57 protein-coding genes and 1 pseudogene (1 of these 58 cut by a window edge) are annotated in these 55288 nt (G+C 72.9%); 31 read left to right on the top strand and 27 right to left on the bottom strand.

All coding sequences use genetic code 11. From position 1 onward, the window contains the following. On the top strand, positions 1 to 498 hold a 498-nt coding region (locus OEB99_RS19100; protein ID WP_263578899.1), incomplete at its 5' end, for a hypothetical protein. Here OEB99_RS19100 and OEB99_RS19105 read toward each other — a convergent pair. The 3 genes from OEB99_RS19105 to lpdA form a co-directional block, all read right to left on the bottom strand. Next, a complete protein-coding gene (locus OEB99_RS19105) occupies positions 488 to 1381 on the bottom strand; it encodes a TIGR01777 family oxidoreductase (protein ID WP_263578900.1) in 894 nt (297 codons plus the stop codon). The genes OEB99_RS19100 and OEB99_RS19105 overlap by 11 nt on opposite strands. A 76-nt stretch (positions 1382 to 1457) precedes the next feature. Next, positions 1458 to 3263 carry a 2-oxoglutarate dehydrogenase, E2 component, dihydrolipoamide succinyltransferase gene (sucB, locus tag OEB99_RS19110; protein ID WP_263578901.1) on the bottom strand — a complete coding sequence of 602 codons (1806 nt, stop codon included), beginning with the start codon at positions 3261 to 3263 and terminating at the stop codon, positions 1458 to 1460. Positions 3264 to 3279: 16 nt separating this feature from the next. Further along, complete coding sequence (lpdA, locus tag OEB99_RS19115; protein WP_263578902.1) at positions 3280 to 4653, bottom strand: dihydrolipoyl dehydrogenase; 1374 nt, start codon at positions 4651 to 4653, stop codon at positions 3280 to 3282. Between the two features lie 168 nt (positions 4654 to 4821). Between lpdA and OEB99_RS19120 the strand changes: the two genes are divergently transcribed. Next, positions 4822 to 5148 (top strand): oxidoreductase, encoded by a 327-nt coding sequence (locus tag OEB99_RS19120; protein WP_263578903.1) that lies wholly within the window; start codon positions 4822 to 4824, stop codon positions 5146 to 5148. Here the strand turns inward: OEB99_RS19120 and OEB99_RS19125 are convergent. Then, positions 5145 to 6596 carry a leucyl aminopeptidase gene (locus OEB99_RS19125; protein ID WP_263578904.1) on the bottom strand — a complete coding sequence of 484 codons (1452 nt, stop codon included), beginning with the start codon at positions 6594 to 6596 and terminating at the stop codon, positions 5145 to 5147. The two genes, OEB99_RS19120 and OEB99_RS19125, sit on opposite strands and share 4 nt — an antisense overlap. Positions 6597 to 6671: 75 nt before the next feature. Between OEB99_RS19125 and OEB99_RS19130 the strand changes: the two genes are divergently transcribed. From OEB99_RS19130 to OEB99_RS19145, 4 genes are read left to right on the top strand one after another with little or no spacing between them, the layout of a single operon-like run. Continuing rightward, positions 6672 to 7028: a hypothetical protein gene (locus OEB99_RS19130; RefSeq protein WP_263578905.1), complete on the top strand. Its 357-nt coding sequence runs from the start codon at positions 6672 to 6674 to the stop codon at positions 7026 to 7028. After that, the gene (locus tag OEB99_RS19135) at positions 7025 to 7489 is read left to right on the top strand and encodes a hypothetical protein (RefSeq protein ID WP_263578906.1); all 465 of its coding nucleotides are present in this window, start codon (positions 7025 to 7027) and stop codon (positions 7487 to 7489) included. Before OEB99_RS19130 ends, OEB99_RS19135 begins: the two co-directional genes overlap by 4 nt. A gap of 10 nt (positions 7490 to 7499) precedes the next feature. Beyond that, positions 7500 to 8516, top strand: coding sequence for a quinone-dependent dihydroorotate dehydrogenase (locus OEB99_RS19140; RefSeq protein WP_263578907.1), 1017 nt, complete (start codon positions 7500 to 7502; stop codon positions 8514 to 8516). Next, positions 8516 to 8734, top strand: coding sequence for a hypothetical protein (locus OEB99_RS19145; RefSeq protein WP_263578908.1), 219 nt, complete (start codon positions 8516 to 8518; stop codon positions 8732 to 8734). The genes OEB99_RS19140 and OEB99_RS19145 overlap by 1 nt, the downstream gene beginning before the upstream one ends. 19 nt (positions 8735 to 8753) lie before the next feature. Here OEB99_RS19145 and yczR read toward each other — a convergent pair whose 3' ends face one another. Then, positions 8754 to 10184: a MocR-like transcription factor YczR gene (gene yczR, locus OEB99_RS19150; protein WP_263578957.1), complete on the bottom strand. Its 1431-nt coding sequence runs from the start codon at positions 10182 to 10184 to the stop codon at positions 8754 to 8756. Between the two features lie 64 nt (positions 10185 to 10248). On the opposite strand from yczR, the gene OEB99_RS19155 reads away from it, so the two are divergent. Then, positions 10249 to 10413, top strand: a complete 165-nt coding sequence (locus OEB99_RS19155; protein WP_263578909.1) for a hypothetical protein — start codon at positions 10249 to 10251, stop codon at positions 10411 to 10413. After that, positions 10410 to 11129, top strand: coding sequence for a membrane protein YczE (gene yczE, locus OEB99_RS19160; protein WP_411910712.1), 720 nt, complete (start codon positions 10410 to 10412; stop codon positions 11127 to 11129). The genes OEB99_RS19155 and yczE overlap by 4 nt, the downstream gene beginning before the upstream one ends. Here yczE and OEB99_RS19165 read toward each other — a convergent pair. Beyond that, positions 11074 to 11670, bottom strand: a pseudogene (locus OEB99_RS19165) (DUF3043 domain-containing protein); the annotation flags it as partial. The gene yczE and the pseudogene OEB99_RS19165 overlap by 56 nt on opposite strands. Here OEB99_RS19165 and OEB99_RS19170 point away from each other — a divergent pair. From OEB99_RS19170 to OEB99_RS19180, 3 genes are all read left to right on the top strand, one after another. After that, complete coding sequence (locus tag OEB99_RS19170) at positions 11658 to 13034, top strand: dipeptidase (protein WP_263578910.1); 1377 nt, start codon at positions 11658 to 11660, stop codon at positions 13032 to 13034. The pseudogene OEB99_RS19165 and the gene OEB99_RS19170 overlap by 13 nt on opposite strands. Before the next feature lie 120 nt (positions 13035 to 13154). Continuing rightward, complete coding sequence (locus OEB99_RS19175; protein ID WP_263578911.1) at positions 13155 to 13523, top strand: YciI family protein; 369 nt, start codon at positions 13155 to 13157, stop codon at positions 13521 to 13523. Then, a complete protein-coding gene (locus tag OEB99_RS19180) occupies positions 13524 to 14762 on the top strand; it encodes an RNA polymerase sigma factor (protein ID WP_263578912.1) in 1239 nt (412 codons plus the stop codon). 14 nt (positions 14763 to 14776) lie between these two features. Here the strand turns inward: OEB99_RS19180 and OEB99_RS19185 are convergent, their stop codons facing one another. Next, positions 14777 to 15307 carry an acyl-CoA thioesterase gene (locus OEB99_RS19185; RefSeq protein ID WP_263578913.1) on the bottom strand — a complete coding sequence of 177 codons (531 nt, stop codon included), beginning with the start codon at positions 15305 to 15307 and terminating at the stop codon, positions 14777 to 14779. Between the two features lie 230 nt (positions 15308 to 15537). Here OEB99_RS19185 and OEB99_RS19190 point away from each other — a divergent pair, with 230 nt between their 5' ends. Continuing rightward, entirely contained in the window at positions 15538 to 16038 is a 501-nt protein-coding gene (locus OEB99_RS19190; RefSeq protein WP_263578914.1) for a hypothetical protein, read from the top strand. Between the two features lie 51 nt (positions 16039 to 16089). On the opposite strand, the gene OEB99_RS19195 is transcribed toward OEB99_RS19190, so the two are convergent. Both OEB99_RS19195 and nadA read right to left on the bottom strand, forming a co-directional pair. After that, positions 16090 to 16689 (bottom strand): DJ-1/PfpI family protein, encoded by a 600-nt coding sequence (locus tag OEB99_RS19195; RefSeq protein ID WP_263578915.1) that lies wholly within the window; start codon positions 16687 to 16689, stop codon positions 16090 to 16092. A 60-nt stretch (positions 16690 to 16749) separates the two neighbouring features. After that, positions 16750 to 17964, bottom strand: a complete 1215-nt coding sequence (nadA, locus tag OEB99_RS19200) for a quinolinate synthase NadA (protein ID WP_263578916.1) — start codon at positions 17962 to 17964, stop codon at positions 16750 to 16752. Positions 17965 to 18072: 108 nt separating this feature from the next. Here nadA and OEB99_RS19205 point away from each other — a divergent pair, with 108 nt between their 5' ends. Both OEB99_RS19205 and OEB99_RS19210 read left to right on the top strand, forming a co-directional pair. Beyond that, entirely contained in the window at positions 18073 to 19209 is a 1137-nt protein-coding gene (locus tag OEB99_RS19205; RefSeq protein WP_263578917.1) for a glycerate kinase, read from the top strand. A gap of 181 nt (positions 19210 to 19390) precedes the next feature. Next, positions 19391 to 19741, top strand: coding sequence for a HesB/IscA family protein (locus OEB99_RS19210; protein ID WP_263578918.1), 351 nt, complete (start codon positions 19391 to 19393; stop codon positions 19739 to 19741). A 101-nt stretch (positions 19742 to 19842) separates the two neighbouring features. On the opposite strand, the gene OEB99_RS19215 is transcribed toward OEB99_RS19210, so the two are convergent. Both OEB99_RS19215 and OEB99_RS19220 read right to left on the bottom strand, forming a co-directional pair. Further along, a complete protein-coding gene (locus OEB99_RS19215) occupies positions 19843 to 20112 on the bottom strand; it encodes a sulfurtransferase TusA family protein (protein ID WP_263578919.1) in 270 nt (89 codons plus the stop codon). Further along, on the bottom strand, positions 20109 to 21230 hold the full coding sequence (locus OEB99_RS19220) for an aminotransferase class V-fold PLP-dependent enzyme (RefSeq protein WP_263578920.1): 1122 nt from the start codon (positions 21228 to 21230) through the stop codon (positions 20109 to 20111). Before OEB99_RS19220 ends, OEB99_RS19215 begins: the two co-directional genes overlap by 4 nt. 152 nt (positions 21231 to 21382) lie before the next feature. On the opposite strand from OEB99_RS19220, the gene ctaC reads away from it, so the two are divergent. The 3 genes from ctaC to OEB99_RS19235 are packed head-to-tail and all read left to right on the top strand — an operon-like array spanning position 21383 to position 24365. After that, on the top strand, positions 21383 to 22252 hold the full coding sequence (gene ctaC / locus OEB99_RS19225; protein ID WP_411910713.1) for an aa3-type cytochrome oxidase subunit II: 870 nt from the start codon (positions 21383 to 21385) through the stop codon (positions 22250 to 22252). Then, the gene (ctaD, locus tag OEB99_RS19230) at positions 22252 to 23970 is read left to right on the top strand and encodes an aa3-type cytochrome oxidase subunit I (protein ID WP_263578921.1); all 1719 of its coding nucleotides are present in this window, start codon (positions 22252 to 22254) and stop codon (positions 23968 to 23970) included. The genes ctaC and ctaD overlap by 1 nt, the downstream gene beginning before the upstream one ends. Next, positions 23967 to 24365, top strand: coding sequence for a cytochrome c oxidase subunit 4 (locus OEB99_RS19235; protein ID WP_263578922.1), 399 nt, complete (start codon positions 23967 to 23969; stop codon positions 24363 to 24365). The genes ctaD and OEB99_RS19235 overlap by 4 nt, the downstream gene beginning before the upstream one ends. A 25-nt stretch (positions 24366 to 24390) precedes the next feature. Here the strand turns inward: OEB99_RS19235 and OEB99_RS19240 are convergent, their stop codons facing one another. The 6 genes from OEB99_RS19240 to ctaE form a co-directional block, all read right to left on the bottom strand. Beyond that, positions 24391 to 24993, bottom strand: coding sequence for a hypothetical protein (locus OEB99_RS19240; protein ID WP_263578923.1), 603 nt, complete (start codon positions 24991 to 24993; stop codon positions 24391 to 24393). Positions 24994 to 25128: 135 nt separating this feature from the next. Next, positions 25129 to 25755 (bottom strand): superoxide dismutase, encoded by a 627-nt coding sequence (locus OEB99_RS19245; protein WP_263578924.1) that lies wholly within the window; start codon positions 25753 to 25755, stop codon positions 25129 to 25131. A 221-nt stretch (positions 25756 to 25976) separates the two neighbouring features. Continuing rightward, the gene (qcrB, locus tag OEB99_RS19250) at positions 25977 to 27665 is read right to left on the bottom strand and encodes a cytochrome bc1 complex cytochrome b subunit (protein ID WP_263578925.1); all 1689 of its coding nucleotides are present in this window, start codon (positions 27663 to 27665) and stop codon (positions 25977 to 25979) included. Beyond that, positions 27662 to 28684, bottom strand: a complete 1023-nt coding sequence (gene qcrA / locus OEB99_RS19255) for a cytochrome bc1 complex Rieske iron-sulfur subunit (RefSeq protein ID WP_263578926.1) — start codon at positions 28682 to 28684, stop codon at positions 27662 to 27664. Before qcrA ends, qcrB begins: the two co-directional genes overlap by 4 nt. Continuing rightward, on the bottom strand, positions 28681 to 29466 hold the full coding sequence (gene qcrC / locus OEB99_RS19260) for a cytochrome bc1 complex diheme cytochrome c subunit (protein WP_263578927.1): 786 nt from the start codon (positions 29464 to 29466) through the stop codon (positions 28681 to 28683). Before qcrC ends, qcrA begins: the two co-directional genes overlap by 4 nt. 72 nt (positions 29467 to 29538) lie before the next feature. Beyond that, positions 29539 to 30186 (bottom strand): aa3-type cytochrome oxidase subunit III, encoded by a 648-nt coding sequence (ctaE, locus tag OEB99_RS19265; protein ID WP_411910714.1) that lies wholly within the window; start codon positions 30184 to 30186, stop codon positions 29539 to 29541. A gap of 162 nt (positions 30187 to 30348) precedes the next feature. Here ctaE and OEB99_RS19270 point away from each other — a divergent pair, with 162 nt between their 5' ends. Next, positions 30349 to 30786: a response regulator gene (locus tag OEB99_RS19270; protein WP_263578929.1), complete on the top strand. Its 438-nt coding sequence runs from the start codon at positions 30349 to 30351 to the stop codon at positions 30784 to 30786. Further along, positions 30783 to 31832 carry an anthranilate phosphoribosyltransferase gene (gene trpD / locus OEB99_RS19275; RefSeq protein WP_263578930.1) on the top strand — a complete coding sequence of 350 codons (1050 nt, stop codon included), beginning with the start codon at positions 30783 to 30785 and terminating at the stop codon, positions 31830 to 31832. The genes OEB99_RS19270 and trpD overlap by 4 nt, the downstream gene beginning before the upstream one ends. A gap of 52 nt (positions 31833 to 31884) precedes the next feature. Here the strand turns inward: trpD and OEB99_RS19280 are convergent, their stop codons facing one another. Both OEB99_RS19280 and OEB99_RS19285 read right to left on the bottom strand, forming a co-directional pair. Then, positions 31885 to 32163: an Lrp/AsnC family transcriptional regulator gene (locus OEB99_RS19280; RefSeq protein WP_263578931.1), complete on the bottom strand. Its 279-nt coding sequence runs from the start codon at positions 32161 to 32163 to the stop codon at positions 31885 to 31887. Between the two features lie 29 nt (positions 32164 to 32192). After that, positions 32193 to 34070 carry a DEDD exonuclease domain-containing protein gene (locus OEB99_RS19285; protein WP_263578932.1) on the bottom strand — a complete coding sequence of 626 codons (1878 nt, stop codon included), beginning with the start codon at positions 34068 to 34070 and terminating at the stop codon, positions 32193 to 32195. A 107-nt stretch (positions 34071 to 34177) separates the two neighbouring features. Here OEB99_RS19285 and OEB99_RS19290 point away from each other — a divergent pair, with 107 nt between their 5' ends. Next, positions 34178 to 34402: a hypothetical protein gene (locus OEB99_RS19290; protein WP_263578933.1), complete on the top strand. Its 225-nt coding sequence runs from the start codon at positions 34178 to 34180 to the stop codon at positions 34400 to 34402. 6 nt (positions 34403 to 34408) lie between these two features. Here the strand turns inward: OEB99_RS19290 and OEB99_RS19295 are convergent, their stop codons facing one another. Further along, the gene (locus OEB99_RS19295) at positions 34409 to 36226 is read right to left on the bottom strand and encodes an AMP-dependent synthetase/ligase (protein ID WP_263578934.1); all 1818 of its coding nucleotides are present in this window, start codon (positions 36224 to 36226) and stop codon (positions 34409 to 34411) included. 156 nt (positions 36227 to 36382) lie between these two features. On the opposite strand from OEB99_RS19295, the gene OEB99_RS19300 reads away from it, so the two are divergent. After that, positions 36383 to 37321 carry an ROK family glucokinase gene (locus OEB99_RS19300; protein ID WP_263578935.1) on the top strand — a complete coding sequence of 313 codons (939 nt, stop codon included), beginning with the start codon at positions 36383 to 36385 and terminating at the stop codon, positions 37319 to 37321. 34 nt (positions 37322 to 37355) lie between these two features. On the opposite strand, the gene OEB99_RS19305 is transcribed toward OEB99_RS19300, so the two are convergent. Beyond that, on the bottom strand, positions 37356 to 37910 hold the full coding sequence (locus tag OEB99_RS19305) for a hypothetical protein (RefSeq protein WP_263578936.1): 555 nt from the start codon (positions 37908 to 37910) through the stop codon (positions 37356 to 37358). Between the two features lie 68 nt (positions 37911 to 37978). On the opposite strand from OEB99_RS19305, the gene OEB99_RS19310 reads away from it, so the two are divergent. From OEB99_RS19310 to OEB99_RS19320, 3 genes are all read left to right on the top strand, one after another. Continuing rightward, a complete protein-coding gene (locus OEB99_RS19310; RefSeq protein ID WP_263578937.1) occupies positions 37979 to 38773 on the top strand; it encodes a lysophospholipid acyltransferase family protein in 795 nt (264 codons plus the stop codon). Positions 38774 to 38868: 95 nt separating this feature from the next. After that, positions 38869 to 40101 (top strand): pyrophosphate--fructose-6-phosphate 1-phosphotransferase, encoded by a 1233-nt coding sequence (locus OEB99_RS19315; RefSeq protein ID WP_263578938.1) that lies wholly within the window; start codon positions 38869 to 38871, stop codon positions 40099 to 40101. Then, entirely contained in the window at positions 40098 to 41450 is a 1353-nt protein-coding gene (locus OEB99_RS19320; RefSeq protein WP_263578939.1) for a class II 3-deoxy-7-phosphoheptulonate synthase, read from the top strand. Before OEB99_RS19315 ends, OEB99_RS19320 begins: the two co-directional genes overlap by 4 nt. A gap of 84 nt (positions 41451 to 41534) precedes the next feature. Here OEB99_RS19320 and pknB read toward each other — a convergent pair whose 3' ends face one another. Together pknB and OEB99_RS19330 are read right to left on the bottom strand one after the other, a co-directional pair. Next, a complete protein-coding gene (gene pknB, locus OEB99_RS19325) occupies positions 41535 to 43556 on the bottom strand; it encodes a Stk1 family PASTA domain-containing Ser/Thr kinase (RefSeq protein WP_263578940.1) in 2022 nt (673 codons plus the stop codon). A gap of 35 nt (positions 43557 to 43591) precedes the next feature. Next, positions 43592 to 44770, bottom strand: a complete 1179-nt coding sequence (locus tag OEB99_RS19330) for a LysM peptidoglycan-binding domain-containing protein (RefSeq protein WP_263578941.1) — start codon at positions 44768 to 44770, stop codon at positions 43592 to 43594. 126 nt (positions 44771 to 44896) lie between these two features. Between OEB99_RS19330 and OEB99_RS19335 the strand changes: the two genes are divergently transcribed. Continuing rightward, complete coding sequence (locus OEB99_RS19335; protein ID WP_263578942.1) at positions 44897 to 45292, top strand: Rv2175c family DNA-binding protein; 396 nt, start codon at positions 44897 to 44899, stop codon at positions 45290 to 45292. 21 nt (positions 45293 to 45313) lie between these two features. Here the strand turns inward: OEB99_RS19335 and OEB99_RS19340 are convergent, their stop codons facing one another. Next, positions 45314 to 46414, bottom strand: coding sequence for a polyprenyl synthetase family protein (locus OEB99_RS19340; RefSeq protein WP_263578943.1), 1101 nt, complete (start codon positions 46412 to 46414; stop codon positions 45314 to 45316). Positions 46415 to 46430: 16 nt separating this feature from the next. Continuing rightward, positions 46431 to 47099, bottom strand: a complete 669-nt coding sequence (locus OEB99_RS19345) for a hypothetical protein (protein WP_263578944.1) — start codon at positions 47097 to 47099, stop codon at positions 46431 to 46433. Here OEB99_RS19345 and OEB99_RS19350 point away from each other — a divergent pair. From OEB99_RS19350 to OEB99_RS19370, 5 genes are all read left to right on the top strand, one after another. After that, positions 47098 to 48183, top strand: coding sequence for a DUF4192 domain-containing protein (locus OEB99_RS19350; RefSeq protein WP_263578945.1), 1086 nt, complete (start codon positions 47098 to 47100; stop codon positions 48181 to 48183). The two genes, OEB99_RS19345 and OEB99_RS19350, sit on opposite strands and share 2 nt — an antisense overlap. Positions 48184 to 48260: 77 nt before the next feature. After that, positions 48261 to 48656, top strand: coding sequence for a universal stress protein (locus OEB99_RS19355; RefSeq protein ID WP_263578946.1), 396 nt, complete (start codon positions 48261 to 48263; stop codon positions 48654 to 48656). Between the two features lie 82 nt (positions 48657 to 48738). Then, on the top strand, positions 48739 to 50280 hold the full coding sequence (locus tag OEB99_RS19360) for an RNA polymerase sigma factor (protein ID WP_263578947.1): 1542 nt from the start codon (positions 48739 to 48741) through the stop codon (positions 50278 to 50280). A 94-nt stretch (positions 50281 to 50374) separates the two neighbouring features. Then, complete coding sequence (locus OEB99_RS19365; RefSeq protein ID WP_263578948.1) at positions 50375 to 50818, top strand: hypothetical protein; 444 nt, start codon at positions 50375 to 50377, stop codon at positions 50816 to 50818. Then, the gene (locus OEB99_RS19370) at positions 50815 to 52653 is read left to right on the top strand and encodes a DUF5671 domain-containing protein (protein ID WP_263578949.1); all 1839 of its coding nucleotides are present in this window, start codon (positions 50815 to 50817) and stop codon (positions 52651 to 52653) included. Before OEB99_RS19365 ends, OEB99_RS19370 begins: the two co-directional genes overlap by 4 nt. Here the strand turns inward: OEB99_RS19370 and OEB99_RS19375 are convergent. After that, on the bottom strand, positions 52588 to 53076 hold the full coding sequence (locus OEB99_RS19375) for a DUF456 domain-containing protein (RefSeq protein ID WP_263578950.1): 489 nt from the start codon (positions 53074 to 53076) through the stop codon (positions 52588 to 52590). The genes OEB99_RS19370 and OEB99_RS19375 overlap by 66 nt on opposite strands. Positions 53077 to 53168: 92 nt before the next feature. Beyond that, positions 53169 to 53381, bottom strand: coding sequence for a DUF7455 domain-containing protein (locus OEB99_RS19380; protein ID WP_263578951.1), 213 nt, complete (start codon positions 53379 to 53381; stop codon positions 53169 to 53171). A 180-nt stretch (positions 53382 to 53561) separates the two neighbouring features. Between OEB99_RS19380 and OEB99_RS19385 the strand changes: the two genes are divergently transcribed. Continuing rightward, positions 53562 to 55288: the 5' portion of a DNA gyrase/topoisomerase IV subunit B gene (locus OEB99_RS19385; RefSeq protein WP_263578952.1), read on the top strand. 403 nt of this gene lie beyond the right edge of the window; 1727 of the gene's 2130 nt are visible here — the first part of the coding sequence; it begins with the start codon at positions 53562 to 53564; its stop codon lies off the right edge, out of view.

The raw sequence follows: 55288 nt of genomic DNA on the forward strand, positions 1-55288 counted from the left end.
CGGGTGCCCGGACGCCGTCGGGTGCCCGGACGCCGTCAGGTGCCCGGGCGACACCGCGTGCTCGTCGGTGCCGGCGTGCTCGTCGCGGTCGTCGGCGTGCTCGGCGTCGCGGCGGTCGGCCGGCAGGTCGTCGGCGGGCTCGGGGGCACGGCGCGTGCCAGCGGCGCTTCGCAGGCGGTGCTCGCGGCGGCCGAGCGAGCCGCGGTCCGCCTCACCGAGCAGCGGGTCACGGCGCAGGCGGCGGGTGACGCCGACGCCCTCGCGCTGGGGACCGAGCCGGGCTCGCCGGCCGCCCTCGCCGACGCGGGCGTGACCCCGTCGCCCGTCGACCTCGCGACGGTCGAGGCTCGTGCGGGGACGGCGCAGTCGTGCGGCGACGGGCTCGTCTGTGTCCCGGTCACGACGACGACGCAGGTCGTGGGTCAGGAGCAGACGACGGTGACGGTCACGCTCGAGCTGCGCCCGGGGACCTGGCGCGTGGTGCGGGTCAGCGGCTGAGCCAGGCCGCCGCATCCTGGATCGTGGGGTGCTGCCAGCTGAACCCCGAGCCGGCCAGTGCCGCGGGAAGCGCGCGCTGCCCGCTGAGCAGGAGATCGTCGGCGGCGTCGCGGAGCACGAGTCGCAGGGCCCAGGCCGGCACCCGCAGCACCGCAGGTCGGTGCAGCGCCCGCGCGAGGGTCGTGATGAGCTCGCGCTGGGAGACCGGGTTCGGCGTGGTCAGGTTGACCGGGCCGGCGACCTCGGCGGTGAGCAGGTGCGCGATGGCCGCCGCGTGGTCCGGGACCGTGATCCAGCTCCAGATGTTGTCGCCGGGCCCGAGCGGCCCGCCGAGGCCGAGCTTGATGGCGGTCAGGATCAGGCCGGACGAGCCGCCCGCGGGGGCGAGCGCGACCGCGCCGGTCCGCAGGTGGGCGACCCGGATCCCGGCGGCCTCGGCCGGGGCGGTGGCTGCCTCCCAGCGGCGCACGAGGTCGGCGAGGAAGCCCCGGCCCGGCGGCGAGGACTCGGTGAGCTCCTCCTGGCCGCGGTCACCGTAGTAGCCGACCGCCGACGCCTGGAGCAGCACCGGAGGCGGCGAGTCCATCGACGCCAGCGTCGTGGCCAGCAGCGCGGTCGGGACGGTGCGCGACGCGACGATGGTCCGGCGGTAGGACTGGGTCCACGGGAAGCGGGCGAGCGTCGCGCCGCCGAGGTTGACCACCGCGTCGACGCCCGCGAGGTCGCCCGAGTCGAGGTGCCCTGCGGACGGGTCCCAGGAGATCTCCCGGCGGGACCGCGCCTGGCGTCTGACCAGGCGCTGCACGGACCAGCCCTGCTCGGTGAGGAGCTGGGTCAGCGCGCTGCCGAGCAGCCCGTGGGAACCCGCGACGACCACCTTCATGCGGTCACGCTACGGCCGAGGGGTCGGGCCCGCGCGGTGGCGGACCCGACCCCTCGGGTGCTCGACGAGGCTGGGATCAGAGTCCGACCTCGGCCTCGAACTCGCCGTCCTCGATGCGCGTCTTGATCGCCTGCAGGTACCGCGCGGCGTCCGCGCCGTCGACCAGCCGGTGGTCGTAGGAGAGCGCCAGGTAGCACATCGAACGGATCGCGACGTACTCGCTGCCGAGCTCGTCGGTCGCCACGACGGGCTTCTTCACGATCGCGCCGGTGCCGAGGATCGCCGAGGTCCCGATCGGGACGATCGGCGTGTCGAACAGCGCGCCGCCCGAGCCGGTGTTGGTCACCGTGAACGTCGCCCCGCTCAGCTCGTCGGGCGTGACCTTGTTCGCACGGGTCCGCTCGGCCAGGTCGGCGATCTTCCGTGCGATGCCGGCGAGGTTGAGGTCGCCCGCGCCGCGGATCACCGGCACGACGAGACCGCGCTCGGTGTCCACCGCGATACCGACGTTCTCCTCGGCGTGGTACGTGATCTGGTCGCCGTCGAGCACCCCGTTGATCTTCGGGTGCGCCTTGAGGGCCTCGGTCGCGGCCAGGACGAAGAACGGCAGGTACGTGAGGTTGACGCCCTCGCGCGCCTTGAAGTCGTTCTTCGCGCGGGCGCGCAGCCGGGCGACCTTCGTGACGTCGACCTCGACGACCGTGGTGAGCTGGGCCATCGACTGCATGGACTCGTGCATCCGCGAGGCGATGATCTGGCGCAGCCGGGACGCCTTCTCGGTGGTGCCGCGCAGCGGGGAGATCGCCTCGGCGGCCTTGGCGGCCTTGCTCGGCGCGGCCGGGGCCGCGGGCGCCGCGGCTGCGGCGGCCCTCGCCCGCTCGGCGGCTGCGGCGGCCTCCAGGACGTCCTCCTTGCGGATCCGCCCACCGACGCCCGAGCCGGTCACGGTGGCGAGGTCGACACCCTTCTCGGCCGCGAGCTTGCGGACCAGCGGCGTGAGGTAGCCGCCGGCCTGGGCCGGCGGTGCCGACTCGGCCGCGGGAGCCGCTGCCGCGGCGGGCGCTGCCGGGGCCGGTGCGGGAGCCGCTGCCGGAGCAGGTGCGGCCGGAGCAGGGGTGGGTGCGGCCGGAGCGGGAGCCGGGGCCGGTGCGGGGGCCGCTGCCGGAGCGGGTGCCGGGGGCGCCGGGGGAGCGGCCGGTGCCGACTCGGCCGCAGGAGCCGGAGCCGCGGCTGCCGGGCCGCCGCCGATCCGGGCGAGCACCGCGCCGACCTCGGCGGTCTCGTCCTCGCCGACCAGGATCTCGCTGAGCGTCCCCGCGAACGGCGAGGGGATCTCGGTGTCGACCTTGTCGGTGGACACCTCGAGCAGCGGCTCGTCGACGGCGACCTCGTCGCCGACGCTCTTGAGCCAGCGGGTCACGGTTCCCTCGGTGACCGACTCGCCGAGCGCGGGCATCGTCACGGCCTCCCCGCCGCCCGCAGCCGTCGCGGGTGCGGCTGCCGGCTCCGCGGCCGGAGCGGCCGGCTCAGGTGCCGGTGCGGGCTCCGCGGGAGCGGGCTCGGGCGCAGGCGCCGCCTCGGCCACCGGCGCGGCAGGCTGCTCGGCCGGCGCAGCGGGGGGCGCCGCGGGTGCGCCCGCCTCGTCGGCACTGCCGATCCGGGCGAGCACGGCACCGACCTCGGCGGTCTCGTCCTCGGCCACGACGATCTCCAGGAGCGTCCCGGCGAACGGCGAGGGGATCTCGGTGTCGACCTTGTCGGTGGACACCTCGAGCAGCGGCTCGTCGACGGCGACCGTGTCACCGACGTTCTTGAGCCAACGCGTGACGGTGCCCTCGGTGACGCTCTCGCCGAGCGCCGGCATCTGGACGGACTCAGACATGACCTGGCGTCTCCTGTCAGTTGTGCGCGTGCAGCGGCTTGCCGGCCAGCGCGAGGAACGCCTCGCCGACCGCTTCGTTCTGGGTGGGGTGGGCGTGCACCAGGGCGGCCACGTCCTCGGGGTAGGCCTCCCAGTTCACGATGAGCTGGCCCTCACCGATCAGCTCACCGACGCGGGCGCCGAGCATGTGCACGCCGACCACGGGGCCGTCCTTGCGGCGCACGAGCTTGACGAAGCCCGTCGTGCCGAGGATCTGGCTCTTGCCGTTGCCGGCGAGGTTGTACTCGTAGGTCTCGACCTGGTCCGCGCCGTAGAGCTCGGCGGCCTTCGCCTCGGTGACCCCGACCGAGGCGATCTCCGGGTCGGAGTACGTGACGCGCGGGATGCCCGACTCGACGATCGGCGCGGGGTTGAGACCGGCGATCTCCTCCGCGAGGAACACGCCCTGCGCGAAGCCGCGGTGGGCGAGCTGCAGGCCGGGCACGATGTCGCCGACCGCGTGGATGTTCGCGACCCCGGTGTGCAGGCGCTCGTCGGTCAGCACGAAGCCCCGGTCCATCGGGACGCCCTGCTCCTCGTAGCCGAGGTTCGCGGTGCGGGGTCCGCGGCCGACCGCGACGAGCATCAGGTCGGCGTCGATCGCGGTGCCGTCCTCGAGGGAGACGTGCACGCCGGCGTCGTCCTGGGTCACGCCCGAGAACCGCACCCCGGTGTGGAACGCGATCCCGCGCTTGCGGAAGGCGCGCTCGAAGGCCTTGCTGATCGCCTCCTCCTCGTTCGGCACGAGGTGGGGCAGCGCCTCGACGATGGTGACCTTGGCACCGAACGAGGTCCAGACGCTGGCGAACTCGCAGCCGATCACGCCGCCCCCGAGGACGATGACCGACTGCGGCACGTAGTCCAGCGACAGCGCGTGCTCGGAGGTGATGACCTTGCCGCCGATCTCCAGACCGGGGAGCGTGCGCGAGTACGAGCCGGTGGCGAGCACCACGTGCCTGCCCGTGTACCGCTCGCCGTTCACCTCGACGGTGTCCGGCGCGACGAGCCGGCCGTGGCCCTCGACGTAGGTGATCCCGTGGGCCTTCACCAGGCCCTGCAGGCCCTTGTAGAGCCGGCCGATCACGGCGTCCTTGTAGCTGTTCACCCCGCCCATGTCGATGCCCTCGAGGGCGGCGCGGACACCGTACTTCTCGGACTCGCGGGTCGAGTCGGCGACCTCGGCGGCGTGCAGCAGCGCCTTGGTCGGGATGCAGCCGACGTGCAGGCAGGTGCCGCCGACCTTCGCCTCCTCGATCAGCACCACGCTCAGTCCGAGCTCGGTCGCGCGCAGGGCGGTGGCGTAGCCTCCGCTCCCTCCGCCCAGGACCACGATGTCGGCGGTGTCAGGCACGGTCAGGCTCCCCTCGGGCACAACGGTGGGTCGGGCGCTGTCGCCATCTTGTCATCACCACGCACCCGGCGGCATCCGAGCCCGCGCTGTACCGACAGCACCGGCAATCATCCTATGTCTTGGCCGTCTCCGCACGCCGGAACGAGGACCGGACCGTAGGCTGGAGTCATGGCTTGGTTCCGCCGGCGCAGCTCCGCGCCCACGACCCGCGACGCGCGCAAGGCGACCCTCGAGCACTTCGCCGAGTTCACCCGGACGCGGGTCGGTGTCGAGGCGTACATCGAGCCCGTGACCAACGTCACGCAGACCACGGTGGTGCTCATCGCGACCACAGGGGAGTGGACCCGCCGCCGGGTTCCCGACGCCGCGACCGCACGGCAGATCGCCACCGAGCTGCGCATCCCGGTGTACGACGTCCAGCTGGTCGGGTACCCGCAGCGGATGCGCGACTGGAACGCCCGCCAGCGTCGGGCGCGCTCGGCCGGCGTCGACTAGGCGGACTCGAGGTAGCGCAGCAGCGTGCGCACGGCGACGCCGGTGCCGCCCTTGGGGGTGTAACCCCACTCGGCACCCTCGTTGAACGCCGGCCCGGCGATGTCCAGGTGCGCCCACGGTGTCTCGCCCACGAACTCCTTGAGGAACACACCGGCGGTCAGCATGCCGCCATTGCGGTCCCCGGCCACGTTCGCCAGGTCGGCCACCTGGGAGGTGAGGCCGGCGCGCAGCTCCTCGGGCAGGGGCATCGGCCACATCAGCTCGCCCGCCTCGCCGGCCGCGGACACGACCGAGTCCCGCACGGCCTCGGTACCCATCACGCCGGACACCCGCGTGCCGAGCGCGACGACCTGGGCACCCGTGAGCGTGGCGACGTCGAGCACGGCGTCGGGCTTCTCCTCGCACGCGGCGACCAGGCCGTCGGCGAGCACCAGGCGCCCCTCGGCGTCCGTGTTCAGCACCTCGACCGTCTTGCCGCCGCGCTGGGTGATGACGTCGGACGGGCGCTGCGCCGTCCCGGACGGCATGTTCTCCGCGAGGCACAGCCAGCCGGTGACCTTGACCGGCAGCTTGAGCGACGCGGCCGCGAGCACGGTGTGCAGCACCGCGGCCGCCCCGGACATGTCGGACTTCATGGTCTCCATGGACTTCGGCGGCTTGAGCGAGAGGCCACCCGAGTCGAACGTGATGCCCTTGCCCACGAGCGCGACCGAGCGCTTCGCCCGCGCGGGTGCCCAGACGACCTTGACCAGCCGCGGGGGACGGGCCGACCCCTGGCCGACGGCGACGAGACCGCCGTAGCCGCCCGCTGCGAGCTCCTTCTCGTCGAGCACGGTCACCTTGACCTTGAGGCCCTTGGCGGCCTGCTTGGCGATGTCGGCGAACGCCGCGGGATACAGGTCCCGCGGCGGCGTGTTGACCAGGTCCCTCGTGCCGTGGACCGCAGCTGCGATCACCTCGGCCCGCGCCACGGCCGCCTTCGAGGCGGCGGAGCGGGCCAGCGAGGTCACGACCTGGATCTCCTCGACGGCGCGCTGGTTCGGCTCGGGCGTGTGGTACCGCGTGTAGCCGTAGGCGCCGAGCGCCGCTCCCTCGGCCACCGCGGCGACGTCGTCGGCGTCCCGCAGCGGCAGGGCGATCGCGACGGTCCGGACGCCGGTGAGCTGGCGGGTGGCCGCACCGGCGGCGCGGCGCAGGCTCTCCGGGTCGGCCGGGTCGGCGACTCCGACCACGGCGACCACGCCGGCGGCGATCGCGCCGCCGGTCGGGATCCGCACCACCTGGTCCGCCTTGCCGGTCACGCCGAGACCCGGTGAGGTGATCGCCCCGGCCAGTGCGGCGGGCACCGCGTCGCCGAGCAGGCGGACGCCCCCGGCGTCGGCGGTCACCCCCACGACGAGCGCGTCGACGGACAGGTTGGCGGGCGAGGCGGAGGTCAGTGTGATCACGCGACGATGCTAGGCGAGAACGGCGCCGGGGTGTCCGCGTGGCCCGGACGGCGACTGCCTTCTAGGGTCGGGGGCGTGTGGATCCCCCTGGCCGTCCTGGTGGCCGCTCTCGCGTTCGTGCTGGGTGGCTGGGCCGGTCTGCGGACGGTGCGGAACCAGCCGGTGATCTGGCGGCAGATGCTCGCCGGGGGCGGGGTCGAGGTCGTGCTGCTGGTCCAGGCGGTCAGCTGCGTCGTGGTCGCCCTCGCGGGCCCCGGCCCGGCCGACCCGCCGACCTTCTGGGGCTACCTGATCACGACGCTGCTCGTGCTGCCGGTCGCGGGCGCCTGGGCGTTCGCCGAGCGCACCCGGTGGAGCTCGGTGGTGCTGCTGGTGGCCTCGGTGACCGTGGCGTTCCTGCAGCTCCGGATGGTGCAGGTGTGGTTCGGATGACCTCCTCCGACGACGAGAGCCGGGTGGTGGCGGGCCCGTCGAGCGCCTCGACGACGTCCTCCGGGCCGGGCCGCGCCCTCGTGCTCGTCTACGGCATCCTCGCGGTGGCGGCCACCGCGCGATCCGGCGTCCAGCTGGCCACGAAGTACGACGAGGCACCGCTGGCCTACCTGCTGTCCGCCGTCGCGGCGGTGGTGTACGTCGTCGCGACGATCGCGTTGGCCAAGGGGCGTGGCGTGTGGCGCCGGGTCGCCTGGGTCGCGGTGAGCGTCGAGCTCGTCGGCGTGCTCACGGTCGGGACGCTGTCGCTGGTGCGCTCGGACCTCTTCGCCGACGCCACGGTGTGGTCGGACTACGGCCAGGGCTACGGCTACGTGCCGCTCGTGCTCCCGGTGCTGGGCCTGTGGTGGCTCCGACGGACCGGTCGGACGTCCTCGGGTCAGGACGCCGTGCCCCGGTAGGTTGCCCAGCGTGTACGCGTTGCTCTTCCGAGTCGTCTTCCGCCGGATGGACCCCGAGGCCGCCCACCACTGGGCGTTCGCGCTGATCCGGTTCGCCGCGCGCGTGCCGGTGCTCTCCGGACTGCTCCGCCGGTACTGCGCCCCGGCCGGGCCGCCGGTGCACGTGCTCGGTCGCGCCGTGCCGGGCCGGCTCGGGCTGGCCGCGGGCTTCGACAAGGACGCCACGGGTGTGGTCGGCATGACGATGCTCGGCTTCGCCTTCGTCGAGGTGGGAACCATCACACCGGTCGCCCAGCCGGGCAACGAACCGCCCCGGCTGTGGCGCGTGCTCGAGCAGCGTGCCCTGCGCAACCGGATGGGCTTCAACAACCAGGGCGCGGCCGCCGCGGCGGCGCGGTTGCGCCGGCTCCGATCGACTCCCCGCGGTCGCGAGCTCGTGGTCGGCGTGAACATCGGCAAGAACAAGGTGACGCCCGCCGAGCGCGCGGCGGACGACTACGCCGCCTGCGCGAAGCTGCTCGCGCCGTGGGCCGACTTCCTGGTCGTCAACGTGTCGTCGCCGAACACACCCGGTCTGCGCGACCTGCAGTCCGTGGACTCGCTGCGGCCCCTGCTCGTCGCCGCGCGGTCGGCCGCGGACAGCGTGACCGATCCGGGCAGCGTGCCGCTGCTCGTGAAGATCGCGCCCGACCTGGCGGACGACGACGTGCTCGCGGTGGCCGACCTGGTGACCGAGCTCGACCTCAGCGGTGTGGTCGCGGTCAACACCACGATCGCCCACGACCTGGGTGAGGGCGGGCTGTCCGGGCCGCCGCTGCTCGACCGGGGCGTGCAGGTGGTGCGCCTGCTGCGCGAGCGCCTCGGCACGGGGCGGACGATCATCGGGGTGGGCGGCGTGACCACGGGCGCGGACGCCCGGGCGTACGTCGACGCAGGCGCGGACCTCGTCGAGGGCTACACCGGTCTGATCTACGAGGGACCGTTCTGGGCGGCCCGCGTGCACCGCGGGCTCGCGGAAGGAGCCTGATGCCGACCACCGAGCGCGCCCAGTGGCGCTGGAGCTTCCGCAACCGGTCCGACGAGTCGCTCGACCGCCCTGTGAGCCCGGTCTTCACCAGCCGCTTCGACGCCGAGTCCTGGCTCGGCGAGCACTGGCGCGGGCTCGTGTCGGACCACGTCGCGCGCGCCCAGCTCCTGGAAGGGGAGACGAAGGTCGGCAGCCCGGTGGAGCTCCGGGCCGCCTGACGCGCAGTCGGCGCCGCGCCTAGATCGGGACCGCCGCGCTCACCGGCGCCGCCGTGTCCGGGGCCAGGACGGACCACGCGTCGGCGAGGCGGCTCGCGGCCAGGCGCAGCCGCTCGGGGCTCGCGGCGAAGGGGAGACGGACCCGGTTCTCGAACGAGCCGTCCACGCCGAACGCGGTGCCCGGTGCCACTCGCACGCCGTGCCGGGGCGCGACGGCGGCGAGCGCCGAGGACAGCGGTGCGCCGAGATCGGCCCAGACCGACAGCCCGCCGGCCGGACTCGTGATCGTCCAGGGCACGGCATCGCGCAGCGCGTCCACCAGGGCGTCGCGTCGGGCCCGGAGCCCGGCGCGGCGTTCGGCCAGCACGGCGTCCTCCTCGCGGAGCAGCTCGACCGTGATGAGCTGTTCGAGGACCGCGGTCGACAGGTCGTGGTGGACGCGCTCGCGCCCCAGACGCAGCACGAGGTCGCGCGGCGCGCGCACCCAGCCGATCCGGAGCCCGCCCCAGAACGACTTGGACGCCGAGCCGATCGCGACCAGGTTGTCGTCCGGTGCGGACCCGAGGAACGGCGACGGCGGCTCGCCGTCGAGGGTGAGGTCGGTGAGCGTCTCGTCCCCGACGACGGGGGTACGGAAGCGGGTCGCGAGCCCGCGCAGCCGGACGCGACCGTCCGCGTCCAGGCTCGTGCCGGTCGGGTTGTGGTGGTCGGGCGTCAGGTGCACGAGCCGCGGCGCGGCCTGGCGGAGAGTGGCCTCGAGCATGTCGAGGTCATGGCCGTTCGCACCGACCGGGACACCGACCGGGCGCGCGCCGGTCGACCTGATCGCGGCGATGGCGTGCGGGTACCCGGGGTTCTCCACGGCGACGCGGTCGCCGATGCCGGCGAAGAGGCGGAGCAGGAGCTGGGTGGCGTGCTGGGCCCCGGTGGTCACGAGGATCTGGTCCGGCCGGGTGGGCACGCCGCGCCGGGTGTACCGCGCGGCCAGCGCCGATCGCAGCTCGGGCAGCCCCAGGTAGGCGTAGCCGCCACCGGCGGCGTAGGCGGGCAGCTGCTCGACGGCCCGCCGGGCCGCGTCGACGAGCGCCGAGGGCGCCGGCGGGGTGGCGATCGTCAGGTCGATCGTGCCGTCATCCCCGGTGTCGGGCACCAGCAGCGCGCCGCCGCGGGGGGAGTCGGCCGGCAGCGTCGTCACGCTGCCCGAGCCGCGGCGCGTGCGGAGCACGCCGAGCGACCGCAGCCGGTCGTACGCGGCGGCCGTGGTCGTCCGGGACATGCCGAGAGCGAGGGCGAGGTCCCGTTCGCTCGGTAGCCGCGTGCCGAGCGGCAGGGCGCCGTCCAGCACGGCCCGGTGCACGGCGTCGGAGAGCGCCTGGTAGGCGGGCGCACCCGGCGGCAGGGGTCCGAGCAGGCGGGTGAGGGCGGTCGAGGTGATCTGGCGGTCGGGCATCACGGGGCCACTATCTCGGAAGTGGCTATGTCTGGCAATGCCACTGGGCTCGCATGATGGCGCCATGGTGATGCAAGTGGCTCTGGAGCTAGCTCTGGTGGCTGTCCTCGTCCTGGGCTGTGCGGTGGCGCTGATGCGCGTCGTCGCCCAGGACGGTCGCGGTCACCGTCTGCCGCCGCGCAGCCACCGCCGCTGGGACGAGGGCACGACCGTGGCGGGGCCCCGGTGAGCCGGGCGGCGCGCAGGGGAGCGCAGCTCGCTGCCGGGCTCGTGCTCTACGCGGTGTCGATGGCGCTCGTGCTCCGAGCCGGTCTCGGCAGCATGCCCTGGGACGTGCTGACCCAGGGGCTGGTCCGGCACGTGCCGCTCAGCTTCGGCACGATCACCGCACTGACCGGTGTGCTCGTCCTGCTCTGCTGGATCCCGCTACGCCAGCGGCCCGGCGTCGGCACGGTGGCGAACGTCGTGGTGATCAGCGCCGCGATCGACCCGGCGATCGCGCTCCTCGCCCTGCTGCCCGACCCGCTGCCCTGGTCGGTTCGCGGAGTGCTGCTGCTGGCCGGCGTGGGGCTCAACGCGCTCGCGACGTCGCTGTACGTCGGCGCAGGCCTCGGCCCGGGGCCGCGCGACGGCTTGATGACCGGGCTGGTGGCCCGGACCGGCTGGTCGATCCGCCTGGTGCGCACCGGGATCGAGGTGACGGTGGTCGCCGCCGGGTGGCTGCTCGGCGGCCAGGTGGGGCCGGGAACCGTGCTCTACGCGCTGGCCGTCGGCCCGCTCGTGCACCTGTGGCTGCCGCGCCTGGCGGTGCCGGCGATCAGGACGGGAACTCGCCCCGGCCGACCTGCGGCTTCGGAAGGCGCAGCCGACGCAGCTGGAGCGCACGCGACACCGCGTACATCCGGATCCCTCGCGGAACCCGGTCCGGGCCGAACTTCGCCGTGACCCCGGCGAGCACCTTGCGGGCGAGGATGAACGCGTCGACGATCCCGGCCAGCAGGCCGAGGTAGGCGATGCCCACGATGCCGAGGTACACCGCGGCGTTCCGCTGCGCGAACGGCATCGCGAGCAGCGCCAGGAACGCGAACGGCAGGAAGTACTCGCCGATGTTCCGGCGGGCGTCGACGAAGTCGCGCACCCAGCGCCGCTCGGGGCCGCGGTCGCGCGGGGGCATGTGGCGCTCGTCGCCGGTCTGCAGGGCGCGGTACTCACGATCCCGCGCTGCCTTGCTCTCGGCGCGCTCCTTCTGCCGGGCGAGCTTGCGGTCGGTCGGGACCAGTGGTCGCTTGCGAGCGGCCTCCTGCTCCTTGCGGCTCGGCGTGGGGCGACCCTTGCCGGTCTGCGGCTCGTCCTGGTCTGCGGGCGTCGTGTCGGGCACCGACCCAGGGTAGACGAGGTGGAGGGCGACTCTGACGCCCGGTCGTCCCAGGCGGTGCCCCGGCGGCGCTGCGGCCGGGCGGTAGCGTGGCGGCCGTGCCGACCCCACCCGCTCCCGCCCTGTCCGTCGACGTCCTGCGAGCCCGTGTCGCCGCGGGGTTCACCCGCGTCCGCGCCGATCTCGAGCAGCTCGTACGCATCCCGAGCGTGTCCAGCGCGACGTTCGACCAGGAGCAGGTGGCCCGCAGCGCCGAGCTGGTGGCGACGATGCTCGGCGAGCTCGGCCTCGACGCGCAGGTGCTGACCGTCACCACCACGGACGGTCTCGTCGGCCGCCCCGCCGTCGTCGGCACGCGGCCCGCGCCGGACGGAGCGCCGACGGTGCTCCTGTACGCCCACCACGACGTGCAGCCGCCCGGCCCGCGCGAGAGCTGGGACACCGAGCCGTTCGAGCCGACCGAGCGTGACGGCCGGCTGTACGGCCGGGGCGCCGCCGACGACAAGGCCGGCATCGCCGCACACCTCGGGGCGCTGCGAGCCCTCGGCGACGACCTCCCGGTCGGCGTGACGGTGTTCGTCGAGGGCGAGGAGGAGGTCGGCAGCCCGACGTTCGTCGAGTTCCTGCGCACCCACCGCGACCTGCTCGAGGCGGACGCCATCGTGGTGGCGGACTCGGTCAACTGGAAGGTCGGCGTCCCCGCCCTGACCGTCGGGCTCCGCGGCCTCGTGGACTGCACCGTGGAGGTCGCGGTGCTCGAGCACGCCGTGCACTCCGGCATGTACGGCGGCGCCGTGCTCGACGCCCCGACCCTCCTGGCCCGCCTGATCGCGACCCTGCACGACGAGCACGGGTCGGTGGCGGTCGCCGGGCTGCACCACGCACCCGACCCGACCGTCGACTACGACGAGGCCGACCTGCGCACGGACACCTCCGTGCTCCCCGGCGTGCAGCTCGCCGGCACCGGCCCGCTCACCGCGAGGCTGTGGACCCGGCCGGCGATCTCGGTGATCGGCATGGACGTGACGTCGGTGGCGGAGTCCTCGAACACGATCGCGGCGTCGGCGCGCGCGAAGCTCTCGATGCGGATCGCGCCGGGGGAGGACCCCCGCACGGCCGCGGCCGCGCTGCGCTCGCACCTGGAGGCGCACGCCCCGTTCGGCGCCCGGGTCACCGTGACCGACGGTGAGCTCGGCAAGCCCTTCGCGGCAGCCGGCGACACCCCGGCCATGCGGGTCGCGCGGGCGGCGTTCGCCGACGCGTGGGGCACGCCTCCGGTGGACATCGGTGTCGGCGGGTCGATCCCCTTCATCGCCGACCTGCTGGAGGTGTTCCCGGACGCGGCGATCCTGGTGACCGGCGTCGAGGACCCGGACTCCCGGGCGCACAGCGAGAACGAGTCGGTGCACCTCGGCGAGCTCGAGCGGGTCGTGCTCGCGGAGGCCCTGCTGCTCGCGCGCCTCGGGACGCCCTGACCGGCGCGGCACGGAGGCGCGCGACCGGCGACGATGAGCCGGTGCTGTCGATCCTTCGCGTTCCCGTTCGTACAAGGGGTGGGACCGGCACGGTGCAGGTCCGTCACGTGAGGAGTCGCCATGACCCACTACCTGCTTGCGATGTACCAGCCGCAGGACGGCATCCCTGAGCCCGAGGTGCTCGACGGCGTGATGCGCCGGCTCGCCGAGGTGACCGACGAGATGCGGGCCGCCGACGCCTTCGTGCTCAGCGCCGGGCTGCACCCGGCGTCGACCGCGACGGTCGTCCGCTCCGACGCACCGCTCGGTGTGGCCCCCGTGGAGTTCCTGATGAGCGACGGCCCGTTCGCCGAGGTGAAGGAGCAGCTCGGCGGCTTCTGGCTGATCGACGCCCCGGACCTCGACGCAGCTCTGGGATGGGCCCGCCGGATCGTCGCGATCACGAGCCTGCCGATCGAGGTCCGTCCGGCGGCCGGTCTGGTGACCTGAGTGCTCGACCCCCGCGACGAGGTGGCCGTGGTGTTCCGGGAGCACCACGGCCGGGTCGTGGCCGTCCTCGCTCGGGTTCTCGGCGACCTGGGGCTCGCCGAGGAGGCCGTGCAGGACGCGTACCTTGCCGCGCTGCGGACCTGGCCCGAGCGCGGCGTGCCGCCGAGCCCGGCGGGCTGGATCCTCACCACGGCGCGGCGCGGGGCCGTGGACCGATGGCGACGCGAGCGCCGGGGCCGTGACAAGCAGGACGAGGCGGCGCGGCTCCGCGGACCGGCGCTCGGGTCCGATCCGGTCGAGGACCTCCTCGACGCGCCCGACATCGCCGACGACCAGCTGCGCCTGTTGTTCACCTGCTGCCACCCCGCGCTGTCCCTGCCGGCGCGCGTCGCGCTCACGTTGCGCCTCATCGGCGGCCTGACCACGACGGAGATCGCACGCGCGCTGCTGGTCACCGAACCGACCATGGCGGCCCGGCTGACCCGGGCGAAGGCGAAGATCCGGGACGCGGGGATCGCCTACCGGGTGCCGACCGCGGACGAGCTTCCCGAGCGGCTGCCCGCGGTGCTCGCGGTGGTCTACCTGATCTTCACCGAGGGCCACCGCAGCACGGCGGGGGCGGACCTCGTGCGGGCCGACCTGTGCACGGAGGCGATCCGGCTCTCGCGTCACCTCGTCGGCCTGCTGCCCGACGAGCCCGAGGTGCGCGGTCTGCTGGCGCTCGAGCTCCTCACCGAGGCGCGACGTCCGGCGCGCACGGAGCCCGACGGGCGCCCGGTGGCGCTGCCCGAGCAGGACCGGCGGCTGTGGGACCGCAACCTGCTCGCCGAGGGGCGCGCCACGCTGGACGAGGCCAGGAGATCGGGCGTCGCAGGCCCGTACCGGCTGCAGGCCGAGATCGCGGCGGTGCACGCGGACGCCCCCACCGCCCCGGAGACCGACTGGCCACGGATCGTCGCCCTGTACGACGCGCTGCTCGCGCTCACGCCGTCGCCGGTGGTGCGGCTCAACCGGGCCGTGGCGGTCGCGGAGGCGCGCGGCCCGGAGCAGGGCCTCGCCGCCCTCGAGGGTGTCGAGCTGGCGGGCTACCGGCCGTGGCACGTGGCTCGCGCGGAGCTGCTGCACCGGGCCGGCCGGACGAGCGAGGCGATCGAGGAGTTCCGGCTCGCGCTCGACTGCGCGGGCAGCGAGCCGGAGTCCGCGATGCTGCGCGAGACCCTGGCGCGGGTCGTGGGCTGACGGGACCTGAGCGGTCAGACCGAGCGGTGCGCGACGTCGACCGACCGCGCCCACGCGGCGACCTCGTCGGGCAGCACCGGAGACGCGGCGTCGGGGTCGATGGCGCGCGAGACCTCGGGCGCCGGGATCCGTTCGCCGGACCGTGCCAGGAACCGGCCGGCCACCCAGCCTCGGGCGACATGGTCGCCGCCCCTGGCGAAGAGCTGCTCGATGTACACGACCCGTTCGTCCCAGCCGAGCACCCGGGTGGTGATCTCGAACCGCTCGCCGAGGGTGAGGGACCTCCGGTAGGTCATCGTGGATGCGGCGACCACGGGGTACCAGCCCCGTTCGCCGAGCGGGCCGAACGCCCCGAGGTCCGCCAGGTAGTTCGTCCGCGCGACGTCCATCATCTGCAGGTACGCGCCGTTGTTGACGTGCAGGTAGATGTCCAGGTCGGTCGGCACGACCCGCATCCGGGTCACCGAGGCGTCGAGCAGGTGCATGCCGGGCACGGCGCGCCGCGGGCGGCGGTAGGCCAGGGCGAGGTGAAGGGTGCGAGCCACCGGGGCAGGCTACCGATGCCGTCGCGCCCGCCGCGCGGCCGGCGTGCCACGACTGCCCCGCGCCCCTCACGCAGTTCACCCCTGGCATTCGGGTGAAGATCATCCGGACGGTGCCGGCGCGCCCCTAGGGTGACGGCGATCGCCCGGGAAGGGACCCGGGCCGCCACCAGGGGGCCACAATGTCAGCCGCGTCGTTTCCGCCCGTCCCGGCTTCGTACCGCGACGCGAACGTGGGTCGCGGTGCCCTCTTCGCACTGGCGACCATCCCGGTGGGCGTCGCGGCCTGGGTCGTGCTCTGGGGTCTGGGCTTCATCGCCTCCCTGGTCGCGGCGCTGGTGGCGTTCCTCGCCCTTCGGCTCTACCTGTGGGGCGCCGGGCGCATGACGTCGGTCGGAGCGGTGGTGGTCCTGGGCATCACTGTGGTGACGCTCCTCGTGGCGTTCTTCGGCGGGATCGTGCTCGACGCCGCGATGGGTCTCGGCGACGCCACCGGCCTGGGCGCGTGGGGGGCGTTCACGCACGAGCAGTTCTGGCCGACCTTCTGGGACGTGCTCCCGGAAGCGCTGCCGGACTACCTGCCCGACTTCGGGTGGGCGCTCGGGTTCGGCGCCCTGGGCGCCTTCGCCACGCTGCGCGCCGCCTTCGCGGCGGCCCAGGCGGGCGACGCGGCGGCCGCGACCCCGACCCCGGTGGTGGAGCCGGAAGGGCCGGCGCCGTACGACGAGCTCTGACGGCAGGCGTCGGGCCCGCCGCGCGGGGAGGCGGGTGTCGTCCGACGAGACCTAGACCGGCGGTGCGGGCTCGTACTGGATGGCGCGCTTGACCTGACGGGCCATCGCGACCGACTCGAACCGCGACACCAGGTGCAGCGACATGTCGATCCCGGCCGACACCCCGGCCGAGGTGACCACGTCGCCGTCGTCGACGAAGCGGGCGTCCGCGTCGACCAGCACGCTCGGGTCGATCGCGACGAGCTCGTCGAACGCGGCCCAGTGGGTCGTCGCCGGGCGGCCGGCCAGGAGTCCGGCGGCCGCGAGCACGAGCGCACCGGTGCAGACGGACGTCATCAACGGCGTGGTGCTGCGCATGTCGCGCAGCCACGCGAGGTGGTCGTGGTCGAGGGTCAGCGGACGGGTTCCCTGGCCACCCGGGTGGACCAGCACGTGCAGCGGGCCGACCTCACCGAGGCCGCAGTCCGGCAGCACGCGCAGCCCCTTGGCCATCCGGACCCCCGCGCCGTCCCGCGAGAAGAGCACCACCTCGGGACGCATCTCGCTCACGGCCGCCCAGGCCGTGAGCACCTCGTACGGGCCGACGACGTCGAGCTCCTCGGCGTCGTCGAACACGACGATCCCGATCCGCAGCGGGTTGACCGTGCTCATCACTGTCCTCGACTTCTCTGCTGGAGCGGTCCGGGGTCCGGCCCGTGCCGGCCGGCCCCGTCAGTCCACGCGGGCGGGCGCCGGGTCGATCCCCGGCAGGGCCAGCATCTGGTCCAGCGCGGCGCGCGCCCAGCGTGCGTCGTCCGGGTCGACCACGATCTGGTTGACCATCCGGCCCTCCACGAGCTGTTCCATCGCCCAGACCAGGTGCGGCAGGTCGATGCGGTTCATGGTCGAGCAGAAGCACACCGTCGAGTCGAGGTAGTGGACCTCGAGCTCGGGGTGCTGGGCCGCGAGCCTGCGCACGAGGTTCAGCTCGGTCCCGATCGCCCAGGCGGAGCCCGGCTCGGCCGCGTCGAGGGTGCGGATGATGTGCTCGGTCGAGCCGACGTGGTCGGCCGCGGACACCACCTCGTGCTTGCACTCGGGGTGCACGAGCACGTTGATCCCCGGCACCTTCGCGCGGATCTGCTCGACGTTCTCCGGCGAGAACCGGCCGTGCACGGAGCAGTGCCCCCGCCAGAGGATCATCCGGGCCCGCCGCAGCTGGTCGACGCTCAGCCCGCCGTCCGGCCTGCGCGGGTCGTACACGACGCAGTCGTCCAGGGACATCCCCAGCTCGAGCACCGCAGTGTTCCGGCCGAGGTGCTGGTCGGGCATGAAGAGCACCTTGCCGTCGCCGTCGACGCCTCCGGTCTTGGGGGACGCCCCCCCCCGGGCGCGGGGGGCGGGGGCCGACGGGGACACCCGCCCGCCCGGCCGGGCGGTGAACGCCTTGATCGCCGCCGTGGAGTTCATGTAGGTGACCGGCACCGTCACGTCGGCGACGCCCGCCTCGGCGAGCACCTGCCAGGCCTCCTCGACCTGGGCGATGTCCGCCATGTCGGCCATCGAGCAGCCCGCCTGAAGGTCCGGCAGCACGACCTTCTGACCGTCGTGGGTGAGGATGTCGGCCGACTCGGCCATGAAGTGCACGCCGCAGAAGATCACGAACTCCGCGTCGGGTCGGGCGGCGGCCTGCTGGGCGAGCTTGAACGAGTCCCCGGTCACGTCCGACAGCGCGACGATCTCGTCACGCTGGTAGTGGTGGCCGAGGATGAACGCGCGATCACCGAGTGCCTCGCGAGCGGCGTGCGCGCGAGCGACGAGGTCCGGGTCGGACGCGGCGGGCAGGGACCCCGTGCACTCGACGCCGCGTTCCGACTCGAGGTCGGACCCCTGGCCGAGGAGCAGCAGCGCGCCGCTGGGACGGGGCTCGGTGAAGGTGGAGGTCACGCCCGGATTCTCCCACACGGGGCGTCGCCCGCCACCGCCGGTCCCTTGCTCCTGGGCCCGGGCGGCGCGCCGCGCGAAGGCCGCGGCAGGCAGGGCAGGATGTGGCGCGTGCACGTGCTCGTCGCCCCGGACCGGTTCGGTACCGCGCTCTCCGCCGCCCAGGTGGCCACCGCGATGGCGGACGGCTGGGCTGTCGGGGCGCCCGCGGACGTGCTCGACATCGCGCCGCTCGGCGACGGCGGGCCGGGGATGGTGGAGGCGGTGCACCGAGCCGTCGGCGGCGAGCTGGTGCCGCGGACGATCCTCGGCGTGGGCGGCACCCCGTTGCCGGTCGTGCTCGTGCTGCTGGACGACGGCACCGTCGTCGTCGAGGTGGCCCAGGTGCTCGGTCGCGCGATGGTGCCGGGCGGGGCGCCGACGGGCAGCCTGCCGGCTGCGGCGCTGCTGGACGCTGCGCTCGACCTCGGTCCGCGGCGGTTGGTGGTCGGGGTCGGTGGGCTCGCGGCGCACGACGCAGGTTCGGGCCTGCTGGCCGGGCTCGGTCTGCCGTCCGCCGCGCTGCGCGGGGGTGGCGCCGCGCTGCCCGGGCTCGTCGCCGAGGACCTCGCCGGTCTGGCCGAGCTCGACGCCGCGGTCGGTGACCGGTGGTCCGGGGTGGATGTCGTCGTGGCGGTCGACACCGAGGTGCCGTTGCTCGGGCTGCACGGCGCGAGCGCGCTCCTGTCGGTCCCGGACGCCACGGTGCTGCGGGTCGAGGCCTCCGAGGCGCAGCAGCTGGAACGCGCGTTCGGGCACTGGGTGCACCTGATGGGTGGTGCGCTCGGACCTGGGCGGGTCCGCGCCGCGGCGACGGCCTACGGCGCGGGCGCGGGGGGCGGGCTGGCGTTCGCGCTCGCCCTGCTCGGAGCTCGGACGGTCCCTGGTGCCGAGGTGATGGCGGACCTCGTGGGTCTGCGGGCCCGGGTCGCCCACGCCGACCTCGTGCTGACCGCCACGACCGTGCTCGACCCGCACGTGCTGCACGACTCCGCGGTGGCGACCTGCTCGGCCCTCGCGGCGCAGGACGCGCTGCCGACGGTCGTGGTGACGGGCGAGAGCGTGCTCGGTCGCCGCGAGTGGGCCGCCCAGGGACTGTCCGGGGTGTACGCCCTCGCCGACGGCTCGATCGGGTGGCAGGACGTCGTCGACCCGGCGAGCGCGCTGCGGGACCGGACGACGCGGGTCGCGCGGACCTGGTCGCGGTGAGGACGCCGAACGGGGTCGGCGCGGTGCCGGACCGGCGTTCGCGCGGCGGGTCCTGGCTGCGGGTCCTACGCGCGGGTCCCGTGAGCGATCCCGGCACGAGGACGTACCCTGGACCCGGAATGCCCGGCCATCGCCGGGTGTTCCCCATTGACGAGTGACACCACCCACCTTCGGAGGGGCCATGACCGAGACGACCGAGACCGCGACCCACGGCGTCATCCTGACCGACGTCGCCGCGGCGAAGGTCCGCAGCCTCCTCGAGCAGGAGGGGCGCGACGACCTGCGGCTGCGCCTGGCCGTTCAGCCGGGCGGCTGCTCCGGCCTGATCTACCAGCTCTACTTCGACGAGCGCGTGCTCGACGGCGACGCGCTGCGCGACTTCGACGGCGTCGAGGTCGTCGTGGACAAGATGAGCGTCCCCTACCTCGACGGCGCGACCATCGACTTCGCGGACACGATCGAGAAGCAGGGCTTCACGATCGACAACCCGAACGCCGGCAGCTCCTGCGCCTGCGGCGGCTCGTTCAGCTGATCAGAGCCTGACGGAACGGCGGTCACCTGCGGGTGGCCGCCGTTCGTCGTACCCGGGACCGGGCGCGACGTCGGCTTGCGACGGGACCGAGGGCGGTCCGCTCAGCGCGGTGGTCCGAGCACGAGCGTCGTCGCCCAGGCCTCGACCCCGTCGAGCGGCTCGGCGGGCACCACCTCGGCGACGTTCGCGCCACGCATCCGTGCCCACGCGGCGAGGTCGGAACGCGCAGCGGGGTCGGTCCACAGGACCGTGACCGTGGTGCCCGCGGGCTCGCCACGGGTGTCGGCCGCGAGCCGCACGATCGGCATCGGGCAGCGCAGTCCGCGGTAGTCGAGCACGCGGGGCACGGGTGGCGTGGCGGCCTGGCTCACAGCGCGTCCGCACCCAGGGCTCGGCGCACCGTGGCCACGGCGTCCGGCAACGCGGCACAGAGCCGGTCGACGTCCTCGTCGCTCGCCTCGAGGGACAGGGTGAGCCGGACGTTCCCGTGCGTCAGCACCCCCATCGCGACCAGGACGTGGCTCGGTTCGAGCGAGCTCGCCGTGCAGGCCGAGCCCGAGCCGACCGCGATCCCGCGGCGGTCGAGCTCGCCGAGCAGCGCCTCACCGTCGACGTAGAGGCAGGAGAACGTCATGACGTGCGGGAGGGACTCGTCGGCCCGCGCCGCACCGGGCACGTCGACGTCCGGGATGCCGGCCACGCAGGCCCGGATCCGCTCGAGCAGCGCACGTCGCCGGCGCTCGGCGGCCTCACGCCCGGTCAGCACGGCCCGCAGGCCCGCTGCCGCGCCGACCAGCAGCGGGACCGAGACACCGCCGGGCGCCCACGGGTCGGGGTCCTCCGGACCGACCGGTCGGACCCGGACGCGGCTGCGCACCGCGAGCACGCCGACCCCGGCCGGGCCGCCCCAGGAGGTCGGGTCGGCGGCGAGCAGGTCCCAGGCCTCGGGCACCGGGACGTGGCCGACGCCGGCACCACCGTCGACCAGGAGCGGGACACCCGCCGCCGCGGCGACCTCGTGCGCGGCGGCGATCGGCTGCAGCGTGCCGACCTCGGGGTTGGCGAGCTGCAGTGCGGCGAGCGCGGCCGGTTCGCCCAGCGCCTGACGCCACGTCTCGAGCTCCACCCGCCCCGTCCGGTCCACCGCGACCGGGGCCGAGCCGACCTCGCGGGCAGCGGCGATCAACGCCCCGCGCTCGACGGCCGAGTGCACGACGCGCGCCGCGACCCGTCGCCGGGCCGTCGTCACCGCGGCGACCGCTGCGTGCAGCGACGCGGTGTGCGAGGGGGTGGCGTGCACCTCCTCCGGGCGGCAGCCGAGGGATTCCGCGAGGGTCGCCCGCGCGGCCGCGAGCAACGTGGCGGCGCGGCGACCCTCGGAGTGCAGCCGGGTGGGGTCCGCCCACCCTTCGTCGAGGGCCGCGAGGACCGCCTCCCGGGCCACCGGGTGCAGCGGCGCACGGGCGTCGAGGTAGCTGCGGGTCGTCACCGGGCCAACCTACGGGGGCGCGTCGGGCGACGCGACGCGGTTCAAGTCTCCCGACGGCGCTCGACCCGCTACTGTGAGCACCCAGGGACGAAGGTCCTAGTTCCCGCACGGCCAGGTCCGGGTGCGCGCGGGCAGGACACGGAAAGGCGAGGGTGGACGTGCTACAGCCTCGGGGTCGCCGCGCGACCCGGCTCGTGGTCCTCGCGGCGGGGGCCGCCGTGCTGCTCAGCGGATGCTCGTCCGAGGTGCAGCGCGGTTTCCTGCCCGGGTACGACGACGGCCCGGTGACCAACCAGACGGACCGGATCACGAGCCTGTGGACGGGCTCCTGGATCGCGGCGCTCGCGGTGGGTCTGATCACCTGGGGCCTGATCATCTGGTCGGTGATCGTCTACCGGAAGCGCAAGGACGACGACACCCTGCCGGTCCAGACCCGGTACCACGTGCCGCTGGAGATCATGTACGTGGTCCTGCCGATCTTCATGGTGGGCGGGCTGTACTTCTTCACCGCGCGGGACATGTCCGAGATCCAGGACACGTCGGCGACGCCGGACGTCACGATCGAGGTGATCGGCCAGCGCTGGAGCTGGACCTTCAACTACCTCGACTCGGACGTGTGGGACGCCGGTGAGCACGTGGCCGAGCCCGGCTCCGTCCAGCTCGGCGACCCGGAGCTCCCGACGCTGTACCTCCCGGAGGGTGAGCGGGTCGAGCTCGTGCTCGAGTCCCGAGACGTCATCCACTCGTTCTGGGTGCCCGCGTTCCTCTACAAGAAGGACATGATCCCGGGCCGCACCAACACCTTCCAGATCGTCCCCGAGCGTGCGGGCATGTACCTCGGCAAGTGCGCCGAGCTGTGCGGCGAGAACCACGCCGGGATGCTGTTCCAGGTCTCGGTGGTCTCGCCCGAGGAGTACGAGGCGCACATGGCCGACCTCGCCGCGTCGGGCCAGACCGGACGACTCGGCACCGAGCTCGACCCGCATGACCCGAATGCCGTCGTGACCAGCGAGGAGGGCTGATGGTCACCGAGAGCCAGGCCATGCCCGGAGTGGCGGTCCGCCGCTCCAAGGGGAACGCCGTGGTCCGGTGGATCACCTCCACCGACCACAAGACGATCGGGTACATGTACCTCGTCGCGTCGTTCGGGTTCTTCCTGTTCGCGGGCGTGATGGCGTTGATCATCCGCGCCGAGCTGTTCGCGCCGGGCGTGCAGATCGTGAGCAACGAGCAGTACAACCAGCTCTTCACGATGCACGGCACGATCATGCTGCTGCTGTTCGCGACGCCGCTGTTCGCCGGATTCGCGAACGTCATCGTGCCGATGCAGATCGGCGCCCCGGACGTGGCGTTCCCGCGTCTGAACATGTTCGCGTTCTGGCTGTTCCTGTTCGGCGGCCTGATCGCCGCCAGCGGGTTCCTCACGCCGTCCGGCCCCGCCTCGTTCGGCTGGTTCGCCTACGCGCCGCTGTCGAACGCGATCAACTCGCCGGGAGTGGGCGGGGACCTGTGGGTCTTCGGCCTCGCGATGGGCGGTTTCGGCACGATCCTCGGCGCGGTGAACTTCATCACCACGATCCTCACGATGCGTGCGCCCGGCATGACGATGTTCCGGATGCCGATCTTCACCTGGAACACGCTGGTGACGAGCCTGCTGATCCTGATGGCCTTCCCGCCGCTGGCCGCGGCGCTGTTCGCCCTCGGGGCGGACCGCCGGCTCGGGGCTCAGGTCTTCAACCCCGAGAACGGTGGCGCCATCCTCTGGCAGCACCTGTTCTGGTTCTTCGGCCACCCGGAGGTCTACATCATCGCGCTGCCGTTCTTCGGCATCGTGACCGAGATCCTGCCGGTGTTCAGCCGCAAGCCGGTCTTCGGCTACAAGGGGCTGGTCTACGCGACGATCGCGATCGCCGCGCTGTCGGTCACGGTGTGGGCGCACCACATGTACGTGACCGGCGCGGTGCTGCTGCCGTTCTTCGCGCTGATGACGATGCTGATCGCGGTGCCCACCGGGGTGAAGTACTTCAACTGGATCGGCACCATGTGGCGCGGCAAGCTCACGTTCGAGACACCCATGCTGTGGGTCGTCGGGTTCCTGGTGTCGTTCCTGTTCGGCGGCCTGACCGGGGTCATCCTGGCCAGCCCCGCGCTCGACTTCCAGCTCTCCGACACCTACTTCGTGGTGGCGCACTTCCACTACGTCGTCTTCGGCACCGTGGTGTTCGCGATGTTCGCCGGCTTCTACTTCTGGTGGCCCAAGTTCACCGGGAAGATGCTCAACGAGCGCCTCGGCAAGATCCACTTCTGGCTGCTGTTCGTCGGCTTCCACACGACGTTCCTGATCCAGCACTGGTTGGGCGTCGAGGGTATGCAGCGCCGGATCGTGGACTACATCCCCGAGGACGGCTTCGAGTGGATGAACCAGGTCTCGACGGTGGGTGCCTTCATCCTCGCGGCGTCGATGCTGCCGTTCTTCTGGAACGTCTACACCACGGCGCGCAACGCGCCGCGGGTGGCCGTGGACGACCCGTGGGGCTACGGCTGCTCGCTCGAGTGGGCCACCAGCTGCCCGCCGCCGAGGCACAACTTCGTCTCGCTCCCGCGGATCCGCTCCGAGCGGCCCGCATTCGACCTGCACCACCCCGAGGTGGCCGCGATGGATCACGTCGAGCCGCAGCTGATCGGAGCGGGTGCGACGCCGCCCGGGCAGACCTCCGCGGACGGAGGTGAGGCTCGATGAAGACCACGATCAAGCTCTTCGTCGTCCTGACCGTCTTCTTCCTGCTGGTGGGCACGGTCTACGGCCTGCTCACCCACGGCGAGGCCGTCGGCATGGGCGCCCTGCTGCTCTCCGGTGGCCTGGCCGGGATGATCGCCTTCTACCTGGTCATCGTGGACCGGCGCAGCGGCCAGATGCCCGAGGACGACCCGCACGGTGAGATCGCGGACGGCGCCGGCGACCTGGGGACCTTCGCTCCGTGGAGCTGGTGGCCGCTGGTGCTCGGGCTCTCGGCCGCCGTCGCCTTCACGGGGCTGGCCGTCGGGTTCTGGATCATGGTTCCGGCCGTGGTGCTCGCCACGATCGGCCTGGTCGGCTGGGTGTTCGAGTTCTCCCGCGGTCAGCACGCGCACTGAGCCGCGGCCGGGCACGACGGGCGGGTCAGGGCAGGTAGAACTGCCGCACGGCCACCACGACCCCGTTCGAGACGCGTAGCGTCGCGAACAGCGCGTCCGGCGACCCGATGGCCCAGTCGGGCGCGTCGCCCGCCAGGAACGCCTGGAACGTGGCCGCGTCGACGTCGTGCGTCACCGAGATGTCGGTGTTGTCGAGCAACGCGATCGTGAGGTCCGGCGAGGTCTCGAGCTGCACGACGCCCGCGCCGAGCGGGATGTAGAAGTCGTTCGGCAGGCCCTCCGAGACGTCGACGCCGTCGGCCTGCGCCGCGGCGAGGGCGTCGGCGCCGGTGAGGATCGGCGCGGGGTCGAACTCGATCGTGGTGCCGTCGTAGCCCCGGACGAACCCGGTGTGGTCGCCGTCGGCGAGGATGGCGGCGGTGGCGGACGTCGTGGCCGTCGTGCTCGCGGTGGGCGCGACGGTCGTCGAGGGTGTGGCGGGCGTGGTGGGAGACGCGGTCTCCGTGACGGCACCCGAGGCGCTCGTCGTGGGGGAGGCCTCGGCGGGCGTGACGTCGCCCGACGCACACCCGGCGAGGGACACCGCGAGCACCAACCCGGTCGCCGCCGCGCAGCCCAGCCGCCTCATCGGACCCCCTCGTGCCGTTGAGCCGAGTATGCCTCGACCACGGCGTGCCCGGGCGAGGTTCCGGCCTCGGTGGCGGGGGAGACGGCACGGCGCCCGGCCCCTGGGCGGGACCGGGCGCCGGAGACCTGGCGGTCGTCAGCTCGGGACGATCAGGCCTGCGGTCTTGGTCGTCGCGCGAGCGAAGCGATCCTGCGCGTCCGCCCAGCTCACGATGTTCCACCAGGCCTTGACGTAGTCACCCTTGACGTTCGTGTAGTCCAGGTAGAACGCGTGCTCCCACATGTCGAGCAGCACGATCGGCACGATGCCCAGCGGGATGTTGCCCTGCTGGTCGTAGAGCTGGAAGATCACGAGCTTCTGACCGATCGAGTCCCACGCGAGGATCGACCAGCCGGAACCCTGGATCGTGGTGGCCACCGCGGTGAAGTGCGCCATGAACTTGTCGAACGAGCCGAACTGGTCGTCGATCGCCTGGGCGAGCTCACCGACGGGCTTGTCGCCGCCCTCGGGGGACAGGTTCTGCCAGAACGCGGAGTGGTTGACGTGCCCACCGAGGTTGAACGCGAGGGTCTTCTCCAGGCCCATCACCGAACCGAAGTCGTCCGAGTCACGAGCCGCGGCCAGCTTCTCCAGCGTCTGGTTCGCCGCCGTGACGTACGCCTGGTGGTGCTTGTCGTGGTGCAGCTGCATGATCCGACCGGAGATGTGCGGCTCAAGGGCTGCGTAGTCGTAGGGAAGGTCGGGAAGGACGTAGTCAGCCAAGCGAGGCTCCTCCAGGTCGTTCGTGTGCTCCGCTGTCGGGCGGGCATCTGCAGCCCCCACTCTGCCCCTGTGGGCGCGACGTCGCGAGGCGAACGGCAGCGAGTCTCGTCTGTCGATCATGGACGTGGGACGCGCGGTCACGTGCTGCCGCCCGGGCGGCATGCGACGAGGGGCGCCGGGTCGGTCCCCGGCGCCCCTCGTCCGCGCTCTGCTGCTGGTGGTCAGCCCTGGTGTACCGAGGCCGGGCTGCTCGAGCCGATCGCCGGCGTCTCGTCGTGCTCACCCGCGGTGAGCTGGTCGTGTGCACCGTGCGCCTGGGCGGCGGCCAGCTCCGCCGGGGTGACCGGCTCGACCCGGTCGGCGTAGAAGAAGCGCGAGACCTTCGCCCGCAGGGCGTCGCTCCGGTAGCCGGGTCGACGGACCCCGCGCGCGTCCTCGGCCGGGAGCAGCGGCAGGGGCCGCCGCGGGTCGTGCTGAACCCGGATCCAGCGCTCCTGCTCGTCGAGCGGCCGGTGCACCTCGATGTACTCGCCGTCCTCGAACCGCACGATCTGGCCCGTCTCGTGCCCGTGCAGCACGAGCTCGCGATCCTTGCGCTGCAGGCCGAGGCAGATCCGCTTGGTGGCCCAGAACGTGACCACCGGCAGCACGAACACCAGGATCCGGAACGTCCAGGTGATCGCGTTGATCGACATGTGGAAGTGGGTCGCGATGAGGTCGTTCGAGCCCGCGAGGATGAGCACCGTGAACCCGGTGAGCATCGACACGCCGAGCGCGGTGCGGACCGGAGCGTTGCGGGGCCGGTCGGCGAGGTGGTGCTCACGCTTGTCGCCCGTGGCCCAGGCCTCGATGAACGGGTAGAGCGCGAGCGGGCCCAGCAGCGCCACGGGGACGATCATCGCCGGGATGATCACGTTGAGCGGGATCGTGAACCCGGCGATCACCACCTCGAAGAAGCCGGGTGTGAGCCGTAGCGCACCCTCGAGGAAGAGCATGTACCAGTCGGGCTGCGCCCCTGCGGACACCGGTGACGGGTCGTAGGGCCCGTAGTTCCACACCGGGTTGATCGTCATCGTCGCGCCCATCAGCGCCAGGACGCCGAAGACGATGAGGAAGAAGCCGGCCTGCTTGGCCATGTACACCGGGAAGATCGGGTAGCCGACGACGTTCTTCTCCGTGCGGCCGCCGCCCGGGAACTGGGTGTGCTTGTGCAGCACGACCAGGAACAGGTGCAGGCCGATGAGCGCCAGGATCAGGCCGGGCACGAGCAGGATGTGCACGGTGAACAGCCGCGGGATGATGTGCGTGCCGGGGAACTCCCCGCCGAACAGGAAGTACGACATGTAGGTGCCGATGATCGGCACGCCCTTGGTGATGCCCTCGGTGATCCGCAGGCCGTTGCCGGACAGGACGTCGTCCGGCAGCGAGTAGCCGGAGAAGCCGGCCGCGAGGCCGAGGACCATCAGCGTGAAGCCGACCAGCCAGTTGATCTCGCGGGGCTTGCGGAAGGCGCCGGTGAAGAACACCCGCATCATGTGCGTGACGATCGCCGCCATGAAGACCAGCGCCGCCCAGTGGTGGATCTGGCGCATCAGCAGCCCGCCGGTGACCTCGAACGACAGGTCGAGCGTGGAGGCGAAGGCGCGGGACATCTGCACGCCGTCCATCGCCGCCAGCGGACCGGTGTAGGTCACCTCGTCCATGCTCGGGACGAAGAAGAGCGCGAGGAACGTCCCGGTGGCCAGCAGGATGATGAACGAGAACAGTGCGATCTCGCCGAGCAGGAACGACCAGTGGTCCGGGAAGATCTTGCGCGCGAAGCCCTTGATCGCCGTGGCGATCCCGGTGCGCTGGTCGAGGTAGTCCGCCGTCGCCGCCGCAGCGCTGGCGGCCGGAGTCGAGGTGCTCACTTCAGACGCTCCCAGAAGCTCGGGCCGATGGGCTCGTGGAAGTCGGACTGGGCCACGAGGTAGCCCTCGTCGTCGACCGTGATGGGCAGCTGCGGCAACGGCCGGTCAGCGGGGCCGAAGACGACCTTCGCGCCGTCGGCGATGTCGAACGTCGACTGGTGGCACGGGCACAGCAGGTGGTGGGTCTGCTGCTCGTACAGCGCGACCGGGCACCCGACGTGGGTGCAGATCTTCGAGTAGGCGACGATCCCCTGGTAGGACCAGTCCTTGCGGTCGTCGGCCTCCTTGAGGTCGCGCGGGTCCATCCGGATGAGCAGCACGACTGCCTTGGCCTTCTCCTCCAGGACGTCCTCGACCTCGGACAGGCCGTCCGGGATGACGTGCACCGCCGACCCCACGGTGACGTCCGACGCCTTGATCGGCTCGCCGGACGGGTCGTGGGTCAGGCGCAGGCCCTGCTTCCACATCGTGTGGCGGAACTTCGAGACGTTCCAGTCGCCGCCGACCGAGCCGATCAGCGGCACCGCGAAGCCCAGCGGGGCCAGGGCGAGGGCCGAGATCATCGCGCCCTTGAGCGCGCCGCGCCGCGACAGGTTCGTGTCCTCGGCGCCCTCCTTGAGCATCGCGACCGCCTCCTCGCGGGTCGCGCGGTCGCTCGCCTGCGGGTGGCGGTACTCGACCTTCTCGTGGTCGTTCATCAGGGCCTTCGACCAGTGGATCGCCGCGATCCCGGCGGCGCCGAACGCAACCGCGAGACCGAGCCCGATCAGCAGGGTCGACAACCGGATGCTCGCGACCGTCTCGCCCGGCGGCACCGCGAAGTACGCGACGAGGGCGCCGATGGTGCCGAGCGCCGAGAGCCCGAAGAGTCCCGTGATGATCCGTGCAGCGCGCTTCTCGGCCGCCGGGTCGGTGTCGGTCAGCCGCGCGTGGTGCTCGGGCAGGCCGGGGTTCTCGAACCGCTCGGGGAGCCGGTTCCGGTCGACGGGGAGGCCGACCTCGGTCGACTCGTCGCTCATGAGGACTTCGCTCCGATCCAGACGGCGGCACCGATCAGCAGGCCGATCCCGATGACCCAGGCCCACAGACCCTCGGCGACCGGGCCGAGCGAGCCGAGCGTGAGGCCGCCGGGGGAGCCCTGCTGCTGGGCGTCGAGGTACGCGATGATGTCCCGCTTCTCCTCGGGGGTGATCGTCGCGTCGTTGAAGACCGGCATCGACTGCGGGCCGGTGACCATCGCCTCGTAGATGGTCCGGGGCGCCGACTCCGAGAGGTTCGGCGCGTACTTGCCCTGGGACAGTGCGCCGCCCTGGCCGACCGAGCCGTGGCACATGGCGCAGTTCGTCCGGAACAGCTCCATGCCGTTCGCCGCGTCGCCGAGGGCCGGGTCGACGGCCTCGTCCGACGGCACGGACGGCCCGGCGCCCAGCGAGGCGACCCACGCGGCCATCTGGCGGATCTGCTCGTCGGTGAAGATCGGCACCTTGGACGGCGCCTGCGCGCCGTTGGCCATCATCGGCATCCGACCGGTGGAGACCTGGAAGTCGACGGCCGCCGCGCCCACCCCGATCAGGGACGGTGCGATCCCGTCCCGCCCGGCGGCGTCCACACCGTGGCAGGTCGAGCAGTTCGCCCGGAACAGGTTGGAGCCTGCGGTCAGGTCGTCCTCGGACGGCGCCGCGGCTGCCTGCGCGGAGCTCGGCGAGAAGGCGGCGTAGAGCACGCCGGTGACCAGCAGAGCAAGCGCCAGGAGCACCACGGGAGCGAACCGGTGGTGCCGGTGGGCGGCGATCGCCTTCACGAACGGGACCTCGTCTCTGGCTCAGCGGGAAGGGGGACGGTCAACGGGGCGAGCGTTCGTGGCATCGGCCGGTCACCGGATCAGGTAGATCGAGGCGAACAGCGCGATCCAGACCACGTCGACGAAGTGCCAGTAGTACGACACCACGATCGTCGTGGTGGCCTCGTGGTGGCCGAAGCGCTTGGCGCGGAACGACCGGCCCAGCACGAACAGGAAGGCGATCAGGCCACCCAGCACGTGCAGGCCGTGGAACCCGGTCGCCAGGTAGAACACCGAGCCGTAGGGGCTCGAGGAGATCGTCAGCCCCTCGTGCACGAGGGCCGCGTACTCGAACACCTGGCCGGCGACGAAGAACCCGCCCATCAGGAACGTCAGGGTGATCCACTCCTGCATGCCCCAACGGCCGACCTGCCAGATCTTGCCGGTCCGGCCGGGCTGGAACCGCTCGGCCGCCCCGACGCCCATCTGGCACGTGATCGAGCTCGACACCAGCACGAGGGTGTTGATCGTCGAGAACGTCAGGTTGAGCTTGCCGGACTCGATCGGCCAGATCTCGGGGACCGTGGACCGGATCGTGAAGTACATCGCGAACAGGCCGGCGAAGAACATCAGCTCGCTCGCCAGCCACACGATCGTCCCGACGGAGACCGGGTTCGGGCGGTGGACGCTCAGCTCTGGGCGCAGGGGCGCGGTGACGGCAGCGGTGGACACGTCGGTCATTATTGCGGAGATCGGCGTTTTGTGGGTCCTAAGACCTAGATTCGGCGCGGGCGAGTTGTGGGCGTGACGTCCGCAGAGCCGCGTCGGGCGCGTGACGCTCGCGGGTCGTGGAAGGATGCCGGTGCACGAGAGCCCGGACGAGCACGGACGAGTGAGGCACGCATGGCGAGCAGCGAGGGTGAGACCTGGGTCGGCGAGGAGGAGCCCGCGCCGGAGTCGGTGCGCATCCTGCTCTACAGCGATCACGTCGAGACCCGGGCCCAGGTCCGGGGTGCGATCGGTGACCGCGTCGCCGCGGACCTGCCGCCGGTGGAGTGGGTCGAGGCCGCGACCCAGCCGGTCGCGCTGGCTCAGGCCGAGGCCGGCGGCTTCGACCTGCTGATCCTGGACGGCGAGGCCGGCAAGGCCGGTGGCATGGGGCTGTGCCGCCAGCTCAAGGACGAGGTCTACGCGCTGCCGCCGGTGCTCCTGCTCATCGCGCGGCCCCAGGACGCCTGGCTGGCCTCCTGGTCGGAGGCCGACGAGGTGGTCGCCCAGCCGCTCGACCCGTTCGACTTCGCCGAGACGGTCGCAGCCATGCTGCGCACGGTGCGCGCGTGACCGACGCGCTGAGCTGGCCCGGGCTGCTGCGCACGCTGCTGGCCGGCCAGGACCTGGACGCCGAGGCGACCGCCTGGGCGATGGACCAGGTCATGTCCGGCGAGGCGACGCCGGTCCAGCTGGCCGGCTTCCTGGTCGCGCTGCGCGCCAAGGGCGAGACGGTCGACGAGCTCACCGGCCTGGCCGACGCGATGCTCGCGCACGCGCTGCGGATCGAGGTCCCCGGCCCCGCGGTCGACATCGTCGGCACGGGCGGCGACATGCACCACACCGTGAACGTGTCGACGATGGCCGCCCTGGTCGTGGCGGGCACGGGCGTCCGGGTGGTCAAGCACGGCAACCGGGCGGCCACGTCGTCCTCCGGCAGCTCCGACGTGCTCGAGGCGCTCGGGCTGCGGCTCGACCTCGAGCCTGCGCGGGTCGCCGAGCTGGCCACCGAGGCGGGCATCACGTTCTGTTTCGCCGCGGTCTTCCACCCCTCCATGCGGTACGCCGCGCCGACCCGGCGCGAGCTCGGCGTGCCCACCGCGTTCAACGTGCTCGGCCCGTTGACGAACCCCGCCCAGCCGCACGCCTATGCGATCGGCTGCCCGGACCCGCGGCTCGCCCCGCTGATGGCCGGCGTGCTCGCGGGCCGCGGCGTCGACGCGCTGGTGTTCCGCGGCCACGAAGGTCTGGACGAGCTCGCCGCCAACGGCCCCGCCGACGTCTGGTGGGTGCACGACGGTCGGGTCGACCACACGGTCGTGGACCCGGTCGCCGACCTGGGTCTGTCGCCCGTGGCCCTGGCGGACCTGCGTGGCGGCGACCCCGAGTTCAACGCCGACGTGGTCCGGCGGGTGCTCGCCGGCGAGCCCGGCCCGGTGCGGGACACCGTGGTGCTCAACGCCGCCGCGGCGCTGGTGGCCGACGGGACGTTGCCGGGCACCGCGGACGGCGACCTCGTCGCACGGCTCCGCAAGGGCCTGGAGCACGCGGCGGCCGCCGTGGACACCGGCGCCGCAGCAGCCGCTCTCGAGCGCTGGGTGGCCGCCTCCCGGCGCTGACCCGCCGCCGGAGCCGTTCGCGTGCGGGCCAGGGCCGTCCAGCGGTGGGCCGTCAGCCGAGACCGAGGGCGAAGGCGGCTTCGAGGTCGCCGCGCGAGTAGGCGCGGAAGGCGATGTAGGTCTGCGTGCGGAGCACGCCGTCAACCTTGGACACGCGGTCCGCGATGACGTCGGCGAGCTGCTCGTGCTCGCGGACACGCACCATCGCGATCAGGTCGGTCTCACCGGTCACCGAGTAGACCTCGGACACGCCGGGCAGGTCCGCGACGGCCTGGGCGACCTCGGGGATCCGTCCGGGGTCGGTGTCGATGTGCACGATCGCGGTGATCATGGTTGCCCTCTCGCTCGGTTGCCGGACCATCATGCCGCGCCGTCCGCGGTCTCGCGGTCGGCGGGTCCGGGCGCGCCGTCGTCGGCCGCCGCGTCGGCGAGGGCGACGACGAGCGGGTCGTCCGCGTCGCGTCCCCATGCGCGATCGGCGACCTCGGGCTGGACGAGCAGGCGAGCGCCGATCGTCGCCGCCGTCGCGCCGGGCGCCCGGAGGCGTTCGGCGCCACGGACCGGGCTCGCCCAGCCCTCGTCGACCTCCACCAGCCGGACACCCGGCTCGTCGAGCCAGCCGAGCAGGATCTCGGTCTCCTCGGGGTGCGCGGCCGTGGCGGGTGCCACGGGTGCGTCCACGTGCTCGGCGGCGGACACGAGCGAGGGGATCACGGCGCGCGGGTCGACGCCGCGCGGCGCGGCTGCCGTCGCGGCGAGCCGTCCGTGGCGGACCACGACGAGCTCCCAGCCGCCGTCCTTGCGACGCGCGGCGACGAGCTCGCGGTGCCGCGCAGCCCGGGCGGATCGTTGGGCCCGTGCCGCACCGCGGAGGAACGCCTCGAGCCGGTCCCGCACGACGGCCGCCTCCTCGAACCGCTCCTGCGCGACCAGGCGTGCGATCCGCTCCGCGTGCCGGTCGACCACCGGCTGGGGGTCGACCGTCATGGCGGTGCGCACCCGGTCCACGAGCCGGCCGTACTCGTCGGGGTCGGTTCCGCCGATGCACGGGGCGGAGCACCGACCCATCCCCGCGAGCGCGCACGGGCTCGCGTCCGGCGCGGCGTCGCGCGGGAGCCTGGCGGTGCACCGCCGCAGGTCGAACGTCGACTGCAGCGCCTCGAGTGCCTGCTGGGCCGCGGCACGGCTGCTGAAGGGACCGATGTGCGCCTCGGTCTCGTCCCGCCCGCGCTCGCGGCGGACCTCACGCACCACGGACAGCCGGGGGAACGGCTCGGCGGTGAGTCGCACCCACGGCATCCGTTCGGGGAACCGGGAACGCCGGTTGTACCTGGGGGAGTGCTCGGCGATGAGCCGGAGCTCGCGCACCCGCGCCTCGAGCACCGTCGCGCAGACCACCGGGACGACGCGCTCGGCGATGCCGACCATCTCGGTGATCCTCCGGCGGTGCTCGGCGGCCGTGAAGTAGGAGCGCACGCGGGTCCGGATCGACGTCGCGGTGCCGACGTAGAGGACCTCGCCGCGCGGACCGATGAACTCGTACACGCCCGGCGCGTCCGGCAGGCCGTCGGCGAGGTGGCGCTTCTTGCGGCGTTCCGGGGGCACGGGGTCGGTCGCCGTGGCGAGGTCCTCGAGATGCGTGATCCCGAGGGGACCGAGCCTGCTGAGCAGCGCGTGCAGCACGTCGACGGTCGCGCGGGCGTCCGACAACGCGCGGTGGTCGGGAGTGACGGTGGCGTGGAAGTAGGCGGCGAGCGTCGCGAGCTTGTGGTTGCGGACCTCGTCGCGGGTCACCGCGCGGCGGGCCAGCGCCACGGTGTCGAGCACGGGGAAGCCGGGCCAAGGGTGCTCGAGCTCGCGTGCGGCGGCCTTGAGGAAGCCGACGTCGAAGTTCGCGTTGTGCGCCACGAGGACGGCCCCCGCGGCGAACTCGAGGAACGCCGGGAGGACCGAGCCGATGCCGGGCGCGGCAGCGACCATCGACGTGGTGATGCCGGTCAGGGCCGTGATCTGGGCGGGTACCGGTCCGCCCGGGTTCACCAGGGTCTGGAACTCGCCGAGCACCTCGCCGCCACGGACCTTGACCGCTCCGATCTCGGTGATCGCGCACGACGAGGGCGAGCCCCCGGTGGTCTCGAGGTCCACCACGACGAACGTCACCTCGGACAGCGGCGTGCCCATGTCGTCGAGCGTCGGCTGGACGGGAGTCCCGTCGACCGGGGTCGCGGCGGTGGGCATGGCGTCACGGTAGGAGCGGGGTGCGACACGCACCGGCGTGACACGCGGGCCGCCGGCGTCAGCCGGCGGACCCGGGCGTGTCGGACCCGATGGCTAGCGTGCCGGACATGTTCATCGACTGCGGGCAGTGCGCGGTGCGGGGCGATGCCTGCGCCGACTGCGTGGTGACCTTCCTGACCATCGGCGCGCCCGAGCGGGACGTCGAGACCCCCGGCGTCGCGAGCGCGACCGCCGCGGACCTCGACGCCGCCGAGCGGCGGGCGATCTCCGTCCTGGCGCGGTCCGGCCTCGTGCCGCCGCTACGGCTCGAGGACCGGCGTGAGGCGATCTAGCCGGGCTCAGGCACCCTTGTCGCGCGTGTCGACGTACAGCTGGTCGATCTGCCCGGCGAAGTCCTTGAGCACGAGGTGCCGCTTCACGCTGAGCTTCGGCGTGAGGTAGCCGTTGGCGATCGTGAGGTCGTCGGTCAGCACCTCATACTTGCGGATCGACTCGGCGCGCGAGACCGCCTCGTTGGCCCGGGCCACGGCACGGTCGAGCGCCGCCCGAACCCCGGGGTTGGTCGCCGCCTCCGTGACCGACATCGGCGGCAGGTCGTGCGTGGCGAGCCACCCCGGCAGCGCCTCCGCGTCCAACGTCACCAGGGCGCCGATGAACGGACGCTGATCGCCGACCACCACGACCTGGCTGACCAGCGGGTGGCCACGCAGCCGGTCCTCGAGCACCGCGGGTGCGACGTTCTTGCCGCCCGCCGTGACGATGATCTCCTTCTTGCGGCCCGTGATGCGCAGGAAGCCGTCGGAGTCCATCGAGCCGAGGTCGCCGGTGCGGAACCAGCCGTCGTCGACCGCTTCCTCGGTCGCCTGGGGGTTGTTGTAGTACCCGCGGAAGACACCGTCGCCCTTCACCAGGATCTCGCCGTCGTCGGCGATCCGGATCGCGGTTCCCGGCAGCGGCGGACCGACCGTCCCGACCTTGGTGAGCTCGGGCAGGTTGACGTTGGTCGGCGCGGTCGTCTCGGTGAGGCCGTAGCCCTCGAGCACGCGCAGGCCCACGCCGCGGTAGAAGTGGGCCAGGCGCTCGCCGAGCGGCGCTCCGCCGGAGATCGCCCAGGCGGCCTGGCCGCCGAGCACCTCGCGCAGCTTGTGCAGCACCAGGACGTCGGCGACCTTGTGCTGCAGGCGCAGCCACAGGCTGGGTCCACCGGGCTGGTCCAGCGCGCGGGAGTAGACGATCGAGGTCTTCGCGGCGCGCTGGAAGATCGCGCGCTTGCCGCCCGCAGCGGCCTTCTGCTCGGCCGAGTTGTAGACCTTCTCGAAGACCCGAGGCACGGAGAGGATGAACGTCGGCCGGAACGCCTGGAGGTCGTCGACCAGGGTCGTAGTGTCCGGGACGTGCCCGAGGATGGCGTCCGCCGGCAGGACGAGGACCTCGATGAAGCGCGCGAACACGTGCGCGAGCGGCATGAAGAGCAGGGTCCGCGACCCGGGCGGGCAGACCTGCTTGCCGAGCTTGGCGACCGCGCTGCGGGTCAGCGCGGAGAAGTTGCGGTGGGTGAGCTCGACGCCCTTGGGTCGCCCCGTGGTGCCGGAGGTGTAGATGATCGTGGCCAGGTCGTCGGCACGGGCCAGCCCGGAGCGCCGGACGATCTCGTCGTCGGGAACGCCGGCGCCGGCCGCGACCAGCGTGTCGATCGCACCGTCGTCGATGACCAGGAGGTCGCGCACGTCGACGCCCGCGGCGCTGCGGGCCTCGACGACCACCGACGCGTGCCGCGCCGCCTCGACCACGACGACGCCGACGGCGGCGTCGGAGAGGATCCAGGCGACCTGCTCGGCCGACGAGGTCTCGTAGATCGGCACGGGTACGGCACCGGCCGCCCAGGTGGCGAAGTCGAGCAGCGTCCACTCCCAGCGGGTGCGGCTCATGATCGCGACCCGGTCGCCCGGGCCGACGCCGTGCGCGACGAGGCCCTTGGCGACCGCGGCGACCTGCGCGGCGACCTCACGTGCGGTGAGTGACGTCCAGGCGCCGTCGGCGCCCCGGACCTCGACGAGGGTCCCGTCGGGCGTGCGTGCGACACGCTCGGCGAGAAGGGTGTTCAGGTTCGACTCGTCGTCGGTCTCGACGAGGGGGGCGGTGACGAAGTCGTCCATGCTGGCTCCATCGGCAACGGGACGTTGGGCGCGACGACCATAACCGAGCGGCGCGGTCCCGGCTCGGTCACGCGCCGGATCGGTACTCTGCGGCGCATCGGTCCATCGGGGGCCGAGAGCGCCCGCGGGGCGCCGGACACGTCACGAGGGGTTGTCATGCACGCGATCGGCGTGGACATCGGCGGCACGAAGATCGCGGCAGGTGTGGTGGACGAGTCGGGGCGGATCGTCGCCCAGACCCGTCGCTCGACCGACCCGTCCGACGCGGACAGCGTCGACGCCGGCGTCGTGGAAGCGGTCCGCGAGCTCGCCGCCGAGCACGAGGTGGGTGCGATCGGGCTGGCCGCTCCCGGGTTCGTCAGCAGCGACCAGTCGACCGTGCTGATGTGCCCGAACCTGCCGTGGCGCGACCACCCGCTGCGCGACAAGGTCGCCGGTGCGCTCGGCACCGACGTCCCGATCGTGGTCGAGAACGATGCGAACGCCGCGGGCTGGGCCGAGTTCCGGTTCGGCGTCGGACGCGACGTTCACGACATGCTGCTGCTGACGATCGGGACCGGGCTCGGCGGGGCCCTCGTGGTCGCGGACCGTCTGGTGCGCGGTGCGTACGGCGTGGCGGCCGAGGTGGGCCACATGCGGGTCGTGCCGGACGGGCACCTGTGCGGCTGCGGCCTGCACGGCTGCTGGGAGCAGTACGCGTCGGGACGCGCCCTGGTGCGTGCCGCACGCACGGCCGCGGCCAACCTCCCCGAGGCCGCTTCGCGGATGCTCGAGCTCTCCGACGGCCCGAAGATCAAGGGCCCCGCGATCACCCAGGCCGCTCAGGAGGGCGACCCGCTGGCGATCTCGCTGCTGGCCGACCTCGGGCGTTGGATCGGCGAGGGGTCCGCATCCGTCGCTGCGTTGCTCGACCCGGCGCTCGTGGTCATCGGCGGCGGCGTGGCCGACGCGGGCGAGCTGCTGCTCGAGCCCGCCCGGCAGGGCTTCCTCAACGCGCTCTCGGCGCGGGGTTTCCGGCCCGAGGCCCGGTTCGCCATCGCGTCGATGGGCAACGACGCGGGGATCGTCGGGGCGGCGGACCTGGCGCGTCAGTGACGGACCGCGGCCGGCGGGGCCGGCAGCGGGGAGCTCAGACCACGGCGCCCGGGTCGTCGTCGTCGCGCCGGTGCGGCATGCGCCACACGAGCACGCCGACGGCCAGCAGGAACGCGACACCGGCCACCTGCAGCAGCCAGGACGGGATGTCGCGCCAGGCGATCAGCGCCACGACGGCGAGGGTCGGCGCGGCGAGGACCACCACCCAGGCCATGGTGAGCAGCGGATCGCCGCCGAGCACCGGACCGGGGTCCGGCGGGACGAAGTGGTCCTCGGCCTCGGCGACGTCGGGATCGGGAGCCCAGGCACGGGGGTCGGAGGCGGGCGGTCCGGACCCGGAGGGCTCGTCCTGCCCGGTGCGGTCCTCGTCGGCGTCCGCCTCGGGTCGCGGCGGGTGCGCCGGCCGGACGGTGTGGGATCCCGGCAGGTCGGTCTTGCGGCGCTGCGGCCTCGTCCGGCGCGGGTCCCGGTCCTGCGGCTCGGCCCCGGGTTGGTCGAGGTCGCCCAGTCGGGCGACGATGTCCCGCCACTGCGCGTCGACGTCGTGCTCGTCGGACGGTTCGTCCGGCGGGAGGTCGCGTGCAGCCATGGTGAGCACTCTAGAGTCGTGCTGGTGTCCTGCGTCGGTCGCGGACGCACCGCAGCGGAGGTGATGGCTTGTTCTACTGGCTGATGAAGGCGATCGTCGGCCCGCTGCTGCGGCTCATGTTCCGTCCGTGGGTGCGCGGCCTCGATCACGTCCCGGAGTCGGGCGGGGCGATCCTGGCGAGCAACCACCTGGCGGTGATCGACTCGTTCGTGCTGCCCCTGGTGCTCTCGCGCAAGATCCGGTTCATCGGCAAGAGCGAGTACTTCACCGGCACCGGGATCAAGGGACGTCTCAAGGCGGGCTTCTTCCGCGGGGTCGGCACGATCCCGGTGGACCGCACCGGTGGCAAGGCGAGCGAGGCCGCGCTGCGCACCGGACTCGGTGTCCTGCAGTCCGGCAACCTGTTCGGGATCTACCCCGAGGGCACCCGCAGCCCCGACGGACGCCTCTACCGCGGCAAGACCGGTGTCGCCCGCCTCGCTCTCGAGGCCGGGGTCCCGGTCATCCCGGTCGCGATGATCGGGACGAACATCGCCCAGCCGATCGGCAAGGTCATCCCGAAGTTCATGCGCGTCGGTGTGGTGATCGGCGAGCCGCTGGACTTCTCGCGGTACCACGGCATGGAGAACGACCGGTTCATCCTGCGGTCGGTGACCGACGAGATCCTGTACGCGCTGATGAGCCTGTCCGGCCAGGAGTACGTCGACATGTACGCGGCGACCGCGAAGGCGCGGATCGCGGCCGGGCACACCGCCGAGGAGGTCGCTTCCGCGGACGCCGGTTCGGCCCCCGGTGGGCGCACCGCGCCGGACGTCCAGGTACCGGGACCACCTCAGGAGGAGGACGAGTCCTCAGTAGGATGAGCCGCATCATCCCCGGGACGTAGGGCCCGTCGCCGTGCGGGTCGGTACCGCATGCTCGGGGGGTTCGTGTCTCGCCCTATGGAAGGTGTCTCCCGATGTCTGATGGTCGGTCGGTTCGCCGCGTCGCCCTGCTCACCGCCGGTGGTTTCGCGCCCTGCCTGTCGTCCGCTGTCGGTGGCCTGATCGAGCGCTACACCGAGATCGCGCCCGAGGTCGAGATCATCGCCTACGAGCACGGCTACTGGGGCCTGCTCAAGGGGCAGAAGATCGTCGTGGACGACGAGGTCCGCGCGAAGGCCGGCATCCTGCACCGGTTCGGCGGGAGCCCGATCGGCAACTCGCGGGTCAAGCTCACGAACGTCGCCGACTGCGTCAAGCGCGGCCTGGTCACCGAGGGCCAGAACCCGCTGGAGGTCGCTGCGGAGCAGCTCAAGACCGACGGTGTGGACGTGCTGCACACGATCGGCGGCGACGACACCAACACCACCGCCGCGGACCTCGCGGCGTACCTCAAGGAGCACGACTACGACCTGACGGTCGTCGGCCTGCCCAAGACGATCGACAACGACGTCGTGCCGATCAAGCAGTCCCTCGGCGCGTGGACCGCCGCCGAGGAGGGCGCTGGGTTCGCCGAGAACATCATCGGCGAGCACCGCTCGGGCAACCGGATGCTCATCGTCCACGAGGTGATGGGCCGGCACTGCGGCTGGCTGACTGCCGCGACCGCGGCGAAGTACCGCGAGCTGCTCGACGCCAAGGAGTTCCTGCCCGGCATCGGCCTGACCCGCGAGCGGTGGGACGTGCACGCGGTGTTCCTGCCCGAGCTGGCTCTGGACATCGACGCCGAGGCCGAGCGCCTCCGGGGCGTCATGGACGAGATCGGCAACGTGAACATCTTCCTGTCCGAGGGCGCGGGCATGCACGAGATCGTCGAGCAGCTCGAGGCGGCCGGCGAGGAGGTCCAGCGCGACGCGTTCGGCCACGTGAAGCTCGACACGATCAACCCGGGCCAGTGGTTCGCGAAGCAGTTCGCGTCCAAGCTCGGCGCCGAGAAGGTCATGGTGCAGAAGTCCGGGTACTACTCCCGTGCCGCGGCGGCGAACGTCGAGGACCTGCGCCTGATCAAGTCGATGACCGACCTGGCCGTCGAGTGCGCGCTGCGCGGCGACGCCGGCGTGATCGGCCACGACGAGGAGCAGGGCAACCGGCTGCGTGCGATCGAGTTCCCGCGGATCGCGGGCGGCAAGGCGTTCGACGTGAACCAGACCTGGTTCATCGACCTGCTGGCGGGGATCGGCCAGCCGTTCAAGCCCGCGAGCAGCGAGTGAGCGTCGAGCCGGAGCCGGGCCTGCTGGAGGGCCTCGAGGTCTGGCGCACGCTGGCGGTCCGGCAGCAGCCGGACTGGCCGGATCCTCAGGCGGTCAAGGAAGCTGCCGCACAGCTCGCCTGCGAGCCCCCGCTGGTCTTCGCGGGCGAGGCGGACGTGCTGACCGAGCGCCTGGCGGCGGCTCAGCGGGGTGAGGCCTTCCTGCTCCAGGGCGGTGACTGCGCCGAGACGTTCGCGGACGTCACGGCCGACAACATCCGCAACAAGATCAAGACGATCCTGCAGATGGCCGTCGTGCTGACCTACGGCGCGAGCCTGCCCATCGTGAAGATGGGCCGGATGGCCGGGCAGTACGCCAAGCCGCGGTCCAGCAACTTCGAGACGCGCGACGGTGTGACGCTGCCCGCCTACCGGGGTGACGCCGTCAACGCGCACGCGTTCACGCCGGAGGACCGCGAGCCGGACCCGTTCCGGATGCTGTCCGCGTACCACCGCTCCTCGGCGACGCTGAACCTCATCCGGGCCTTCACGCAGGGTGGTTTCGCGGACCTGCGCCGGGTGCACGAGTGGAATCGTGGCTTCACCGCGAACCCCGCGTACGCGCGCTACGAGCAGCTCGCCGCGGAGATCGACCGGGCCGTGCGGTTCATGGCCGCCGCCGGTGCGGACTTCGACGCGCTGCGGACCGTCGAGTTCTTCTCGAGCCACGAGGCGCTCCTGCTCGACTACGAGCGCGCGCTGACCCGGATCGACTCGCGGACCGGCACCGCCTACGACTGCTCGGCGCACTTCCTGTGGATCGGCGAGCGGACCCGGGAGCTCGACGGTGCGCACGTGGACTTCCTGGCCCGCGTCCGCAACCCGCTCGGGGTGAAGCTCGGCCCGTCGGCGACCGGTGACGACGCGCTCGCGCTGATGGACAAGCTCAACCCGGACGACCTTCCCGGGCGCCTGACCTTCATCACGCGGATGGGTGCGGGCCGGATCCGCGACGCGCTGCCGCCGCTGGTCGAGAAGGTCGCTGCGTCCGGTCGGCCGGTCACGTGGGTCACCGACCCGATGCACGGCAACACGATCACCTCCGCGAGCGGCTACAAGACCCGGCGGCTGGAGGACGTGCTGGACGAGGTCCGTGGCTTCTTCGAGGTCCACCGTGAGATCGGGTCGGTGCCCGGCGGCGTCCACGTCGAGCTCACCGGGGACGACGTCACGGAGGTGCTGGGCGGGTCCGAGCAGATCGACGACGAGGGCCTGGCCCGGCGCTACGAGACCCTGGTCGACCCGCGCCTGAACCACCAGCAGTCGCTCGAGCTCGCGTTCCAGGTCGCGGAGATGCTCCGCGAGCGCTGACGGCTCGCCGCCACGGGCTGTCACGCGACCCGGGTCGTCGTTGCTGCGCCTCCGGCTTGGCGCGGTGAGGTAGGGCGGGCTCGGTCAGGTGATGGTGATCGTCACGGTGCTGCCCTTGGGTGCCTCGCGCCCACCCTTGGGGTCCTGCTCCACGACGAATCCGAGACCGAAGTACGCCGACGCGTGCTTGATCTCGACCACGAACCCTGCCTCCTCGAGCTTCTTGGTCGCCGCGGCGACGCCGTTGCGGAGCACGTCCGGCACCTCGACGAGCGGCGGGCCCTGGGAGACCGTGATCGTGATCGAGTCCTTGCGGTGCGCCTCGGTGCCCTCGGGCACCGACTGCGCCATCACCTGGCCCGCGGGGTAGTCCTCGGAGTAGTCCTTCTCCTCGGTCACCTTGAGGCCGTAGTCCTGCTCGAGCTGCTTCTTGGCGTCCCCCGCGTCGGTGCCGACCACGTTCGGCACGGTGATCGGTGCCGGGCCGTCGGAGACGGTGACCGTCATCTCGGTCCCGACCGGCTGGTCCGACCCTTCCGCGGGCGAGATCGAGAGCACGTGGCCCGCCGCGACGACGTCGTCGTAGTCGTGCTGGACCGGGTCGGCCACGGCGAGCCCGGCGTCCGTGAGCGCGGCGGTGACGTCGTCGAGCGGCTTGCCTGCCAGATCGGTCGGCACGGTGGTCATCTGCGGGCCCTTGGACACGTCGAGCGCGACGGAACCGTCCTTGCGCACTGACTCGCCCTCGCCGGGGTCGGCCGACACGACGGAGCCCGCCGGGACGTCGGCGTCGAAGACGTCGGTGACGGCGCCCACCTCGAGGCCGTGCTCGGTCAGCGCCTGCTCGGCGGATGCGAGCTCGGCACCCACGAGGCCGGTCGGCACGGTGGTCCACGCACCCGGCCCGGACGTCATGTACCACCATGCGCCGCCGGCCAGGGCCGCCACGAGGGCGAACGCGATGAGCAGCCAGCCGATCAGCCGGCGCCTGCTGCGGGGATCCGCTGCGCGGGGTTCGGCATCGGGCAGGCCGGTGCCGATCCGTAGCGCCATGGTGCGTCCGAGCGGCACTGCGGCGACCTGCTCCGCGTCGAGCACGGTCGTGGCGTCGGGATCGTCCGGCACGCTGGGGTTCGTGGCGCCGGTCGCGGGCGCGGCGGCGCCGGCGGGGTCGCCCGCGGGATCCTCGTCCTCGAGCGCTGCGGCAGCCGGCACCACCGGCACGTCGGCCCGGCGGGCGAGGGTCTCCTCGTCGAGCCGTTCGCGGGTACGCCTGACCAGGGCGAGGGCCTGTCCCGCGTCGGTCGGGCGGTCGTCCGGGGCCCGCGCCGTGAGTGCACCGACCAGCTCGTCGAGCTCGATCGGCAGCCAGTCGACGCGCTCGGAGGGAGGCGGGACGTCGGAGTTGACGTGCTGGTAGGCGATCTGGATCGGCGTCACGCCGGTGAACGGCTGGCTGCCGGTGAGCATCTCGAACAGCAGGATGCCGACCGCGTACACGTCGGTGCGGGTGTCCGCCACACCGTGCGCGACGAGCTCGGGCGCCAGGTAGGCGACGGTGCCGAGGATCGTCCCGGTCGTGGTCGAGGTCACCTCGGTGACGGCGCGGGCCAGGCCGAAGTCGGCGACCTTCACGCGGTCGTGCCGGCCGAGCAGGACGTTCTCGGGCTTGATGTCGCGGTGCACCAGACCGGCCTGGTGCGCCGCGGTGAGCGCGTCGAGGACCTCCTCGGTCACGCGGAGGGACTCGTCGACGGTCAGGGCGCCCTGCTCACCGATCCGGCGCCGGAGGTTCGAGCCGTCGACGAACTCCATCGTCAGGTAGGAGGTCTCACCGTCGACGCCCTGGTCGAAGACCCCGACCAGCCCCTGGTGCGTGAGCCGCGCGGCCGCGCGCGCCTCGCGACGGAACCTGGCGATGAAGTCGGCGCCTGAGGCACCCTCGGCGAGGTGCGGGTGCATGACCTTCAGCGCGACGTCCCGGTCCAGCCGCCGGTCACGGGCGAGGTAGACCGTGGCCATGCCGCCGCGCGCGATCCGGCGGAGCACCTCGTAGCGGCCGTCGACCAGCTGGCCCAGCAGGGGGTCGGTCACGGTGGTCGCCACGTGGGCAGTCTACGGTCGCGGTCGCCCTCAGCCCGTCAGGCGAACCGCGACATGAGCGTCCGGACGCTCGCGACGTAGCGGCGGGTGTCCGCGAACATGCCGTTCCGCCGAACGCTCGCCAGACCCTGGTAGTAGCCGGCGATCGCGGTGGACGTGTCGTCCGTCGCCGAGGTGAGAGCGCGCAGGATGGCCACGCCCGCGACGACGTTGTCCTGCGGGTCGAGCAGGTTCAGGTCGCGCCCGACCAGGTCCGACGCCCACTCCCCGGACGACGGGATCACCTGCATGACCCCGATCGCGTTGGCCGGCGAGACGGCCGCCTGGTTGAACCCGGACTCCTGGTACGCGACGGCCAGCGCCAGCGCCGGGTCGACGCCCATGTCACGGGCGGTCTGCTCGACCAGGGCGCGCATCTCGGAGCGCGACGGCACGCCGATGGCGAGCAGCGTGGCCTTGTTCTGGTTGGCCGAGGCGACCGTGGCCGCCGGGTACGTGCGCCCCTCGAACGTGGAGCCGACCAGTCCGGAGGTGACCGTGGTGCCGCCCGTGCTGGTCGGGATGGTCAGGGTCTGGCCGATCCGGATGAAGGCGCGCGAGTCGAGCCCGTTGGCGGCGACGATGGCCTGGACCGTGGTCCCGTAGCGCGCTGCGATGTGGGAGACGGTGTCGCCCGAGGCCACCGTGTAGGTGGTGGTGCTCGTCGCGCTGCTCGTGGTGCTGGCGGAGGCGCTTGCAGCGCCGGTGGTGCCGCCCGTGCTGGTGGGGATGGTCAGGGTCTGGCCGATCCGGATGAAGGCGCGCGAGTCGAGCCCGTTGGCGGCGACGATGGCCTGGACCGTGGTCCCGTAGCGCGCTGCGATGTGGGAGACGGTGTCGCCGGAGACCACGGTGTACCTGGTGGTCGTGGCGGTCGGGGTGCTGGTCGTCCGGGACGCGGTCCCGGTCGTCGCGTCCGACGCGGTCGGGATCGCCAGCGTCTGGCCCACGCGGATGAACGCGCGCGAGTCCAGCCGGTTCGCGGCGACGATCGCCTTGACGGTGGTGCCGTAGCGCAACGCGAGGTGCGAGACCGTGTCGCCGGGTTCCACGACGTGGTCCTTCGCCTGTGCCGGCTGGGCGGTCACCACGGTCGCGGCAACCAGGGCGAGTCCCACGCCTCCGGTCGCGCGCCGGAGCGCGGTGGTGCCCAGGGCCGAGCGCGGCTGGGAGCTCATCGGACCGTCCTAGCTGTTAAAGGTGTGACACATGTGAATGGTGTGACAGAAGAGCACGGTACCTGACGTGATCAGACCGGGAAAGGGCCGCGCTGCGCGCGAACGGGTGAGTCCTAGGCTGGGTCCGTGGATGAGACGACGTTGGAGCACCTGGTCGGTGCGTGGCTCCCGCTGCCGGACGTGGCCGAGCGGATGGGCACGGACGTGGGGAAGGTCCGCCGCATGCTGGCCGACGGCACCCTCGTCGCCGTGCGGCTCGGCGAGCGCAAGGTCCTCGGGGTTCCCGAGCGGTTCCTGCGACCGGCCGACGAGGGGTGGACGGTCCTCCCGGCGCTGGCCGGGACGGTGAGCGTGCTGCGCGACTCCGGCTTCGCCGACGACGAGGCCGTGGCCTGGCTCTTCACCCCGGACCCGTCCCTGGCGGACCTGGGCACCGGTGCCCCGACCTTGACCCCCGTGGACGCCCTCGCGGCCGGTCACAAGACCGAGATCCGGCGGCGGGCCCAGGCCTTGGCGATCTGAGCGGGCACTGCGGCGGGCGGCTCAGGCGGAGCGCTGCACCGCCGCGCGGCCCAGCCCGAGCAGGACGGTTCGAGCGGGTTCGGCGAGCTCAGCCTCCGCCAGCGCAGCCAGGGCCGGGCCGGCGAGGTCGTCGATGAGGCGCTCGACGGAGTCCACCGCGCCCGTCGACCGGAGGATGGTGCGCAGCGCCTCGACCTCGCTCGTCGAGAGGTCGGCGCGACCGAGGCCGCGTCGCAGGGTGGCGGCATCCTCCGGGCCGGCCGCGGCCAGCCCGCGAAGCGCGAGCACGGTGCGCTTGCCCTCGCGGAGATCGTCGCCCGCGGGCTTGCCGGTCGTGGCAGGGTCGCCGAAGACGCCGAGCAGGTCGTCGCGGAGCTGGAACGCCTCGCCGAGCGGGAGGCCGACGGCCCGCAGCGTCCGCATCGCGGCGTCGTTCGCGCCCGCCAGGGCGGCGCCCAGGCTCAGCGGGTGCTCGACGCTGTAGCGGGCGCTCTTCGCCCGCACGACGGTGCGTGCGGCGGGTTCCTCGGCCACGGGCTCGCCCCAGGGCACCACCTCGGCGAGGACGTCGAGGTACTGCCCGGCCGTGACCTCGGTGCGCATCTCGTCGAAGATCGCGCGAACGGCGGAACGGCGGGCCGCGTCGAGGTCGCCCACGGCGTCGGTCAGCTCGCGCTCGCTGGTGATCAGGGCCAGGTCGCCGAGCAGGATCGCCCCGGCCACGCCGAACCGCGCACCGTCCCCGCGCCAGCCGTGCGTGCGATGGAGCGACTCGAACACCCGGTGGGCGGCCGGCAGCCCGCGCCGCGTGTCGGAGGCGTCCATCACGTCGTCGTGGAGCAGCGCCGCCGCGTGGAACAGCTCCAGCGCGGCGCCGATCCGCAGGGCCCGCTCGTGGCCGGGATCGTCCTCGCGGGGGTCCGCGTGCGCGCGCCAGGACCAGTAGCAGAACGCGGCGCGGAGCCGCTTGCCCCCGCTGAGCGTGTCCCGGAGCGTGGCGACGAGCGGATCGCACGCCTCGCCCAGGGCGGCGAGCTCGGCGGCGAGATCGGCGAGGTGACGGTCGAGGAGCGCATCGACGGCGACGCGCACGCCGGGCACGTCGGCGGGCGGTGTGGTCACCCGTTCACCCTAGGGGTCAGCCCTGGGTGTGGATGCGACCGCCGATCGTGACGGTGCGCGTGCCGTTGTCGTCGAGCACGCCGATCGAGACCAGCTCGTCGCCCCCCGAACGGGTGAACGACAGCTCGGCCGCGAGCGCGGTGTCAGGGATGTCGATCTCGCTGAAGCCCGCGGCGGTCAGGGCGGTGCGGTAGAGGTCGACGACGTCCGGGACCGACATCGCGGTGTGCAGGTTCAGCGAGAGCTCCTGGACGTCCGCGTCGCCGACCGGGACCGACGAGGTGACGAGGATCACCGCGTCGTCCGGGACCGGCAGGAGGTCGACCGGGAAGTCCGGCGTGAGCCGGCCGACCTCGGAGTGCTCGTCCGGCACGGCGGTGACGAGGTCTTCCGGCGTGGGCGACGGCGCCACCGACCCGACTCCCGTCGCGGCTGCCTCGTCCGGCATGGTCGGCGTGCTGCAGCCGGAGGTGACGAGCAGCAGTCCTGCGGCGCCGAGCACGGTGGCCGCGGCCCACGATGCGGGCGCGCGACGCTGCTGCCGCGCGTGCCGGGGGCGGGTGGGGGGCACTCCCCAACGGTACGCCAGCGCGAGCATCCACAGCGCGCGACGCCCGGGTGATGTCCACAGGTCGGGGAGGCGGCTGCTCGGCGATGCGTCGTGGCCCGCTGCGATGGCGGCCATGACGACGACGATCCGCACCGACTCCCCGCGCGAGCTGCTCGCGCTCGTTCCCTATCAGCTCGGGTTCCGGCCGTCCGAGAGCGCGGTCGTGCTCAGCCTGCGGAGGGGGACCCGGGTCGGTCTGGTCGCGCGGGTCGACCTCGCGGACCTCGCTTCACCGCAGACCGGGCCTCAGGTGGCCAGGTCGCTGGTCGGGCACCTGCTCGCGGACGGGGCGGGCGTGGCGGTGCTGGTCCTCTACACGGCCGAGGACCTGCAGGCGGACCCGAGCACGGGCCGGCGAGCGGTCGCACAGCTCGCCGACGCGGCGGACGGGCTGCTGCCCGAACCGGACTGCTGGGTGGTGGGTCCCGGCGGGTACCACGCCCTGGAGTGTCCGGACCGGGCGTGCTGCCCGGAAGGGGGGCGACCGCTCGCGGAGCTCGAGGGAACCCGCGTGGGAGCCGAGATGGTGCTGCTCGGAGCGGCGGTGGCGGGCAGCCGCGAGGAGCTGGCCACCCTTCCCGACGCGTCGCCGACCGCCCGACGCGCGGCGCGTCGGGCGGCGCAGCGGTGGGAACGGCGCGGTGGCGACGCGATCGAGCACGGGCAGGTGCACCGGTGGCGGCGCGACGGCCTCGCACTGTGGCGGAGCCTCCTCGGCGCCGAGGAGCACGGGGCGACCGACCTGGGCCGTCTGCAGGCAGCGCTCGACGACGTGCTCGTGCGCGATGCCGTGCTGCTGGACCTCGTCCCCGGGCGAACCAGGCTGGCTGACCGGGTCGTGGCCGGCTGGACGGGCGACGAGGTCGGCGAGGCGCTCGGGCTCATCGTGGACCCAGGACGTGGGGTCGCCCCGCCAGCCGGACGGATCGAGGACGCCGTCGAGCTGCTTCGCCAGGTCGCGGGCCATCGCCCGCGCGCCGCGGTCCCGGCGATCTCGCTGCTGGCGATGCTCGCCTGGTGGACCGGTGACGGCGCCAAGGCCGCAGTACTGGTGCAGCGCGCGCTCGCGACGGAACCGGGCTACCGGCTGGCCCGGCTCCTGGAGGAGGCGCTGACGGTCGGGATGCCGCCGGGATGGGTGCGCAGCGCCTCGAGCTGACCGCGGTCGCAGGTGGGGCGCGGGCCCGAGCGATCCGGTAGCGTCCGACCAGGGACATCGTCGTCGCTGGAGGGCTCATGAGCGTCGTCGTCGGATACGTCGCGACCGCCGAGGGCGACGCGGCGTTCGAGACCGCGATCGCCGAGGCCCGCCGGCGCGCGGTGCCGCTCGTGGTCGTCGTTGCCGGGCGGGCATCGGGTTTCGGGCCGAGGCCGGAGGCGGACCCCGAGACGATCGCGGCCGTGCGCGAGCGGCTCGCGCTCCAGGCAGACCTGATGTCGGAGCTGGTGACCGCGAGCCGTGGGCGGGACGTCGCGGACGACATCGTGAGCGCCGCGGTCGACCGCGCTGCCGAGCTGATCGTGATCGGGCTGCGCCGGCGCAGCCCGGTCGGCAAGCTCCTGCTCGGGTCCAACGCGCAACGGATCCTGCTCGACTCGCCGTGCCCGGTCCTTGCGGTGAAGCCGGGCTGAGAGTCGTCCGAACGAGCGCGCGGACCGCTCCGGGAGTGCTCCTGTCGGGGTAACCGGGCCGCACCCGCGGCCCTCGCCGGGCATGCCACGGCGCGAGCGGACGTTACAATGGGTGTCTGTTTTCCGGACCGTGATCGCGAGTCCAGCCGAAAGGTACCCCGTGACGTCTGATTCCCCCCGTTCTGCTGCGCCCGAAGCCACCCGTGTGCACGCCGCCGCCGCGCGCCGTGCGTCCGCGGTGACGGCCGAGGTCGACGAGTCGCCCGCGCGCGCCAGGCGTGCCAAGGCCACGGCCGACGAGCCCGCTGCTGCGGCTGTCGCGACGGCCTCGAAGGGGGCGGCTGCGACGGGCGGCGCGAAGGCCAAGGCCGCGGCGAAGGGCGGCGCGAAGGCCAAGGTCGCGACCAAGGCCGGCGCGAAGGCGACGAAGGACGAGGTCGACGACGAGCGCACGACCGACGAGGACGTCGAGCAGAACGACGGCCCCGACGAGGACGTCGACCTGTCCGACGACGTCGAGGCGGGCGACCTGGAGGACTCCGACGACGAGTCGGACTCCTCGGGCGACGACTCCACGGAGGAGTCCGACGAGGAGGAGTCCGAGGCGCCCAAGGCGAAGCCGGTCGCGGGGGAGTCCGAGGACGAGCAGGCCGGGTTCACGGTCTCCGACGCCGACGACGACGACGCGCCGGCGCAGCAGGTCGTCACGGCCGGCGCCACGGCGGACCCGGTCAAGGACTACCTGAAGCAGATCGGCAAGGTCGCGCTCCTCAACGCCGAGCAGGAGGTCGAGCTCGCCAAGCGGATCGAGGCCGGCCTGTTCGCGGAGGAGAAGCTCGCGGGGGCGTCGACCATCGAACCCAAGCTCCGTCGCGAGCTCGAGTGGATCGCGAACGACGGCCGCCGGGCCAAGAACCACCTGCTCGAGGCGAACCTGCGACTCGTGGTGTCCCTCGCCAAGCGGTACACCGGCCGCGGCATGCTCTTCCTGGACCTGATCCAGGAGGGCAACCTGGGCCTGATCCGTGCGGTCGAGAAGTTCGACTACACCAAGGGCTACAAGTTCTCGACGTACGCCACGTGGTGGATCCGCCAGGCGATCACCCGCGCGATGGCCGACCAGGCGCGCACCATCCGCATCCCGGTGCACATGGTCGAGGTCATCAACAAGCTCGCCCGCGTGCAGCGCCAGATGCTCCAGGACCTGGGCCGCGAGCCCACCCCGGAGGAGCTGGCCAAGGAGCTGGACATGACGCCCGAGAAGGTCGTCGAGGTCCAGAAGTACGGCCGCGAGCCGATCTCGCTGCACACCCCGCTCGGCGAGGACGGCGACAGCGAGTTCGGCGACCTGATCGAGGACTCCGAGGCCGTGGTGCCCGCCGACGCGGTGAGCTTCACGCTCCTGCAGGAGCAGCTCCACCAGGTGCTGGACACCCTGTCCGAGCGCGAGGCGGGCGTGGTCTCGATGCGGTTCGGTCTCACCGACGGCCAGCCGAAGACGCTGGACGAGATCGGCAAGGTCTACGGCGTCACGCGCGAGCGGATCCGTCAGATCGAGTCCAAGACGATGTCGAAGCTGCGCCACCCGAGCCGCTCGCAGGTGCTGCGCGACTACCTCGACTGAGGCGCTCCCGGCACCCCGGGGGATGTCCGGCGCGATGCCGACCGAGGGCCTTCGCCCCTGGTCAGCGGCATGATCGTTGCGGGACGATGGTGACATGGCACGGGCCGATCGGGTTCTGGCCGTCGCTGTCGGCGCCATCGTCGTCGCGGCGGGTGCTGCGGCCGTGGTCGCGACCCAGCGCGGTCCCGAGGCCTATGACCCGGCGTCGCCGGCCGGCGTGGTCCAGGTCTACCTCGGTGCGCTGGCCGATCACGACCCGGTGTCGGCGGCCGGCGAGCTCGCCGACGCGAGCCCGTGCACCGCGTCCGACGTGACGCAGGCCTACCTTCCCGAGACGTTCCGCGCCGACCTGCGCTCCGAGACGACCCGCGCGGACACCGCGACGGTGCAGGTCCGGATCACCGAGGGGAGCGACGGCCCGTTCGGCGAGGGCTGGAGCCACGACGAGACCTTCCAGCTCGTGCTCGAGGACGGCCGCTGGCGGGTCGCGGGAGCGCCGTGGCCGATGGGGTGGTGCGAGGGGCAGGAGTCGCAATGACGGGTCTCGGGATCGTCTCGGTGCTCGGCACGCTCGCGGTGCCCGTGCTGGTGGTCGTGCTCGTGGTGCGGGCGTTCTCCGCCCGACGTGAGGGGCGTCCGGGCGAGGGGCACGGCGTGCGCCGGTTCTTCCAGTACCTGCTGCTGCTCGGGCTGCTCGTGGTCACTCTCGTGGGCATCGTCACGATCGTGTCGTTGGCGTTCTCCACCGACGCGATGGTGGACCGCGGCCCCGACCTCGCGCGTGGGCTCACGTTCACGGTGTTCGGCGGCGGGCTGCTCGCCGCCGTGGTGGTCTGGACGAGGTCGACCATCCGGTCCGACCCCGGTGAGCTCGGTTCGACCGCGTGGACGATCTACCTGACGTTCGCCGAGCTGATCCTGAGCGTGGTGGCCGCGGTCTACCTGGCCGGGCTGCTCGGCAGCGCGCTGGACGGCGGCGGTCTGGAGGTGGAGGCCGCCGCGGGCACGGTCGTGTGGGGCGTCGCGTGGGGAGTGCACTGGCTGCTGGTCGGCCGGACCCTCGACGAGTCGCGGTCGCTCGCCATGCTCGTGCTGGGCAGCCTGATCGGCTGGGTGCTCGGCCTGATCGGTCTCATCGGCCTGCTGGCCCGGGCGCTGCAGCTCTTGCTGCCGACGTCGAGCATGGTCGGCCCGGTGACCGGGGGGTTCGGTGAGATGGCCGGGCTGCTCGCGGCCGGGGCTGCCATCTGGGTCCCGCACTGGGCGCTGCGGCTGTCGCGTGCGCGCACCGGTCCGCTGTGGCACGGGTACGTGCTCGTGGTGGGCGTCGGGGCGTCCCTGGTCGTCACGCTCTCCGGGGCGAGCGTGGCCCTCTACCGGCTGCTGGTCTGGGTGTTCGGCGACGCGGGTGCGGTCTCGGGGGCCGAGTACCTCGGCGGGACGGCGACGCCGCTCGCGGTGGCGCTCGTCGGCGCGTTGAGCTGGTGGTACCACCGCACGGTCCTGGCCTCCCGCGCCGCGGTCGAGCGCACCGAGGTGACCCGGGTGCACGACTACCTGCTCGCCGGGGTCGCGTTGGGCGCCGCCGCCACCGGTGTCGCACTCGTCGTCGTGGCGCTGGTGGACGCGATCGCGCCACCGATGATGGTCGCCGGGTCGGTGGTGAACAGCGTCCTGGCGGCACTCACGCTGCTCGCGGTCGGCGGACCGTTGTGGTGGCTGTTCTGGCGGCGGGTCCAGCGTGCCCGGGACCAGGACCCGATCGGCGAGATCGGCTCTCCGACGCGTCGGATCTACCTCGTGCTGCTGTTCGGCGTCGCCGGTGTGGTCGCGGTCGTCGTGGTGCTGGTGACCGCGTTCATCATCCTCGACGACGCCATCCGCGGGTCGATCGGCGAGGCGACGCTGCGCGACGTACGGATCCCGGTCGGCATCCTGCTCGCTGCGGGCGCGGTGTCCGGCTACCACTGGATGGTGCAGCGCGAGGATCGTGCCGCGGCTCCGACACTCCCGGTGCGGCACGGGCCGCGGCTCGTGCTGCTGGTCGGCCCCCGCGACGACGGGCTCGCGCTGCGGATCCACGAGAGCACCGGGGCGAGGGTCGACGGATGGGCCGCCGCAGGCCCTGCGTGGGACGTGGACGAGGTGCTCGCTGCGCTGGCTCCGATCGACGGTGGGCGGGTGCTGCTGCTCGCCGCGCCGACGGGGCTGCTCGTCGTGCCGGACGGCGCGTCGCCGATGGCAGGTCCGGTGCCGCCGTTGCCCGCGGTGCCGCCGCCGTCACCGGCCGGTCCGGTGCCGCTGCCGTCAGGGGTGGACACCGAGCAGCACGGCGACGAGCCAGGTCCCGGTGGCGAGCAGCGCCAGTCCTAGCTCGATGACCATCCCGAGCGCGTTCGCGCGGATGGCGGTCCAGGCGGAGTCCCACGCCGCGGCCGCGTCGTGCAGGCGCCGGTACTCCATCGCGAACAGGGCCGCGGGGAAGGCGACCAGGAAGCCGATCACCGGGATCACGAAGAACCCGGCGATCCCGGCGAGCGTCGCCACCACGAGCGACGGGCGCGGCACGCCCGAGGCCGCCACCCGCCGACCGGCGAGCAGGTAGGTCGCGGACCAGCCGGCGGCGAGCAGCAGCCAGGCGACGCCCGCGACCAGCCACGCGGCCGGGTGGGCGGTCGCCACCGCCCAGACCAGGAGGGCGGCACCGATCAACCACGAGCCGGGCAGCACGGGCAGCACGATCCCGACCAGCCCGACCACGATCAGCAGGCCGACGATGATCGTCACGACGTCCATCGGTCACTCCCTGGACGAGGCCGGCACCGCCGGGATACGACGACACCGCCGGTCCCTCGGGACGCGGCGGTGCCGGGCAGGTGTGCGGTCGATCAGCGCAGGACCGGGCCGTGCTCCTCCTGGAGGCGGTCGGTCTCGTCCTGGACGGAGACGGCGACGTCGGCCCAGGCGGAGGCATGCTGTCGGGCATGGTGGCCGCAGAAGAGCAGCTCGCCGGTCGGCAGCAGGACCCGCACGTAGGCCTGCGCGCCGCAGCGGTCGCAGCGGTCAGCTGCGGTGAGCGGTGCGAGAGTCGTCGTGGTCATGCACCCATGGAAGCACGAGGATCGTGTCGGAGACGTTTCCAGCGCGTGAGGTTCGCTGTCCGCGTAGCGACCGTCCACCGTGTGGTCCAGCACGGCACCGCTGAGTCTGATCTGGTGTCCCCGAGGTGAACGCGTCGCGCCTCCCGGAGCAGGTCGGCCCGCTCGTCTACCCTCCTTCGAGTGACGAGCACGCTGTCCGAGCAGAGCTACACCGCACGCCACCTCTCGGTCCTCGAGGGGCTGGAGGCGGTGCGCAAGCGACCGGGCATGTACATCGGCACCACCGACGGTCGCGGCCTCATGCACTGCGTGTGGGAGATCGTCGACAACGCCGTCGACGAGGCGCTCGGAGGACACTGCGGCCGGATCGACGTGCTGCTGCACGCGGACGGCTCGGTCGAGGTCCGCGACGACGGTCGTGGCATCCCGGTCGACGTCGAGCCGAAGACGGGCCTGACCGGCGTCGAGGTCGTCTTCACCAAGCTCCACGCGGGTGGGAAGTTCGGCGGCGGGTCGTACGCGGCCTCGGGCGGTCTGCACGGCGTGGGTGCGAGCGTCGTGAACGCGCTGTCCCAGCGGCTCGACGTCGAGGTGGACCGCAGCGGTCGCACGCACCGGATGACCTTCCACCGCGGCGAGCCGGGCACGTTCGCCGACCCGGCCACCGGGCCGGACCCGGACGCGTCGTTCACCCCGTTCGTGGACCACTCCGAGCTCGTCAAGGGTGGCAAGGTCGCTCGCGGTGTGACCGGCACCCGGATCCGCTTCTGGCCGGACCGGCAGGTGTTCCCGAAGACCGCCCAGTTCTCCTACGAGGACCTCGTCGGCCGGGTTCGCCAGACGACGTTCCTGGTGCCGGGCCTGAAGGTCGCCGTGCACGACGAGCGCCGCCTGCCGGGCACGCCGGGGGAGCACGGCACCCACATCGAGGAGTTCGTCCACGAGGGCGGCGCCGTGGACTTCGTCGACTTCCTGGCGCCCGACACGCCGCTGACCGACACGTGGCGGCTGACCGGGTCGGGCACGTTCACCGAGACCGTCCCGGTGCTGGACTCGCGGGGCCACCTGGTCTCCGCCGAGGTCGAGCGGGAGTGCGTCGTGGACGTCGCGCTGCGCTGGGGGACCGGCTACGAGACCGAGGTCCGCAGCTTCGTGAACATCATCTCCACCCCGAAGGGCGGGACCCACCTCGCGGGCTTCGAGCAGGCCCTGGTCAAGACGCTGCGCAAGCAGGTCGAGGTGAACGCGCGCCGGCTCAAGGTCTCGACGAAGGACACCAGCGAGCGGATCGACAAGGACGACATCATGGCCGGCCTCACGGCCGTGCTCACGGTCCGGCTGGCCGAGCCCCAGTTCGAGGGCCAGACCAAGGAGGTGCTCGGCACCGGACCGGTGCGCCAGGTGGTCGCGAAGGTCGTCGAGTCCGAGCTGACCGCGCTGCTCACGGCCACGAAGCGGGACCTCAAGACGCAGTCCGCGCTCGTGCTGGACAAGGTCGTGGCGGAGATGCGGGCACGGTTGTCCGCCCGCAAGCAGAAGGAGATCTCCCGGCGGAAGAACGCCCTGGAGACCTCGGCACTGCCGGCGAAGCTCGCCGACTGCCGCAGCGACGACGTGGACCGGTCGGAGCTGTTCATCGTCGAGGGAGACAGCGCGCTCGGCACGGCCAAGCTCGCGCGAACCTCCGACTTCCAGGCCCTGCTGCCGATCCGCGGCAAGATCCTCAACGTCCAGAAGGCATCGGTCTCGGACATGCTTCGCAACGCCGAGTGCGCCGCGATCATCCAGGTGATCGGTGCCGGTTCGGGTCGGAGCTTCGACCTCGAGCAGGCCCGCTACGGCAAGGTCGTGCTGATGACCGACGCGGACGTGGACGGCGCACACATCCGCACGCTGCTGCTCACGCT

This window comes from Actinotalea endophytica (assembly GCF_025717005.1).
Classification (GTDB): Bacteria; Actinomycetota; Actinomycetes; order Actinomycetales; family Cellulomonadaceae; genus Actinotalea.

Excerpts from the sequence above, each read along its gene's own strand:
- OEB99_RS19375 (WP_263578950.1), bottom strand. The coding sequence starts at position 53,076 with ATGGACGTCGTGACGATCATCGTCGGCCTGCTGATCGTGGTCGGGCTG.
- OEB99_RS19305 (WP_263578936.1), bottom strand. The coding sequence starts at position 37,910 with ATGGCTGCACGCGACCTCCCGCCGGACGAACCGTCCGACGAGCACGAC.
- OEB99_RS19210 (WP_263578918.1), top strand. The coding sequence starts at position 19,391 with ATGACCGAGACGACCGAGACCGCGACCCACGGCGTCATCCTGACCGAC.
- OEB99_RS19300 (WP_263578935.1), top strand. The coding sequence starts at position 36,383 with ATGCACGCGATCGGCGTGGACATCGGCGGCACGAAGATCGCGGCAGGT.
- OEB99_RS19175 (WP_263578911.1), top strand. The coding sequence starts at position 13,155 with ATGACCCACTACCTGCTTGCGATGTACCAGCCGCAGGACGGCATCCCT.
- OEB99_RS19120 (WP_263578903.1), top strand. The coding sequence starts at position 4,822 with ATGGCTTGGTTCCGCCGGCGCAGCTCCGCGCCCACGACCCGCGACGCG.
- OEB99_RS19330 (WP_263578941.1), bottom strand. The coding sequence starts at position 44,770 with ATGAGCTCCCAGCCGCGCTCGGCCCTGGGCACCACCGCGCTCCGGCGC.
- qcrA (WP_263578926.1), bottom strand. The coding sequence starts at position 28,684 with ATGAGCGACGAGTCGACCGAGGTCGGCCTCCCCGTCGACCGGAACCGG.
- ctaD (WP_263578921.1), top strand. The coding sequence starts at position 22,252 with ATGGTCACCGAGAGCCAGGCCATGCCCGGAGTGGCGGTCCGCCGCTCC.
- yczR (WP_263578957.1), bottom strand. The coding sequence starts at position 10,184 with ATGCCCGACCGCCAGATCACCTCGACCGCCCTCACCCGCCTGCTCGGA.
- OEB99_RS19295 (WP_263578934.1), bottom strand. The coding sequence starts at position 36,226 with ATGGACGACTTCGTCACCGCCCCCCTCGTCGAGACCGACGACGAGTCG.
- OEB99_RS19315 (WP_263578938.1), top strand. The coding sequence starts at position 38,869 with ATGTCTGATGGTCGGTCGGTTCGCCGCGTCGCCCTGCTCACCGCCGGT.
- OEB99_RS19105 (WP_263578900.1), bottom strand. The coding sequence starts at position 1,381 with ATGAAGGTGGTCGTCGCGGGTTCCCACGGGCTGCTCGGCAGCGCGCTG.
- OEB99_RS19365 (WP_263578948.1), top strand. The coding sequence starts at position 50,375 with ATGGCACGGGCCGATCGGGTTCTGGCCGTCGCTGTCGGCGCCATCGTC.
- OEB99_RS19355 (WP_263578946.1), top strand. The coding sequence starts at position 48,261 with ATGAGCGTCGTCGTCGGATACGTCGCGACCGCCGAGGGCGACGCGGCG.
- OEB99_RS19350 (WP_263578945.1), top strand. The coding sequence starts at position 47,098 with ATGACGACGACGATCCGCACCGACTCCCCGCGCGAGCTGCTCGCGCTC.
- OEB99_RS19380 (WP_263578951.1), bottom strand. The coding sequence starts at position 53,381 with ATGACCACGACGACTCTCGCACCGCTCACCGCAGCTGACCGCTGCGAC.
- OEB99_RS19345 (WP_263578944.1), bottom strand. The coding sequence starts at position 47,099 with ATGGCCGCCATCGCAGCGGGCCACGACGCATCGCCGAGCAGCCGCCTC.
- OEB99_RS19135 (WP_263578906.1), top strand. The coding sequence starts at position 7,025 with ATGACCTCCTCCGACGACGAGAGCCGGGTGGTGGCGGGCCCGTCGAGC.
- OEB99_RS19280 (WP_263578931.1), bottom strand. The coding sequence starts at position 32,163 with ATGATCACCGCGATCGTGCACATCGACACCGACCCCGGACGGATCCCC.
- OEB99_RS19285 (WP_263578932.1), bottom strand. The coding sequence starts at position 34,070 with ATGCCCACCGCCGCGACCCCGGTCGACGGGACTCCCGTCCAGCCGACG.
- OEB99_RS19235 (WP_263578922.1), top strand. The coding sequence starts at position 23,967 with ATGAAGACCACGATCAAGCTCTTCGTCGTCCTGACCGTCTTCTTCCTG.
- OEB99_RS19360 (WP_263578947.1), top strand. The coding sequence starts at position 48,739 with ATGCCACGGCGCGAGCGGACGTTACAATGGGTGTCTGTTTTCCGGACC.
- OEB99_RS19370 (WP_263578949.1), top strand. The coding sequence starts at position 50,815 with ATGACGGGTCTCGGGATCGTCTCGGTGCTCGGCACGCTCGCGGTGCCC.
- OEB99_RS19155 (WP_263578909.1), top strand. The coding sequence starts at position 10,249 with ATGGTGATGCAAGTGGCTCTGGAGCTAGCTCTGGTGGCTGTCCTCGTC.
- OEB99_RS19290 (WP_263578933.1), top strand. The coding sequence starts at position 34,178 with ATGTTCATCGACTGCGGGCAGTGCGCGGTGCGGGGCGATGCCTGCGCC.
- OEB99_RS19145 (WP_263578908.1), top strand. The coding sequence starts at position 8,516 with ATGCCGACCACCGAGCGCGCCCAGTGGCGCTGGAGCTTCCGCAACCGG.
- OEB99_RS19240 (WP_263578923.1), bottom strand. The coding sequence starts at position 24,993 with ATGAGGCGGCTGGGCTGCGCGGCGGCGACCGGGTTGGTGCTCGCGGTG.
- sucB (WP_263578901.1), bottom strand. The coding sequence starts at position 3,263 with ATGTCTGAGTCCGTCCAGATGCCGGCGCTCGGCGAGAGCGTCACCGAG.
- OEB99_RS19195 (WP_263578915.1), bottom strand. The coding sequence starts at position 16,689 with ATGAGCACGGTCAACCCGCTGCGGATCGGGATCGTCGTGTTCGACGAC.
- OEB99_RS19270 (WP_263578929.1), top strand. The coding sequence starts at position 30,349 with ATGGCGAGCAGCGAGGGTGAGACCTGGGTCGGCGAGGAGGAGCCCGCG.
- ctaE (WP_411910714.1), bottom strand. The coding sequence starts at position 30,186 with ATGACCGACGTGTCCACCGCTGCCGTCACCGCGCCCCTGCGCCCAGAG.